The 56945-nt window shown below is 67.8% G+C and carries 48 protein-coding genes and 2 tRNA genes (2 of these 50 running past the window's edge); 17 read left to right on the top strand and 33 right to left on the bottom strand.

Features of this window, described 5'->3' with window-relative positions; all coding sequences use genetic code 11:
• From ACIQCN_RS01370 to ACIQCN_RS01355, 4 genes are all read right to left on the bottom strand, one after another.
• A protein-coding gene (locus ACIQCN_RS01370; RefSeq protein ID WP_400603206.1) for an ABC transporter permease crosses the window boundary here: on the bottom strand, positions 1 to 133 show its start. The gene continues 959 nt to the left of window position 1, outside the view; the window shows 133 of its 1092 coding nt (coding positions 1–133); it begins with the start codon at positions 131 to 133; the stop codon falls past the left edge of the window.
• Positions 134 to 249: 116 nt separating this feature from the next.
• Positions 250 to 1884 carry an ABC transporter substrate-binding protein gene (locus ACIQCN_RS01365; protein ID WP_400609004.1) on the bottom strand — a complete coding sequence of 545 codons (1635 nt, stop codon included), beginning with the start codon at positions 1882 to 1884 and terminating at the stop codon, positions 250 to 252.
• Between the two features lie 179 nt (positions 1885 to 2063).
• Positions 2064 to 3194 (bottom strand): tRNA 2-thiouridine(34) synthase MnmA, encoded by a 1131-nt coding sequence (gene mnmA, locus ACIQCN_RS01360; protein WP_400609002.1) that lies wholly within the window; start codon positions 3192 to 3194, stop codon positions 2064 to 2066.
• A gap of 154 nt (positions 3195 to 3348) precedes the next feature.
• On the bottom strand, positions 3349 to 4587 hold the full coding sequence (locus ACIQCN_RS01355; RefSeq protein WP_400609000.1) for a cysteine desulfurase family protein: 1239 nt from the start codon (positions 4585 to 4587) through the stop codon (positions 3349 to 3351).
• Between the two features lie 135 nt (positions 4588 to 4722).
• Between ACIQCN_RS01355 and ACIQCN_RS01350 the strand changes: the two genes are divergently transcribed.
• From ACIQCN_RS01350 to ACIQCN_RS01335, 4 genes are all read left to right on the top strand, one after another.
• Positions 4723 to 5664 carry a J domain-containing protein gene (locus ACIQCN_RS01350; RefSeq protein ID WP_400608998.1) on the top strand — a complete coding sequence of 314 codons (942 nt, stop codon included), beginning with the start codon at positions 4723 to 4725 and terminating at the stop codon, positions 5662 to 5664.
• Positions 5665 to 5707: 43 nt separating this feature from the next.
• A complete protein-coding gene (locus ACIQCN_RS01345) occupies positions 5708 to 6175 on the top strand; it encodes a tRNA (cytidine(34)-2'-O)-methyltransferase (protein ID WP_400604246.1) in 468 nt (155 codons plus the stop codon).
• Positions 6176 to 6395: 220 nt separating this feature from the next.
• The gene (gene sigK / locus ACIQCN_RS01340) at positions 6396 to 7004 is read left to right on the top strand and encodes an ECF RNA polymerase sigma factor SigK (RefSeq protein ID WP_400603201.1); all 609 of its coding nucleotides are present in this window, start codon (positions 6396 to 6398) and stop codon (positions 7002 to 7004) included.
• A 1-nt stretch (position 7005) separates the two neighbouring features.
• Positions 7006 to 7815, top strand: coding sequence for an anti-sigma factor domain-containing protein (locus ACIQCN_RS01335; RefSeq protein ID WP_400608996.1), 810 nt, complete (start codon positions 7006 to 7008; stop codon positions 7813 to 7815).
• 37 nt (positions 7816 to 7852) lie between these two features.
• Here the strand turns inward: ACIQCN_RS01335 and ACIQCN_RS01330 are convergent, their stop codons facing one another.
• The 4 genes from ACIQCN_RS01330 to ACIQCN_RS01315 form a co-directional block, all read right to left on the bottom strand.
• Positions 7853 to 8632, bottom strand: coding sequence for a PIG-L deacetylase family protein (locus tag ACIQCN_RS01330; RefSeq protein WP_400608995.1), 780 nt, complete (start codon positions 8630 to 8632; stop codon positions 7853 to 7855).
• A gap of 3 nt (positions 8633 to 8635) precedes the next feature.
• Positions 8636 to 9586 carry an electron transfer flavoprotein subunit alpha/FixB family protein gene (locus ACIQCN_RS01325; protein ID WP_400603198.1) on the bottom strand — a complete coding sequence of 317 codons (951 nt, stop codon included), beginning with the start codon at positions 9584 to 9586 and terminating at the stop codon, positions 8636 to 8638.
• A 14-nt stretch (positions 9587 to 9600) separates the two neighbouring features.
• Positions 9601 to 10392, bottom strand: a complete 792-nt coding sequence (locus tag ACIQCN_RS01320) for an electron transfer flavoprotein subunit beta/FixA family protein (RefSeq protein ID WP_400603197.1) — start codon at positions 10390 to 10392, stop codon at positions 9601 to 9603.
• Between the two features lie 277 nt (positions 10393 to 10669).
• Positions 10670 to 12121, bottom strand: a complete 1452-nt coding sequence (locus tag ACIQCN_RS01315; protein WP_400608993.1) for a S1C family serine protease — start codon at positions 12119 to 12121, stop codon at positions 10670 to 10672.
• Positions 12122 to 12396: 275 nt separating this feature from the next.
• Here ACIQCN_RS01315 and ACIQCN_RS01310 point away from each other — a divergent pair, with 275 nt between their 5' ends.
• The 3 genes from ACIQCN_RS01310 (at position 12397) to ACIQCN_RS01300 (ending at position 16797) form a co-directional block, all read left to right on the top strand.
• Positions 12397 to 14415, top strand: a complete 2019-nt coding sequence (locus tag ACIQCN_RS01310) for a TPM domain-containing protein (protein ID WP_400603195.1) — start codon at positions 12397 to 12399, stop codon at positions 14413 to 14415.
• A gap of 75 nt (positions 14416 to 14490) precedes the next feature.
• The gene (locus ACIQCN_RS01305; protein WP_400603194.1) at positions 14491 to 15279 is read left to right on the top strand and encodes a PspA/IM30 family protein; all 789 of its coding nucleotides are present in this window, start codon (positions 14491 to 14493) and stop codon (positions 15277 to 15279) included.
• 105 nt (positions 15280 to 15384) lie between these two features.
• Entirely contained in the window at positions 15385 to 16797 is a 1413-nt protein-coding gene (locus ACIQCN_RS01300; RefSeq protein WP_400608991.1) for a cryptochrome/photolyase family protein, read from the top strand.
• A gap of 42 nt (positions 16798 to 16839) precedes the next feature.
• Here the strand turns inward: ACIQCN_RS01300 and ACIQCN_RS01295 are convergent, their stop codons facing one another.
• The 5 genes from ACIQCN_RS01295 to ACIQCN_RS01275 form a co-directional block, all read right to left on the bottom strand.
• A complete protein-coding gene (locus ACIQCN_RS01295) occupies positions 16840 to 17772 on the bottom strand; it encodes a cytochrome b/b6 domain-containing protein (RefSeq protein ID WP_400603192.1) in 933 nt (310 codons plus the stop codon).
• A 140-nt stretch (positions 17773 to 17912) separates the two neighbouring features.
• A tRNA-Met gene (locus tag ACIQCN_RS01290) sits at positions 17913 to 17986 on the bottom strand.
• A 143-nt stretch (positions 17987 to 18129) separates the two neighbouring features.
• Positions 18130 to 18203: transfer RNA gene (locus tag ACIQCN_RS01285), tRNA-Met, on the bottom strand.
• 122 nt (positions 18204 to 18325) lie between these two features.
• Positions 18326 to 21277 (bottom strand): UPF0182 family protein, encoded by a 2952-nt coding sequence (locus ACIQCN_RS01280; protein ID WP_400603191.1) that lies wholly within the window; start codon positions 21275 to 21277, stop codon positions 18326 to 18328.
• 69 nt (positions 21278 to 21346) lie between these two features.
• Positions 21347 to 22372: a PDZ domain-containing protein gene (locus tag ACIQCN_RS01275; protein ID WP_400604244.1), complete on the bottom strand. Its 1026-nt coding sequence runs from the start codon at positions 22370 to 22372 to the stop codon at positions 21347 to 21349.
• Positions 22373 to 22578: 206 nt separating this feature from the next.
• Between ACIQCN_RS01275 and ACIQCN_RS01270 the strand changes: the two genes are divergently transcribed.
• Positions 22579 to 23949, top strand: a complete 1371-nt coding sequence (locus ACIQCN_RS01270) for a zinc-dependent metalloprotease (RefSeq protein WP_400603190.1) — start codon at positions 22579 to 22581, stop codon at positions 23947 to 23949.
• 9 nt (positions 23950 to 23958) lie between these two features.
• Here the strand turns inward: ACIQCN_RS01270 and ACIQCN_RS01265 are convergent, their stop codons facing one another.
• From ACIQCN_RS01265 to nudC, 3 genes are read right to left on the bottom strand one after another with little or no spacing between them, the layout of a single operon-like run.
• Positions 23959 to 24534, bottom strand: a complete 576-nt coding sequence (locus ACIQCN_RS01265) for a YgjP-like metallopeptidase domain-containing protein (RefSeq protein WP_400609331.1) — start codon at positions 24532 to 24534, stop codon at positions 23959 to 23961.
• 38 nt (positions 24535 to 24572) lie between these two features.
• Positions 24573 to 26708, bottom strand: a complete 2136-nt coding sequence (locus ACIQCN_RS01260) for an ATP-dependent helicase (RefSeq protein ID WP_400608989.1) — start codon at positions 26706 to 26708, stop codon at positions 24573 to 24575.
• A 54-nt stretch (positions 26709 to 26762) separates the two neighbouring features.
• The gene (nudC, locus tag ACIQCN_RS01255; RefSeq protein WP_400608987.1) at positions 26763 to 27785 is read right to left on the bottom strand and encodes an NAD(+) diphosphatase; all 1023 of its coding nucleotides are present in this window, start codon (positions 27783 to 27785) and stop codon (positions 26763 to 26765) included.
• Between the two features lie 137 nt (positions 27786 to 27922).
• On the opposite strand from nudC, the gene ACIQCN_RS01250 reads away from it, so the two are divergent.
• Positions 27923 to 29071 (top strand): macrolide 2'-phosphotransferase, encoded by a 1149-nt coding sequence (locus ACIQCN_RS01250; RefSeq protein ID WP_400608985.1) that lies wholly within the window; start codon positions 27923 to 27925, stop codon positions 29069 to 29071.
• On the opposite strand, the gene ACIQCN_RS01245 is transcribed toward ACIQCN_RS01250, so the two are convergent.
• From ACIQCN_RS01245 to ACIQCN_RS01235, 3 genes are all read right to left on the bottom strand, one after another.
• A complete protein-coding gene (locus tag ACIQCN_RS01245) occupies positions 29058 to 32591 on the bottom strand; it encodes an ATP-dependent helicase (protein ID WP_400608983.1) in 3534 nt (1177 codons plus the stop codon). The two genes, ACIQCN_RS01250 and ACIQCN_RS01245, sit on opposite strands and share 14 nt — an antisense overlap.
• Entirely contained in the window at positions 32588 to 35782 is a 3195-nt protein-coding gene (locus ACIQCN_RS01240) for an ATP-dependent helicase (RefSeq protein WP_400609329.1), read from the bottom strand. The genes ACIQCN_RS01245 and ACIQCN_RS01240 overlap by 4 nt, the downstream gene beginning before the upstream one ends.
• A gap of 86 nt (positions 35783 to 35868) precedes the next feature.
• On the bottom strand, positions 35869 to 36285 hold the full coding sequence (locus tag ACIQCN_RS01235) for an MGMT family protein (RefSeq protein ID WP_400603185.1): 417 nt from the start codon (positions 36283 to 36285) through the stop codon (positions 35869 to 35871).
• A gap of 63 nt (positions 36286 to 36348) precedes the next feature.
• Here ACIQCN_RS01235 and ACIQCN_RS01230 point away from each other — a divergent pair, with 63 nt between their 5' ends.
• The 4 genes from ACIQCN_RS01230 to ACIQCN_RS01215 all read left to right on the top strand — a co-directional run bounded on the left by ACIQCN_RS01230 (position 36349) and on the right by ACIQCN_RS01215 (position 39981).
• On the top strand, positions 36349 to 37059 hold the full coding sequence (locus tag ACIQCN_RS01230; protein ID WP_400608981.1) for a 3'-5' exonuclease: 711 nt from the start codon (positions 36349 to 36351) through the stop codon (positions 37057 to 37059).
• Positions 37060 to 37364: 305 nt separating this feature from the next.
• Positions 37365 to 38405 carry a methionine ABC transporter ATP-binding protein gene (locus ACIQCN_RS01225; RefSeq protein ID WP_400608979.1) on the top strand — a complete coding sequence of 347 codons (1041 nt, stop codon included), beginning with the start codon at positions 37365 to 37367 and terminating at the stop codon, positions 38403 to 38405.
• Positions 38402 to 39073: a methionine ABC transporter permease gene (locus ACIQCN_RS01220; RefSeq protein ID WP_400603182.1), complete on the top strand. Its 672-nt coding sequence runs from the start codon at positions 38402 to 38404 to the stop codon at positions 39071 to 39073. Before ACIQCN_RS01225 ends, ACIQCN_RS01220 begins: the two co-directional genes overlap by 4 nt.
• A 65-nt stretch (positions 39074 to 39138) precedes the next feature.
• Positions 39139 to 39981 (top strand): MetQ/NlpA family ABC transporter substrate-binding protein, encoded by an 843-nt coding sequence (locus ACIQCN_RS01215; protein WP_400603181.1) that lies wholly within the window; start codon positions 39139 to 39141, stop codon positions 39979 to 39981.
• A gap of 103 nt (positions 39982 to 40084) precedes the next feature.
• Here the strand turns inward: ACIQCN_RS01215 and hemL are convergent, their stop codons facing one another.
• From hemL to hemE, 10 genes are all read right to left on the bottom strand, one after another.
• Positions 40085 to 41416: a glutamate-1-semialdehyde 2,1-aminomutase gene (gene hemL / locus ACIQCN_RS01210; protein WP_400603180.1), complete on the bottom strand. Its 1332-nt coding sequence runs from the start codon at positions 41414 to 41416 to the stop codon at positions 40085 to 40087.
• A gap of 29 nt (positions 41417 to 41445) precedes the next feature.
• A complete protein-coding gene (locus ACIQCN_RS01205; protein ID WP_400604239.1) occupies positions 41446 to 42522 on the bottom strand; it encodes an LLM class flavin-dependent oxidoreductase in 1077 nt (358 codons plus the stop codon).
• Positions 42519 to 43502, bottom strand: coding sequence for a porphobilinogen synthase (gene hemB / locus ACIQCN_RS01200; RefSeq protein ID WP_400603179.1), 984 nt, complete (start codon positions 43500 to 43502; stop codon positions 42519 to 42521). The genes ACIQCN_RS01205 and hemB overlap by 4 nt, the downstream gene beginning before the upstream one ends.
• 47 nt (positions 43503 to 43549) lie before the next feature.
• Positions 43550 to 44362: a uroporphyrinogen-III synthase gene (locus ACIQCN_RS01195; protein WP_400608977.1), complete on the bottom strand. Its 813-nt coding sequence runs from the start codon at positions 44360 to 44362 to the stop codon at positions 43550 to 43552.
• A 61-nt stretch (positions 44363 to 44423) separates the two neighbouring features.
• A complete protein-coding gene (gene hemC, locus ACIQCN_RS01190; protein WP_400608975.1) occupies positions 44424 to 45422 on the bottom strand; it encodes a hydroxymethylbilane synthase in 999 nt (332 codons plus the stop codon).
• Positions 45419 to 46648 carry a ferrochelatase gene (locus ACIQCN_RS01185; protein WP_400608973.1) on the bottom strand — a complete coding sequence of 410 codons (1230 nt, stop codon included), beginning with the start codon at positions 46646 to 46648 and terminating at the stop codon, positions 45419 to 45421. Before ACIQCN_RS01185 ends, hemC begins: the two co-directional genes overlap by 4 nt.
• Positions 46645 to 47346, bottom strand: a complete 702-nt coding sequence (gene hemQ / locus ACIQCN_RS01180; protein WP_400603175.1) for a hydrogen peroxide-dependent heme synthase — start codon at positions 47344 to 47346, stop codon at positions 46645 to 46647. Before hemQ ends, ACIQCN_RS01185 begins: the two co-directional genes overlap by 4 nt.
• 133 nt (positions 47347 to 47479) lie before the next feature.
• Entirely contained in the window at positions 47480 to 48046 is a 567-nt protein-coding gene (locus tag ACIQCN_RS01175) for a hypothetical protein (RefSeq protein ID WP_400603174.1), read from the bottom strand.
• Between the two features lie 65 nt (positions 48047 to 48111).
• Positions 48112 to 49572: a protoporphyrinogen oxidase gene (hemG, locus tag ACIQCN_RS01170; protein WP_400608971.1), complete on the bottom strand. Its 1461-nt coding sequence runs from the start codon at positions 49570 to 49572 to the stop codon at positions 48112 to 48114.
• Between the two features lie 5 nt (positions 49573 to 49577).
• Positions 49578 to 50672: a uroporphyrinogen decarboxylase gene (gene hemE / locus ACIQCN_RS01165; RefSeq protein ID WP_400603172.1), complete on the bottom strand. Its 1095-nt coding sequence runs from the start codon at positions 50670 to 50672 to the stop codon at positions 49578 to 49580.
• A 159-nt stretch (positions 50673 to 50831) separates the two neighbouring features.
• Here hemE and ACIQCN_RS01160 point away from each other — a divergent pair, with 159 nt between their 5' ends.
• Positions 50832 to 52151, top strand: a complete 1320-nt coding sequence (locus ACIQCN_RS01160; protein WP_400608969.1) for a glutamyl-tRNA reductase — start codon at positions 50832 to 50834, stop codon at positions 52149 to 52151.
• Between the two features lie 171 nt (positions 52152 to 52322).
• Here ACIQCN_RS01160 and moeB read toward each other — a convergent pair whose 3' ends face one another.
• The gene (gene moeB / locus ACIQCN_RS01155) at positions 52323 to 53522 is read right to left on the bottom strand and encodes a molybdopterin-synthase adenylyltransferase MoeB (RefSeq protein ID WP_400608967.1); all 1200 of its coding nucleotides are present in this window, start codon (positions 53520 to 53522) and stop codon (positions 52323 to 52325) included.
• A gap of 84 nt (positions 53523 to 53606) precedes the next feature.
• Between moeB and ACIQCN_RS01150 the strand changes: the two genes are divergently transcribed.
• The 3 genes from ACIQCN_RS01150 to ACIQCN_RS01140 all read left to right on the top strand — a co-directional run bounded on the left by ACIQCN_RS01150 (position 53607) and on the right by ACIQCN_RS01140 (position 54914).
• Complete coding sequence (locus ACIQCN_RS01150; RefSeq protein WP_400603169.1) at positions 53607 to 54269, top strand: TetR/AcrR family transcriptional regulator; 663 nt, start codon at positions 53607 to 53609, stop codon at positions 54267 to 54269.
• A 61-nt stretch (positions 54270 to 54330) separates the two neighbouring features.
• The gene (locus tag ACIQCN_RS01145) at positions 54331 to 54555 is read left to right on the top strand and encodes a DUF3107 domain-containing protein (RefSeq protein WP_400603168.1); all 225 of its coding nucleotides are present in this window, start codon (positions 54331 to 54333) and stop codon (positions 54553 to 54555) included.
• 56 nt (positions 54556 to 54611) lie between these two features.
• The gene (locus ACIQCN_RS01140) at positions 54612 to 54914 is read left to right on the top strand and encodes a hypothetical protein (RefSeq protein WP_400603167.1); all 303 of its coding nucleotides are present in this window, start codon (positions 54612 to 54614) and stop codon (positions 54912 to 54914) included.
• A gap of 2 nt (positions 54915 to 54916) precedes the next feature.
• On the opposite strand, the gene ACIQCN_RS01135 is transcribed toward ACIQCN_RS01140, so the two are convergent.
• The 3 genes in view from ACIQCN_RS01135 to thiO are tightly spaced (at most 34 nt apart) and all read right to left on the bottom strand, a layout consistent with a single transcriptional unit that may run on beyond the window.
• Complete coding sequence (locus tag ACIQCN_RS01135; protein ID WP_400609327.1) at positions 54917 to 55702, bottom strand: thiazole synthase; 786 nt, start codon at positions 55700 to 55702, stop codon at positions 54917 to 54919.
• Positions 55703 to 55736: 34 nt separating this feature from the next.
• Positions 55737 to 55973 carry a sulfur carrier protein ThiS gene (gene thiS / locus ACIQCN_RS01130; RefSeq protein ID WP_400603165.1) on the bottom strand — a complete coding sequence of 79 codons (237 nt, stop codon included), beginning with the start codon at positions 55971 to 55973 and terminating at the stop codon, positions 55737 to 55739.
• Positions 55970 to 56945, bottom strand: partial view of a glycine oxidase ThiO gene (thiO, locus tag ACIQCN_RS01125; protein WP_400608965.1) — the 3' portion only. 332 nt of this gene lie beyond the right edge of the window; 976 of the gene's 1308 nt are visible here — the last part of the coding sequence; its start codon lies beyond the right edge, outside the window; it ends in the stop codon at positions 55970 to 55972. Before thiO ends, thiS begins: the two co-directional genes overlap by 4 nt.

Below are 56945 nucleotides of genomic sequence, written 5' to 3'. Positions count from 1 at the left end.
GGATGAGGACGGTGGGGAAGATAAGCAGGAAGCGGACCAGGATGTACTGGCCCAGGCCGCCGCCTGCGGATTTCTTCTTGGACGGGAGGATCCCGTCCGCATCGCTGGGCGGTGCGTCTATCAATGTAGTCATTGGTACCTAAGTTCGGGAGGACGGGCGGTGGCCCTGTGTGTCCGGTGTAACGGAAGGAGGCGGGACGCCGGTCCGGCGTCCCGCCTCAGACTCCTGGGAGCCGCTCGCGGTTGCTGCTACTTGGAAAGTACGCCAAGCCGCGTCTTGAAGGACGGATCAAGCGTCTTCTCGACGCCCTTGACTTCCGAGCCTGCCACGAGCAGTTGCGCGCCCTGGAGCAGCGGCAACGTGGAGAGGTCCTTGGCCACGGCTTCCTGTGCCTCGCCAATGAGCTTCTCGCGCTCTTCCTTCTCGGGAGTCAGGAGCTGTTTCTTGATCAGATCCGTGACTGCGGAGTTTTCGTAGTGGTTCTTCAGGAAGTTGCCCGGGATAAAGAAGGGGGTCAGGTAGTTGTCAGCGTCTGAGTAGTCCGGGAACCAGCCCAGCTGGTAGACGGGGTACGCGTCCGCCGTACGAGCCTTGGAGTAGGTCACCCACTCAGTGGACTGCAGGTCAACCTTGAACAGGCCGGACTTTTCGAGCTGCTCCTTAACCATGGCGTACTCGTCGCCCGAGGATTTGCCGTAGTGGTCCGGGTTGTACTGCAGTTTGATGTTCACCGTGCCGGATACGCCGGCGTCCGAAAGCGCCTTCTTTGCCTTGTCCAGGCTCGGCTTGCCGCTGCCTTCGCCGTACAGGTCCTTCATCGGCTGCGTGGCGCCGGGGAGCCCGTCCGCCACGACGGAATAGGCGGGCACGTAGGTGCCCTTGTAGACCTGGTCCGAGATGGCCTGGCGGTCCACCAGGTGCGCCATGGCCTGGCGCACTGCCAGGGCCTTCTTCGGGTCAGCCTGTGGGGTCTTGGCGCCGAACGGCATGGTGTCGAAGTTGAAGACGATGTAGCGCAGTTCACCGCCCGGTCCCTTGTAGACCTTGACCTTGGAATCCTTCTCCAGGTCGGCAGCGTCGGTTGCGGTCAGGCTGCGGCCGGCCACATCCACATTGCCGCCCTGGACGTCCAGCTTCAGGTTGTTCGAGTCGGCGTAGTACTTGATGACAGCGCTGTCATTGGCCGGCTTGCCGAGCAGCCCCTTGTATTCAGAGTTCGCTTTGAGGCTGACGAGCTCGTTCTTCTTGTAGCTGTCGATGGTGTAGGGCCCGGCGAACGGCTTCCCCGCCACGATTTCGTCGTCCCCCAGGATCTTGTCGGCCGGAAACACTTCCTCGTCGATGATGGGACCGGTGTTGGTTCCGAGGATGCTGGGGAATACCTGGTCGTTGGCGGCATTAAGCGTGAACACCACCGTGGTGTCGTCCTTGGCTTCGACGGATTTCAGGTTGGACAGCAGCGAGGCGGGACCGTTCGGGTCAGCGATCTTAACCACGCGGTCATAGGAGAACTTCACGTCCGAAGCCGTCAGGGCGTGGCCGTTGGCGAACTTCAGCCCCTCCTTCAGCTTCACGGTGTACTCCGTGGGTGAGGTGAACGACGCCGATTCAGCGATGTCCGGGCTGGCTTCGGCCGAGCCCGGGTTGGAGTTCATGAGGAATGGATAGACCTGGTTCATCACGAGGAAGGAGCCGGCGTCATAGGAACCGGCAGGGTCCAGCGTGACTACCTTGTCCGTGGTTCCGAAGGTAATGGAGCTGCCGCCGGCACCGCCGGTTGAGGTCCCTCCGCCGCCGGCCGGGCCCGTGCAGGCCGTCAGGGCGAGGGCGGAAATACCTGCCAGCGCGATGGCGCCGTGCAGGACTTTGTTGCTCTTGGTCATCTGTGAACTTTCTGTCCGATGAATCGTGCACCCGCCGACCGTCTGAGGGTTCATTTGCACAGGCGGGAAGCATTCGGTGTTGATGCTCCCGATTCAATCAGAGAGTCAACCCTCAGGACGGGACATCCTGTGAGTTGAGACACAAACTTTACCTGCCGGCTATCAGCTGGCAGGCAGTCCTAGAGCTCGGCGCGCTGAAGCGACCGCGCAGCATCGATGGTTGCCTGCCCCAGCACGCGCGTGCCCTGGTAGAGCACCACCGTTTGTCCGGGGGCCACACCACGCAGGGGCGTATCGAGCCGGACCACGAGGCCCTCGGCGGTCCCGTCGGTTCCGGCTTCCATCCACGCACGGGCAGGCACGGGATCGCCATGGGCACGGACCTGCGCGTGGCAGCCGAACTCCGCGCCGGTGGCAACCTCGGCGATGGGCAGCCCCGCCCAGGACACCTTGATGCCCTTGATCTCGTCAATGGCCAGCAGCGCCTCAGGGCCCACCACCACTTTGTTTTCCTTGGGCCTGATCTCCAGGACGAACCGGGGCTTGCCATCGGCTGCGGGGGTGCCGAGCTTCAGGCCGCGGCGTTGGCCCACGGTGAAGGCATTGGCGCCGGCGTGCTCACCCACTTTGGTGCCGGATTCATCCACGACGTCGCCGGTGGACATATCGATCTTCTCCGCCAGCCAGCCGGCCGTGTCGCCGTCCGGAATGAAGCAGATGTCGTGGCTGTCCGGCTTGTTGGCCACGGACAGGCCGCGGCGTTCGGCTTCCGCACGGACCTCGGCCTTGGACGGGGTGTCGGCCAGCGGAAACATCGAGTGCTTGAGTTGTTCATGGGTCAGTACGCCCAGAACGTAGCTCTGGTCCTTGGCCCAGTCGGCGGCGCGGTGCAGTTCCCGGTTGCCGTGGGCGTCCTCGATGACCTTGGCGTAGTGGCCGGTGCACACCGCATCGAACCCGAGGGCGATGGCCTTTTCAAGCAGGGCGGCGAACTTGATCCTCTCGTTGCACCGCATGCACGGGTTGGGGGTGCGGCCGGCGGCATACTCATCGATGAAGTCCTGGACGACGTCTTCCTTGAAGCGCTCCGAGAAGTCCCACACGTAATAGGGAATGCCCAGGACATCGCAGGCGCGCCAGGCGTCGCGGGAATCTTCGATGGTGCAGCAGCCCCGGCTGCCGGTGCGCAGGGTTCCGGGCATGCGGGACAGCGCCAGGTGGACGCCGACGACGTCGTGTCCCGCCTCGACGGCGCGGGCGGCTGCGACGGCGGAATCCACGCCGCCGCTCATTGCTGCTAGAACTCGCATACTGGCTTTCTGTTGGGGGCCGGCCCTGTGGCCGGAAGGGACGGACCGCCGGCTGTCTCCGGAAAGGTCCTCGCCTCTCTATTCTACGGACCGGCGCAAATCCCCGAACGGCAGAACTCTTCGCCCGACACCCGGCCGCGGTCAGCGCGGTGGTTCAGAGCTGCGGTTCAGAGCTGCCGGCCCGGCGGGCGACCGTAGCCGCTGTCTGGATGGAGGATTCGTGCCCGGCCATTCCGGCCTGCCTGGCCCGGGCGTAAGCGTCAGGCAGGGCTGCAAGGAGGGCATCGACGTCGGCCGCCACCGAAGCGTGCCCCAGCGAGAAGCGCTGCGCACCCCGGGCGGCCTCCTCGTCCAGCCCCATGGCGAGCAGCACGTGGGAGGGCCGCGGCACGCCAGCGGTACAGGCAGAGCCGGTGGAGGACTCGATGCCGGCAAGGTCCAGGAGGAAGAGGAGGGAATCGCCCTCGCAGCCCGGGAAGGTGAAATGCGCGTTGCCCGGCAGGCGCCGGCTGCCGGGGGCACCACGGAGGACCGCCTCCGGAATCAACTCCCGCACCCCGTCAGTCAGCCGGTCACGGAGCGCGCTGAGCCTGGCTGCTTCGGCCTCCAGGCCCGCCGTCGCGGCCTGGGCAGCCGCGGCAAAGGCCGCGATGGAGGCCGTATCCAGCGTGCCGGAACGGACATCCCGTTCCTGTCCTCCGCCATGCAGGAGCGGGGTCAGTTTGACGGCACGGCCCAGAAGCAGGGCGCCGACGCCCACTGGACCGCCGATCTTGTGCGCGGATATGGACATCGCGTCCAGCCCGGAGGCCTTGAAGTCCACCGGCAGCGACCCGAAGGCCTGCACGGCATCGGAATGGACGGGGACGGACACGGCGTGTGCCAGTTCCACGATCCGGCCGGCGGGCTGGATGGTGCCCACCTCATTGTTGGCCCACATGACCGTGACCAGGGCTATGGTTTCCGGTTCCCGTTCGAGTTCGGCCTCCAGGAACGCAAGGTCCACTGTGCCCTCGGCGTCGACGGGCAGCCAGGAGACCTCGGCACCCTCGTGCCGCTCCAGCCATTCCACGGTGTCCAGGACGGCATGGTGTTCGACGGCGGAGCACAGGATCCGGCGCCGTGCCGGGTTTCCGGCCACCCGGGACCAGTACAGGCCCTTGACGGCGAGGTTGTCCGCCTCTGTGCCGCCTGACGTGAAGACCACCTCGGAAGGGTGCGCGCCTGCTGCCGCGGCGATCGTTTCCCGCGCATCCTCCACGGCGCGCCGAGCCCTGCGGCCGGAACCGTGGAGCGAGGAGGGGTTGCCGGGGCGGGCGAGCTCCCTGGTCAGCGCGGCGAGCGCCTCCGCCGCAAGGGGCGTGGTGGCTGCATGGTCGAGGTAAACGGACACCCTGTAATTCTAGCCGCCCGCGTCCCGGCGGGCCGGGCCGGGAACCCGGAGCCGGGCGGGAATCGTTGTCTGGAGTGACCCATAAACTGGGGTCACGGCCGGCCCCCGCACGGCGCCCGAACAAAGGATGAGTGCTTGACCCAGAGCAGCAGCCACTACCAGGTCCTGAAGGTGGCGGTCACCGCCACCGACAAGGAAATCAAAGTGGCCTACCGGCGCGCTGCCCGTGCCGCCCATCCGGACCATGGCGGGGATCCGGCAGCGTTCCGCAGGGTCACTGCCGCCTATGAAACGCTGATCGATCCGCAACGGCGCAAGGCCTACGACCGTTCCTATGCTGCCGGTGCAGGCGCAGCCGTGTCCGAGGAGCCGCACTTCGACGCACCGGCGGCGGGAAGCCGGGCCTCGGCCACGGTCCACCGCCCCGGAAAGCAGCGCAACACCGCCGGCGATCCGCCGTCGTACCTTCCTCCGTACGAAAGGCTGGCACCGGGAACGGTGCCGCTCATCCCTCTGGCGGTGGCGGCGCGGCAGGTCCACGGGGAGCCCCGCAAGCGCGGAATCTTCGGCGCCGAAGCCCGGATCCAGCGCGAGCTGCGGACCGTGCAGCTGATCACCAGGCAGGTCCTGCCCGCAATACCCGCGGCGCGGCTGATCAACGGCCTGCAGTCCCCCGCCGACAACAGCCACATCGACCACGCCGTGCTTTCCGGGTACCGGCTGGCGCTCATCGGCTCCATGCTCCTGCCTAAGGGCGCGTACGCCTGGAACGGCCAGACCCTGAACCATGGCGGCCGGTCCATCCCGCCGCCGCGGCTGGCAGGAGTGGTGCGGGCCATGCAGGACGTCTTTCCCGAACTTAACGTGACCGGCTGGACCGTGGTGCTTAGCCCCGGGGGCAACCTGCACGAGCCCGTGATCGACCAGCACCGCAGGGCCGCCGGTGAGCTGGAAACCGTCAGGGTGGTCAACGCCGCCGGGATGGTGCGCGGGGTTAAGGACTTCCTTTCCTCCGGCCCGGCGCCCAACACAGTGAACGTTCCGGTCCTGGCGCGGCTCCTGCGCGGGATGCACTGATTCCCCCTGCGCAGCCCGTTTCCCGCGCGGCTAGGATGGGATGGTGTTCCGCATCCTCTTCCACTCCCCTGAAATCCCCGGCAACACGGGAAACGCCATCCGGCTCGCAGCCATCACCGGCGCCGAGCTGCACCTGGTGGAACCGCTGGGCTTCGACTTCTCGGACGCCAAGCTGAAGCGGGCCGGGCTCGATTACCACGACCTCGCCGTCGTGACCGTGCACCGGAACATCGAGGACGCGTGGCAGCACCTGCAGCCAGGGCGGGTCTATGCGTTTACGTCGGACGGTTCCGCCAGCTACACGGATATCAACTACCAGCCCGGGGACGTGCTGATGTTCGGCCAGGAATCCGTGGGGCTGCCCGCGGAACTGAAGTCCGATCCGCATGTGACGGCCACGGTACGGCTGCCCATGCGCCCCGCCCTGCGCTCGCTGAACCTGGCAAATGCGGCGTCCATCGCCGTCTACGAAGCCTGGCGCCAGCACGGCTTCGCCGGCGCGCGAGTCTGACGGCACCGGCAAAACCCCGTCCCGGGGCGTGGGTGGAATGCCCACCCATCCGCCGGGCGCTGCGCACCGAATGACATTCGAGGACATTCCACAATGGAATGTTCCACGGAGACGCAGGGAGGTGCACGTGACATTGCTGGGAACGGATCTGCGTGCACGAACCCGTCGCGCCGGACCAACTGCCCGGGAATCACCGCCGGGAGACTTATGCTTGGTAGTAATGGAAACTCCCAATGCTCCCAATTCCGAGGCCGCGGCCGCGGTGACCGAGCCTCCGGCTGATCTCAGCCAGCGCCTTACCGTCCTGCTCGAACGCACGGGCCGCGGTGACCAGGCAGCCTTTGCGGAGTTCTACCAGCTGACCTCACGCAGGGTCTTCGGCATGGCACGCCGCGTGCTCATCGACCCCGAGTTGAGCCAGGACACCACACAGGAGGTGTTCCTCCAGGTGTGGCAGAACGCGGCCAAGTTCGATCCCCGTGCCGGCAGCCCGCTCTCCTGGCTGATGACCATCTCGCACCGCCGCGCCGTTGACCGGGTGCGTTCGTCACAGTCCGCAACGGACCGCGAAGCCAAGTATGGGGCCACCACCCAGGAAATCGACCATGACTCGGTCTCGGACGAGGTTGGCAGCAGGCTCGAAGCCGAAGCCGTGGTCCGGTGCCTGGGTACCCTGACCGAAACCCAGCAGGAGTCCGTGCGCCTTGCCTACTACGGCGGGCTGACCTATCGGGAAGTCGCCGAAAAACTGAACGCTGCAGTACCGACCATCAAGTCCCGCATACGCGACGGGCTGATCCGATTGAAAACCTGTTTGGGGGTGAGTTGAGATGACAGACATGAACAAGGGACGCTCCACCGGATCCTTCGGGGACGCCATAGCCGCGGACCTCGCGTCCGGACGTGCCGTGGACCTGGCCGAGCTCTACGCCCTGGACGCGGTCACGGAGCAGGAGCGGCAGGCCATTGACGGTTATATCTCAGCCGCCCCCGAGGCCGAACGTACGGCATTCTTCGAGCGGGTCCGCGGGGCCAGGGAAACACTGGCACTGACGTTCCGGGCCGAAGAAGAGCCGCCGGCCGAACTCTTCGACCGTATCGTGGCCCAGCTTCCGGCCACCATGCCGGCCCCCGCGCCCGGGCACGCGCCGGCTACGGACGAGCTGTCCCTGGCCCGGGAGCGGAAGCTCCGCCGGCCCCCTGCCACGCGCCGCTGGCTGGCAGGCGTGGCGGCAGCAGCTGCCATCGCCCTGGGCGGCGTGGGCGTCGGCTCCTACCTCGCTGACCAGAACGACCCCATGAACCAGGTGGTCCGTGCCCAGGATGTCCGCGAGGCCTCGGTACAGGTTGCCGGCGGCGGCACGGCCACCGTCCTCATCTCCTCCGAGAAGGACGCCGCCGTGGTGAAGATGAACGGCGTTCCGGCTCCGCCCGAGGGCAAGGTCTACCAGATGTGGCTGATCCCCAAGGACGGTTCGGCGCCGGTGTCGCAGGGGCTGATGGATGCCGACGCCCTCTCCAAGCCGGCCATGGTCAAGGGAATTTCGTCCGCCGCGGCGCTTGGCATCACCGTTGAGCCTGCCGGTGGTTCCGCATCCCCGACGCTTCCCACGGTCGCTGCGGCGCCGCTGGGAGCGTAGGTAAGCTGCGCGCGCAGGCGCCTCCTCTCCGCGGCCGCTAGAACCCGGCGATGGTGCCGGGGCCGTTGACTTCCACCACGTGAAACGCTTCGGCGCTGGCGCCGGCCGGCATTCCGGCCCGCGCCGCGTTGCGGCGCATGCCCTGCCGTACGGTGGTTTCCATGGCGGCCACGTCCGGGTGCTGGCTCACGTGGACGTGGATGGCCTGCAGCTTGGCCTCAACGTTGCCGGTCACGTCCACGAAGTGGTTTTCCCGCTCCTCCGGCCCGGCGTATAGCCACAGCCAGGGCAGCTTGTACGCAGCCAGCCCGGCCTCCGCAAGCTCGGGGTAGGCGAACGGGTTCTCCAGCGCCGGATACACGGCACGGGTCACCGCTTCCCCCACAGCCAGGTGGTCCGGATGGCTTTTCTGGATCCGCTGCCAGTTCCGTTCAGGGTGCATGGCGAGCACGACGTCGGGACGGACTTCCCGGATGAGTTTCACCACGGCCTTCATCACCTCGTGCGAGGGCTCGAGGTAACCGTCCCGCTGGTGCAGGTAATGAATTTCGCTGACGCCCACCAGCGCCGCGGCGCGACGCTGCTCGGCATCCCGGAGCGCGATGATGTCCGCGCGGTGCGCGGGATCGAAGCCGCCCGCGTCGCCGTCGGTCATGATGCAGTAGCTGACCTTCACGCCGGCGGCGGTCCAGGAGGCGATGGTTCCCGCAGCGCCGAAGTCGATGTCGTCCGGATGGGCGGCGAAACAGAGCACCCGCCCAACCCGGTGGATCTCCGGGTTGAACGGGCTCTGTGCGCCGGCCGCAGAATCAGCCAACAATCAGCCTTTTCGCTTCTTGATCTCGGCAGTGGCCTGCGGCAGGACATCGAAGAGGTCGCCCACGATACCGAAGTCGGCAATTTCGAAGACGGGCGAGTCGGCGTCCTTGTTGATTGCAACGATCACCTTGGAGGTCTGCATGCCGGCCTTCTGCTGGATGGCTCCGGAGATTCCTGCGGAGATGTACAGCTGGGGCGAGACCGTCTTGCCCGTCTGTCCCACCTGCGCGTCGTGGCTGATCCAGCCGGCGTCGGTGGCTGCGCGGGAAGCACCGACGGCTGCGCCCAGGGCGTCGGCGAGTTCCTCCACGGGTCCGAAGTCCCCGTCAAGGCCACGGCCGCCGGCCACCACGATACGGGCGTCGGTCAGGTCCGGGCGTCCGCTGGCCACTTTTTGTTCCCGGCCGGTGATGCGGGCTGCCGCGGCTGCGGCGTCCGCCGGGACCTCCACGGTGGAGACGGCCGGGGCCGCCGCCGGGGCGGGCTCCGGGATGACGTTGTTGGCCTTGACCGTGAGGACGGTGACGGCGGTGGTGGCCTTGCAGGCTGTGTTGTAGGAACCTGCCAGGACCGACTTGTGGGCGGTGCCGTCCGGGTCTACGGCCACGACGTCCGTGATCACGCCCGCGTTAAGGCGGATGCCCAGCCGGGCCGCGATTTCCTTGCCTTCCGGGGAGTTGTCCAGGAGGACTGTGGTGGCGCCTGCGCTTTCGGAAGCGGCGGCGAGGAATGCCGCCTTGGGTGCCACGAGGAAGTCGTCGAGGTCTGCCGACGAGGGGCGCATGACCGCACTGGCGCCATATTCGGCCAGGGTGGCGGCGGCTGCGTCGGACAGTTCACCGTTGACGGCCACTGTGCTCTCACCCAGGGTACGGGCCAGGGTGAGCAGTTCCAGGTGGGCCTTCTTCAGCGAGGCGCCGGGGTTGTCAATGAATACGAGTACGTTTGCCATGTCAGTGATCCCTCTTAGAGCAGCTTCTGGGCGGCAAGGAAGTCGACCAGCTTGATGCCGGCGTCGCCTTCGTCCGTGATGATGGTGCCTGCGGTGCGCGGAGGGCGCTCCTCCGCGTTGGCCACCGTGGTCCAGGAGCCGGCACGGCCTACCTGGGCTGCGTCGAGCCCGATGTCCGCGAGGGACAGCGTGGTGATGCTCTTGCGCTTGGCGGCGATGATGCCCTTGAAGTTGGGGTAGCGGGGCTCGTTGATCTGGTCCGTCACGGACACGACTGCCGGCAGCGGCGCTTCCACGGTTTCCGAGAAGGTGTCCGCGTCCCGGCGTGCGGTCAGTCGGCCGCCGTTCACTTCCAGGGAGGACGCAAACGTCACCTGGGGCAGGCCGAGGCGTTCGGCGAGCTGCGCCGGAACCAGGGAGGTCTCGCCGTCGGTGGAAGCCATGCCGGTGATGATCAGGTCCGGCTGTCCCACGTGGCGCACTGCCGCTGCGAGCGCCAGCGACGTGGCGGCGGCATCCGAGCCCGCCAGCGCGTCGTCGCTGAGGTGGATGCCTTCGGTGGCTCCCATCTGCAGGGATTTCTTGACGGCATTCACGGCGCCGGCGGGACCCATGCTCAGGGCGATGACCTGGTTGCCCGCCTTGCTGCCGCCGCGCGCCTCGGCCAGCTGCAGTGCGGCCTCCAACGCGTACTCGTCGAGTTCAGACAGGATGCTTTCACTGCGGTCCGCGGTGAAACCCTCTCCGTTGAGGTGCCGGTCGAACTGGGCGTCCGGGACATGCTTGACCAGGACGATGATTTTCAATGTCTCTTCCACTGTATTTACAGCAGCCTTCCATGCTTGTGGTCAGCCAGCCGGGTAAGGTCATGGCCGCGGAAACGCCCGGCGTACGGGTAGCTCCTAGCTAACCATATAGGCCCCTGCGGGCGCCCTCTTCCGTTAACCCCCGTGTCAGCGCTCCGTGTACCCCGGCGGGCGGACGCAAGGCGGGAACGCGCGACGGCGGGGTCCCCGCCCGCGTGGGGGCCCCGCCGTCGTCCTCCCCTTCTGACTCGAAGAACGGGTGAAGGGTGCGAGCCGGTCAGCTTGCCGCTTTGCCCAGGGTGACCTCCAGCGTCCGCTCCTGGCCGTTGCGGAGGACAGTGACGTCCACCTTTGTGCCCGGGGCCTGCTCGCGCACGGCCGCCGTCAACTGGTTGGGTTCGCCGATGGGGCGGTCGTTGAACCGGGTGATTACGTCGCCGGTGCGGATTCCTGCCTTGTCCGCGGCGGACCCCGGCTCCACGCTGGCCACATCTGCTCCGACGGAGAAACCGGAGGACGATCCCGTGGCGGTCTTGCCCTTCACGCTGACGCCCAACTGGCCGTGCGAGGCCTTTCCGGTGTCGATGATCTCCTGCGCAACGCGCTTGGCGTGGTTGATGGGGATGCTGAAGCCCACGCCGATGTTTCCGCTGCTGGAGGAGGCCTCGGAACCGGCCGACGCGATTGCCACGTTGACGCCGATTACCTCGCCCTTGGTGTTGACCAGGGCACCGCCCGAGTTGCCGGGGTTGATGGCCGCGTCGGTCTGGATGACGTTGATGGAGATTGAGCCCTGCCCGGAGGACTGCCGGCTTTCTCCGCCCCCCGGAGGGGCGAACTGAAAGCCGCCCTCGTCGTCCTCCGCATTGTCCCCTTCCTCCGGGGCAGCGGAAGAAGCGACGCTGATGGTCCGGTTTAGCGTAGAGACGATACCGTCCGTCACAGTGCCCGTCAGGCCCAGGGGCGAGCCGATGGCAATGGCGGTGTCACCGACATTGAGCTTGCCGGAGTCCCCCAGCGTGGCAGGGGTCAGGCCTGAGGGATCCTCGACCTTGATCACCGCGAGGTCGGACAGCGGGTCCGTGCCCACCACCTTGGCAGCCAGGACGCGCCCTTCGCTGGTCCGGACTTCCAGGGAGGCGTTGGCCGTCTGGCCGTCCAGGGTGACCACGTGCGTGTTGGTGAGGATGTGGCCCTGGTCATCAAGCACGATGCCCGAGCCGGTGCCGCCTGCGCTGCCGCTTGAGGCGCTGATGGTGACCACGCTCGGCGTTGCCTTCACCGCCGCTGCCGTAATCGCGTTGACCTCGTCCTGGTTGTTGACGATGACCGTTCCGGGCTGGCTGCTGCCGCCTGCAGAGGACTGTCCGGCATTGCCGAACAGTTCCGCCGAGCCCACGGTGGCTACGCCGCCGCCCACCAGGCCTGCGGCGAGGATGCTGGCGATGAGGGTTCCGACGCCGAACGTTGCCTTCCGTCGCGGCGCATCCTTGGGGTTGGGTACGTAGCTGCTGCCCGCCTGCTGCGGCCCGTGCTGGCCGGAGAAATGGCCCTGCTGGCCGTAGAACGGCTGGTGCTGCGGATAGTCCGGGCGGCCGGCAGCAGGAATTTCCTGCGTTGGCTGCGGGCCGTAGGGCTGGTCCATGCGCCGGGTGGGATGCTGGTCCGCCGGCTGGTGCTCCGCACCGCTGCCCTCGGGTGAGCTCCCGGGCGTATGGTTCTCAGTCATGGGACTTCCTTTCATCCTCGTCTGCACTTAACTATGGACCCCGCGGCTGGAACAAGTTCGGATGTTTGCTGAGAGCTTGCTGAAGGGCCGGAGGCGTCGCTCCGGCGTTTCGCTGGTGGCATATTCGCCCCGATGGACGGTGCCTGCGGTGCACCATAGAATCAACATGAATTGCCACAGCGACCTGCGGCTTCACATTGACGCTTGGGGGCGCTGCTGCATTCCGGGAGCCTGATTCGGCCCGAATCAGCGTGAAGCGTGCTGAAGGGTTGCACATGCGGTCAAAGTTCAAGAGTTTCCTCGCCGTGATCGGCCTTGCCGGACTGCTGGCCCTGCCCGCCGGTGCGGCCCACGCCGAAGATCCCGTGGAGATCCCGTCAGGCACCAACGTCGTAGACCAGGCCAATGTCCTGGGCGCGCGGAAGGGCGAAGTCCAGGAAGCCGTCCAGAAGCTCCTGGAAGACCACAAGTACAACCTGTACGTGGTGACTGTTGATTCCTTTGAAAACCCGTCTGATCCCGCGCAGTGGGGTGCCGCCGTTGCCAGCCAGAAGGGCATGGGCACGGCCGACGTCATCCTGGCGATCGCCACCGAAGGCCGTTACTACTTTGCGCCCAACTCAGCCAGCCCCATCTACTCCAAGCGGACCAACATCACGCAGAACGCGGTGGTGGCAAACCTCGCCGGCGGAAAGAAGGACTACGCCCAGGCAGCCATCGATACCGCGGCCGCCATTGGCGACGCCGCCGGCGGAGGCAGCGGCTCCGTGCCGTCCGGTGACGGTGCCGGCGCCGCTGTGCTGGTGGGAACGGGCGTCGTGGCAGCAGGCGGAGCAGGCGCCTACCTCTACTTCCGCAACAAGCGCCGGAAGGCCCAGGCGGCCGGCGCTGCCAACCCCCAGGGTGCACCGGCTGACCCGTTGGCAGGACTCAGCATCCCCGACCTCCGCAAGAAGAGCGGCTCACTTCTGGTGGAGGCGGACGACGCCATTACGTCCAGTGAGCACGAACTCGGCTTTGCCCAGGCGCAGTACGGTGACGCCGCCACCGGAAACTTCACCAAGGCCCTTAGCGAGGCCAAGGCCCACATGTCGGAGTCGTTCAAGCTCCAGCAGCAGCTGGACGACCACATTCCTGATACCGAAGAACAGCAGCGCACCTGGCTTACCGAGATCATCCGCCGCTCCGAGGCAGCCCTCGCGTCCCTGCAGGAGCAGAAGGCGGACTTCGATGCGCTGCGCGAACTGGAGAAGAACGCGCCGCAGGCCCTGGCTGCAGTGCAGTCCGGCGCCCGGGAAGCGGACGCGAAGATCGCCCAGGCGGACCAGACCCTCGCCGCCCTGCGCGCCAAGTACGCCGACAGCGCCCTGGTGCAGGTTTCCGACAACATCATGCAGGCCAAGGAGCGCCTGGCTTTCGTGCAGAACGCCACGGAGACGGCCAGCCAAAAGCTCGCCGACGGTGAACCGAGCCTGGCTGCGGTGGCGGTCCGTGCCGCGGAGGAAAGCCTGCACCAGACCAACGTCCTGTTGGATGCCATCGCGAGGGTTGCAACACACCTGGACAAAGCACGGACCGGCCTGGACACCGCCGTAGTGGACACCTCGCAGGACCTGGCCCAGGCACGTGCAATCCTCCAAGCAGGTTCACATCCGGAACTTGCCGGTCCCGTGGCCGGTGTGGAAGCCGCCTTGGCACAGGTCAAGTCCGAAATCCAGGGCGGCAAAATCGACCCTATCCGGACCCTCGAACGCGTTGAGGCAGCCCACCAGTCCCTGGACCAGGCACTCAGCGGGATCCGGGACCAGCAGGAACAGGCCCGGCGGGCCCAGGCTGCCCTCCAGCAAACCATCATGTCGGCCCAGGCACAGATCAGCGCCACGTCGGACTACATCGGCGCCCGGCGCGGAGGCGTTGGAACCGAAGCCCGCACAAGGCTGGCAGAAGCCCAGCGGAACCTCGACTATGCCCTGTCGATCTCGCGGCAGGACCCGGTGACCGCACTCACCTACGCCCAGCAGGCCCACGGGCTCGCAGCCCAGGCGGCCCAGCTGGCGCAGGCGGACGTGGACCATTTCGGCGGATATGCCCAGCAGGGCTATGGGCGTGGCGGAATGTTCGGCGGCGGTGGCGGCGGCGGGTTGGGCGGTGCCATCCTGGGCGGCATCCTCATCAATTCCATCCTCAACGGTGGCGGCAGCGGCTGGGGCGGCGGCCACAGCGACGGCGGTGGCTGGGGCGGCGGGGACTTCGGCGGCGGCGACTTTGGCGGCGGCGACTCGGGCAGTTTCTAGCTGCCGGACCGGCCGGCGGCCGACCGGGCACAACATTTTGGAAGTTCGACACGGAGCAGGATGAAAGGTATCACCATGGTTAAGCAGTCCATTTTCGGCCGCATTGCACAGTTGGCGAAAGCAAACATCAACACGTTGCTGGACAATGCCGAGGATCCGCAGAAGATGCTGGACCAGATGGTCCGCGACTACACCAACAATATCGCGGAGGCCGAATCCGCCGTCGCACAGACCATCGGCAATCTGCGCATGCTCGAGGACGACTACAACGAGGACGTCCGCAACGCCCGTGACTGGGGCAACAAGGCGCTGGCCGCGTCCCGCAAGGCGGATGAGTTCCGGTCCAACGGCAACACCGCCGACGCCGAAAAGTTCGACAACCTCGCCAAGGTGGCACTGCAGCGCCAGATGGCAGCCGAGAACGAGGCCAAGGGCGCAGAGCCCTCCATTGCATCCCAGCGTGAAGTGGTGGAGAAGCTGAAGACCGGCCTGGAACAGATGAAGGGCAAGCTGAACCAACTGACCAGCAAGCGCAACGAACTGGTGGCGCGGTCCAAGACAGCAGCTGCCCAGTCCCAGGTGCACGATGCCATCAAGAGCATCGACATCATGGATCCCACCAGCGAAGTGGGCCGGTTCGAAGAGAAGATCCGCCGCGAGGAAGCACGGGTCCGCGGCCAGCAGGAACTCGCAGCGTCCAGCCTGGACGCCCAGTTCAACCAGCTCGAGGACCTTGGGGAGCAGGTGGAAATCGAGGCGCGCCTGGCCGCCCTCAAGTCCGGAAACGCCGCGCCGGCCCTCGGCGCGTCCGGCACGTCCGCAGCCGGCACCACGGTGGACGAAGTGGATTACGACAAACTCTGAGACAAGCACACTGCCCGCTGCAGGGCATTCGGGGCCGGGGCCCGGAAGGCATGTCCTTCGGGGCCCCGGCTCCTGCTGTTCAGCGCTGGTGTGTAGCGTGGAGCCATGCCCTCTTCAGCTTCCCTCGTCTGGTTGCGCGACGATCTCCGCCTCGACGACAATCCGGCGCTGGCGCAGGCCGCCAGGCTGGACCAGCCGCTAACGGTGCTCTTTGTCCTGGACGAAAACTCGGACGGGATACGACCCCTGGGCGGCGCGGCGCGCTGGTGGCTGCACCACTCGCTGGCCGCCCTGGGCGCCTCCCTGGAAGCGGCCGGATCCCGGCTGCTCCTCCGCCGCGGACCCGCCGCCGCCGTCATACCCGAAGTCGCGGCCGCCACGGGAACCAGCCACCTCTTCTGGAACCGCCGTTACGGGCTGCCCGAACGCACTGTGGACGCCGCCATCAAGGCCTGGGCCGTAGAACAGGGCCTGGCTGCAACGAGCCTGCAGGGGAACCTCCTCTTCGAGCCCTGGACCATCCGCACCGGCGCGGGCGGGCCATACAAAGTTTTCACCCCGTTCTGGCGCGCCTGCCTGGCAACGGATGGCATCCGGGAGCCGATGGCGGCCCCGCCCACGCTGCCTCCTCCCCCGGCGGGTGCCGGCGCCGGCGACGACTTGGACACCTGGGGCCTGCTGCCCGCCGCACCGGACTGGAGCGGCGGGCTGGCAGCGGAGTGGACGCCGGGAGAAGAAGGCGCCCGGCACCGGCTGGAGGATTTCCTGGCCGGGCCGGCACAGGAGTACGGAACCGGACGCAACCTTCCGGGCATCGAAGGAACCAGCCGGCTCTCGCCGCACCTTCGCTTCGGCGAGGTGAGCCCATTCCGGGTATGGCGGGAAATCAGCCGCCGCTTCCCACGGCAGGTACCGGCCGACGTCGGGATCTTCCGTTCCGAACTTGGCTGGCGGGAATTCTGCTGGCACCTGCTGTACACGAACCCGGACCTCGCCACCCGGAACTATCGCGCCGAATTCGACCGCTTCGAATGGAACAGGCCGGGCCCGGAGGAACTCGGTGCCTGGCAACAGGGGCTCACGGGTTATCCGCTGGTCGATGCGGGCATGCGCCAGCTGTGGACTACCGGCTGGATGCATAACCGGGTCAGGATGGCGGCCGCCTCGTTTTTGGTCAAGAACCTCCTCGCCGACTGGCGCACGGGCGAGGCCTGGTTCTGGGACACCCTCGTGGATGCCGACCCTGCCAGCAACCCGGCGAACTGGCAGTGGGTGGCTGGATCAGGTGCCGATGCCTCGCCGTACTTCCGGATTTTCAATCCCGTAACGCAAAGCAGGAAGTTCGATGCCGCCGGAACCTACCTGCGCACCTACCTCCCGGAGCTGAAGCAACTGGACGCCAAAGCCATTCACGAACCGTGGAAGTCCGGCTCGCACGGGTACCCGGTTCCCCTGGTGGACCTTTCCGAGTCCCGGCAGCGCGCCCTGGATGCCTACCAGCGGCTCAAGGACGGCTGAGGCCGCCGGCAGGGGCCGGTGGGACGGCTGGATGATGCCGGGTCAGCGGCTGACCTTGCCCATGAGGGACGCAATGGGCCGGAGGAACAACGGGCGTGCCAGGAACCAGGCAGCGGCCATGACCGCCACCGAGGCCAGGAACACCCAGAAACCGAACCAGTCGTCGGCGTCCCGGACCCCATACATGTGGTTCAGGTTCCGCAGGGCCCCTGTTGCCAGCACCAGGAACACGTGCACGGCGATGAAGGCCACGAAGTAGATCATGACCGGGAAGTGCACGGCGCGGGCCCATTCGATCGGGAAGGCCTTGTTCAGGGCGGCCGCCTTCTTAGGCCACGCGCCGGACATCCGCAGGCCCGTTATGAAGGCCAGCGGGGCGGCGATGAACACGGTGGCGAAGTAGGCCAGCAGCTGGAGGGCGTTGTAGTTGACCCAGCCGTTTTCGGTGGGCCAGTTGAGTGAGGCGTACTGCAGGGCCGCCGAAAGGGCGTTGGGGAAGATATCCCAGCTGGTGGGCACGATCCGCATCCATTGGCCGGTGGCGAAGAGCAGCACCGCGAACACCAGGCCGTTGACGATCCACAGGACATCCAGTGCCAGGTGGAACCAGAGTTCCAGGGTGATCTTGGTGGGCGCGTTGCGGGTCCGGATGAGGCCCTTGTTGTTGCGGGTCCAGTGTCCGCTGGGCTTGGTGGTGGTCCGCACCTGCCAGCCGCTGCGGATGATCAGCAACAGGAAGAAGGCGTTCAGGAAGTGCTGCCAGGCAAGCCATGCCGGGAATCCAACGGGCGCGCCTTCCGGCAATTCCGAATGGCCGGGAAATTCCGCCACGAATGAGGCCACCGGGCCCAGGCCCATGAGGAGCTTTGCCAGGAGAACCAGGACCACCAGCGCCGCCAGGACCGCCGGCACGGCCCAAAACAGTTTGGACCTCTGGCCCGCCGCGCCGCCGGGCTTCTTCGTGGGTGTGGACATCGATCAACATTCCTCTCGAGAATGACTGGCCAAGTGCTCACGGACGCGTGAGGCTCCGCGAAAGAGAATACTAGGAACCGCAAGTATATCCGGACAAGGAAAAGCCCCGCCCGGCTGTGCCGGTCGGGGCCTTTGCATAGTTGCGGGGACAGGATTTGAACCTGTGACCTCTGGGTTATGAGCCCAGCGAGCTACCGAACTGCTCCACCCCGCGTCGCTTGACCAACACTACCCTACTTTGGCCTCGAAATTTTCCACCTGGCAGCAGGACCCCGCCAGACCCGGGCAGAAAGCAGGGTGATTCCGGAAACAGGAAAGTCCGGACACCGTTTCCAGTATCCGGACTTTCCGTTTCAGTTGCGGGGACAGGATTTGAACCTGTGACCTCTGGGTTATGAGCCCAGCGAGCTACCGAACTGCTCCACCCCGCGTCGCATGAACTACTTTACCGGGCGGTGAACATCAGGCCAAATCGGGAGGCCGTGATGTCCGTCTCCCCCCGCGCCCGGCACCCGCTCCGCAGAGGAGCAGGCGCCGGGTGCCGCCGTCGTCCCTAATTTCCCGCGCTCGTGGACGGCGTGGGTTCGGCAGTGGCGGTCGGGGCTGCCGGGGCGGCCGCCGGGATCTTCGCTTCGGCGCTGACCGCCTTCTGCAGGGCCGCTGCCAGCTTCTTCTGCGCCTCGCCGTAGGCCGCGAAGTCGGCGGCCGCCAGCGCGGCCTGTCCATCCTTGATGGCCTTATTGGCCTCGTCGAGCGCAGCCTTCAGCTCCGCCTTGGCGTCCGTGGCTGCCGGCGCCCCGGGGGTCGGATCCGCAGGCGCCTGGCCGTTGTTGTCCGAGTCGCCCGCAGCCGCGCCCGAGTCGCCGCCGAACAGTTGCTTGAGTGCGGCGTCGAGGGTGGGAGCGAAACCGACCTTGTCGCCAAACGCCACCAGGACGCGCTGGAGCGTGGGGTAGGACGTTTCGCCCGTGGACTTCAGGTACACCGGCTGCACGTAGAGGATGCCGCCGCCCACGGGAAGCGTGAGCAGGTTGCCGCTGAGCACGTCGGAGGCGCCCTGGCGCAGCAGGTTCAGCGCCTGGGACACAGTGGGGTCGGAGTTGAACTTGTTCTGCGCCTGCCCGGGACCCGGGACCTGGATTTCCGGCGGGATCTGCAGGAGCCTGAGCTTGCCATAGCTCTCGGCTTTCACGCCGGCCTCGTTTCCGGCGTCCGAATCGGCGGCCAGGAAGCCGTAGAGGACGTTGCGGGCCGTGCCGTTGACAATCTGCGGAATGAACGACGACGTCAGCTGGAACGCCGGCTTGTCCTGGTCCGGCATCTGCAGCGACATGTAGAACGGCGGCTGCTTCACGTCGGTGTCCACAGTGGGATCCGCCGGGACGCTCCATGCGTCATTCGTCTTGTAGAAGCTGGAGGGATCGGTGACGTGGTAGCGGCCCAGGAGTTCCCGCTGGACCTTGAACAGGTCCTCGGGGTAGCGGACGTGGCTCATGACCGCCCCCGACATCTCCGAGTACGGCTTCAGGGATGCCGGGAACACCTTCTGCCAGGACTTCAGCAGCGGGTCCTGGTCATCCCAGGCGTACAGCGTGACGCTGCCATCGTAGGCATCCACCGTTGCCTTCACGGAGTTGCGGATGTAGTTGACAGTGCTGTTCGGCAGTGCGACGGCGCGTCCCGAGGTGGTCTGGGAGTCCGCAGTGGCGTCCGACAGCTGCTGCTGCTGGGAGTACGGGTAGAACTGGGTGGTGGTGTAGCCGTCCACGATCCATTTCACGCGGCCGTCCACCACAGCCGGGTAGGCGTTCCCGTCGACGGTGAGGTACGGGGCCACCTTCTCCACGCGTTCACGCGGGTTGCGGTCGTACAGGATCTGCGACTCCGGATTCACGCCGTCCGAGAGCAGCAGGTCCGAGGACTGGAACTTGATGGCGTAGAGCACCTTGTTGAAGAACGTGCCGACATTCGGTCCGCCGTTGCCCTCGAAGGTGTACTGGGTTTCGCCTTCCCCGGACGGCCGGTCCTGTTCACGTTTGGGGGCCCCATCCGGGGCGCCAACGATCGAGTAGTCCGGCGAGAACTCACCGAAGTAGATGCGCGGTTCGTAGCTGGAGTCATCCCCGAGCACGCCCGTGGAGGGGATGCCGGACTGGAGGAATTCAGGCTTGCCGTCCACGGTGAACTTGTTGCCCTTGGCCGCCACCACGCCGTAGCCATGGGTGTACACCACGTGCTCGTTCAGCCAGCCCTGCTGGTTCGTGGCCACGTTGTCCGGGTTCAGTTCACGGACCGCGATAACGGTGTCCTGGATTTTGCCGTCCACCTCGTAGCGGTCCACGTTGAGGGCCTCGGGGAACTGGTAATACGGACGGTACTGTTCCAGCTGCGAAAACGCGTCGGAGATCAGGTTCGGGTCCAGGAGGCGGATGTTCGCGGTGGTCTGGGCGTCCGGGGCCAGCGCGCCGGTGGTGGCCGTGTTGGTGGCGTCGTAACGGTCCACCTGGATGGTATCGAGGCCGTACGCTTTGCGGGTGTAGTCGATGTTGCGCTGGATGAACTGCTTTTCCAGGGTCTCCTCGGACGGCCGCACCTGGAACTGCTGGATGACCCAGGGGTAGACACCGCCGGCCAGGATGGAGGTGATCACCAGCATCGCGGTGCCGATCATGGGCAGCCGCCAGCGGCCGATCACGGCCGCCACCACAAACAGGATTGCCACCAGCAGCGCCGCTACGGCCAGGATGGCCTTGGTGGGGATCACGGCGTTGACGTCGGTGTACAGCGCGCCGGCCCAGCGGCCGTTGCTGCCCTGCAGCGCCGCGTAGCGGTCCAGCCAGAAGTTAATGCCGAGCAGCAGCAGGAAAGCCGCACCCGTGACCGCAATGTGGATCTGGGCTGCCCTGCTCGTGAAAACGCCCCGCTCCATGAGCCGGATGCTTCCGTAGAGGTAGTGGGTCAGGATCCCCGCGATGCCGGCAATGACCACAACGCTCAGCAGGAAGCCGGTGACAAAGCCGAGGAACGGGAGGGTCATGACGTAGAAGCTGATGTCCAGCCCGAACTCAGGGTCCGTTTGGCCGAAGGGTTCCTGGTTGAAGAACAGCAGCACCTTCTGCCACTGGCTGGCAGCGGCACTGCCGGCGAAGAGCCCGAAGAGGACCGGCAGCCCCACCATGACCACGCGGCGGACAGGCTCAAGCTGGGCCTGGTACCGGTTCAGGTTGTCGCGGATGTCTGAGTCCGGTGCGTAGACCGGACGGGCGTTGTAGGCGATCCGGATCGCGAAGTACACCGCCAGGAACATCGTTGCGAACCCGCCTGCGAAGATGCCGGCCCGTGAGAGGTTTTCCGTGATGAAGACTTCGACGAAACCGAGCTGGCGGTACCAGAGCACGTCCGTCCAGACATTGGCAAAGAAGATGAAGCCCACCACAACCAGCGCAACAACCACCAGGGTGGGTGTCAGGGTACCGCGTGATGACGGGGGTCTTCCGGTGGGCATGGGGCTGGCAGGACGGGACAAACTCGATACCTCATAGCTGCTGGTCAGAAATGCTTAGTTCCTGCCAGTCTAGTTGCTCGAACAGGCAGGAAGAGCGGCCGTGTCCAGGCCGTTACCTGCGCGTTCCACGGCGGCGCGTGCCTCCGCCAGCGTCTCTACACGGACCACCTGCATACCGTCCGGGACGTGCTCCGCCACCTCCCCGCAGTTTTCGGCGGGAGCCAGGAACAACGTGGCACCGGCCTCCCGCGCGCCCTGCATTTTCTGGCGGATGCCTCCGATGGGGCCCACCTGCCCGTCCGGCGAGATGGTTCCGGTGCCGGCGATGTGCCTGCCGCCGGTCAGGTTGCCCGGCGTGATGGTGTCGATGATGCCCAGCGAAAACATCAGGCCGGCGCTTGGCCCGCCCACTTTCTCAAGCGAAATCTTCACGTCAATGGGAAAGGTGAACAGGTATTTGAGCATGACGCCAAGAATGTGGCGGCCCTCCACTTCCTGCGGAGTGACGCTCACGGTGACCGGCTTTCCGTCCCGCTCCAGCACCACGGTGGCAGGCGCCCCGCCGCCGGCAGCGAGCTCCTTCTGGATGACTGAGAGGGCGGTGACCGCCTTGCCGTTGATGGAAGCGAAAATATCCCCCGGCAGAATCTTGCCCGCCGAAGCGGAGCCCTCCGGGATCTCCGCGGCCTGGAGCTTCTCACCGAACGGGATGTCCAGCTCATTCAGTGCGGATGCCAGGGCGTTTTCCTGGGAAGAGGCCATTGCCATGGAACTTTGCTCATCGGCTTCCTCTTTGGTGGTGCCGGTGGGATATAGCAGTTCCACCGGGTGGATGCTCCTGGCAGGATCCAGCCAGGCCGAGAACGCGCCGAGGATGCTCACCGGGCTGTTGGGTCCGCCGTCGACGTAGACCGTGGTGAGGTCCAGGTTTCCCTCGGCAGGGTAAGCCTGCCGGCCGCTGACGCTGATGACCGGGGCGTCGTTGATCCTGCCAAGGGTGTTGTAGGTGGGCCCCGGAGATTCGATGACGTACGGCACCGGAACGGTCCCGACCGCAATCCCCAATCCGAGGGCTGTCATGCCCGCCAGCATCATGACGGACACTTTCCCGTCCCCGGGCTCCTTGTCCCTGGATTCACGGTCCCTGGGTTCGGCTATCAACGTCACCCACCAAGAGTACGCGCTGACCCGGGGCGGCGGTCTTTGCCGACAGCGAACGGTGCCGCCGGCCGGCAGACAGCCGCTTCCCGCGGGGGTACCGTGAAGGTTGATCAACAGTCACACCGACGATCGGCAGGACCATGACCTCCAATCCACTTAATTCGTCCAACGGCGATGACACGCCCAAGGATCCACTGGCAGAAATGCTGCAGAACCTGATGGGCGGCAAGGGGATGGAGAACTTCGACCCGGCCGAGCTGGCCAAGGCTGCGGGCCTGCCGAACGATCCCAACCTCCTGGCGCAGATGTTCGCCCAAGTCCAGGCCATGATGAGCGCCCCGTCAGAGGGGCCGGTGAACTGGACCCTGGCGCATGAGAACGCCCGCCGGGTGGCCGCCGGCAGCGCTGACCCGTCCGTGACGGCCCAGCAGTCGCGGGAAGTGGACGAGGCCCTGCGGCTCGCGGAGCTGTGGCTGGACCCGGTGACTGACCTGCCCGGTACGGGGCTGATCGGCCATGCGTGGTCCCGCGCCGAATGGGTCGAGGCCACACTGGGCACCTGGAAGCGGCTCACCGAGCCCGTGGCCAACAGCATCGCAAACGCGCTGTCCTCAGCCATGACTGAACAGATGCCGGAGGAAATGAAGTCCATGATGGGCGGCGCTTCCTCAATGCTGCAGAACATGGGTGGCGCCATCTTCGGCATGCAGCTGGGACAGGCCATCGGCGCACTGTCCACGGATGTGGTCAGCTCCACCGACATTGGCGTGCCGCTGGTGGATCTGGAGATGGCACTCCTGCCGGCCAACGTGGCAGCCTTCGGTGAAGGCCTTTCGCTGCCGGCAAACGACATCCGGCTCTTCCTCGCGGTCCGGGAAGCCGCCCACGCACGGCTCTTCGTTCAGGTCCCCTGGCTCCGCGGCCACCTGCTCGGCGCCATCGAGGCGTACGCCCGCGGTATCCACATCGATACCTCCCGTATCGAGGAGCTGGCCAGGGAACTTGACCCCGGCAATCCGGAAGGAATCCAGGAAGCCCTCTCGCAGGGCGTCTTCATGCCGCAGCGCACCCCGGCGCAGGACCAGGCCCTGGAGAAGCTGGAGACAGCCCTCGCCCTGGTGGAGGGATGGGTGGACGAACTGACGGCCGCCGCCACGGAAAATGTCCTCCCCTCCGCTGCCGCCCTGCGCGAAACGGTCCGGCGCCGGCGTGCAACCGGCGGTCCGGCGGAACAGGCCTTTGCCTCGCTGGTGGGGCTGGAACTGCGGCCGCGCCGGCTTCGGGACGCCGCCACGCTGTGGGCGACCCTCAAGGAGGAACGCGGCATTGAGGGCCGCGACGCCATCTGGCACCACCCGGACCTCCTGCCGACAGCCGAAGACCTGGACGATCCCCGCGGCTTCAGCGGCCGCCGCAAGCTCGCTGAAGCCAGCGGCAGCGAAGTGGATGACGCCCTGCAGAAGCTGCTGGACGGCGGATTCGACGACGCGCCGGACTCCGACGGCAAGTGACCGGCCGGCTTATTGGCAGGAGCCGGGAGGTTCGGGCAGGGACCTCGATGTGGCAAACGCCACGCCTTCCAGGAACGCCTTGGCCCGCTGTGTCTCCGGGTAAGGCTCCAGGAGGCGCCAAAAGGCGGCGTTGTGGGAGGGCACCAGCAGGTGTGCAAGCTCGTGGAGCAGCACATAGTCGATGACCCACTGCGGCATGGGCCGCAGCTTGTCCGACAGCCTGATGCTTCCGTCCGACGGCGTGGCCGAACCCCAGCGCGAGTTCTGGTTGCCCACCCACCTGACGGAGGAAGGAACGGCGCGCCCTCCGAGGTAGCGGGCCGAAAGCGCGGTGGCGTGTTCCGCCAATGCGGCGTCGCTGGCGGGACGCCGGCGGCCGCCGACAGCGCGCTTCTCCCCCTGCCGCTGCAGTTTGGCCAGCATCCGGTGCACCCACTCGGCCTCCTGCGCTGCGGAGAAGCGTGCCGGAATGGCCACCACGGCGGTGCCGTTTTCCCAGAAGGCGGCCACGGTGCGGGTGCGCCGGGCTGAACGCCGCACCTCCACGGGGGAACCGTCCGGGGTGCTGAGGGCAGCCGCAGGTATAGTGCCCTGTGCAGGCGCACGCCCTGTCCGCCTGCTGTTCACAGTGCCTGGCTTTCGGCAAGCACCCGCAGGACCTCTTCGCCGTAGCGTTCCAGCTTGGATGGACCGACGCCGGGCAGTGCGGCGAGGTCTTCCAGCGCGACAGGCCGGGCTTCGGCAATCGCCGTGAGCGTGGCATCCGTGAAAACCACGAAGGCCGGCACGTCCGCGGCCTGGGCCACTTCCAGGCGCCAACTCCGCAGCGCATCGAAGGTCTGTTCCTCATAGCTGGGCGGGCAGTTGTTGCATCGGCCCACCTTGCGCTCCGCGCCCGTGGCCAGCATGCTTCCGCAGACGCGGCAGACGGCGGGTGCCGCAGCTTTTCGGCGGACGACGGCGGTCCTCCCCCGGGTCCCGGAGCCTGCCACGGAGTCCGGCCGGAGGCCATCGAGGAAGCGCGAGGGCTTTCGGTTGGCCCGGCCGCCCGGAGTGCGGGCCGTGGACCACGAGAGCGACAGGTGTTCGCGGGCACGTGTGATGCCGACGTAGAGGAGGCGGCGTTCCTCGTCGACCGCTTCGGGGGTATCGGCGAAGGAAATGGGCATGAGACCTTCGCTGAGGCCCACCAGGAACACGGCATCCCATTCCAGGCCCTTGGCGGCGTGCAGCGAAGCAAGCGTGACGCCCTGGACCGTGGGTGCGTGCTGGGCCAGCGAGCGTTCCTGGAGCTCGCTCACGAAGTCCGCGAGGCCGAAGCCGGCACCGCGGGCCTGGACCAGGTCATCGGCCAGTGCCACAAGGGCTGCCAGCGACTCCCACCGCTCGCGCAACGCCCCACCGCTGTGCGGGGCCGCCTCCGTATAGCCCAGGGACGAGACAATGTCCCGCACCAGCTGCCCCAAGGGCTCCGGGGCATCCTCCGGGGCCACGGCGCGGGTGGCGGCGCGCAGTTGGAGGATCGCGTCGCGTACCTCCTTGCGGGCAAAGAACCGTTCACCGCCGCGCAGCTGGTAGCCAATGCCCGCGGCTGCGAGCGCCTGCTCGTAGGCTTCGGACTGTCCGTTGGTGCGGAAGAGGATGGCCACCTCGCTGGCGGGCGTGCCGGCTTCGAGGAGCTGCCTGATTTTTTCCGCCACCGTGGCGGCTTCCGCCTCGTCATCCGTGCACTCGATGAAGCCCGGTACGGGACCTGGGGGCCGCTGCGCCACCAGCTGGAGCGGCGAAGCCCAGGCGGCGTCCGCTACGGAGCCGCCGCTGCGGCGGGCGGCAAGGAGATCATTGGCGAGCTTGACCACCTGCGGAGTGGACCGGTAATCGCGGATGAGCTTGACCACGTTGGCCTGCGGATACCGGGCCTTAAAGCCCAGCAGGTGCTTCGGGGAGGCCCCGGTGAAGGAATAGATGGTCTGGCTGGCATCGCCCACCACACACAGTTCATCCCGGCCGCCCAGCCAGAGCTCCAGCAGCCGCTGCTGCAGCGGGGATACGTCCTGGTATTCGTCCACCACGAAATGCCGGTACTGCTCGCGCACCGTGGCGGCAACCTTCTCGTCCTCCTGCAGGATGCCCACGGTGATGAGCAGGACATCCTCGAAGTCGATGACGTTGCGGTCTGTCTTGACGTCCTCGTAGGACTGGAACACCCGGGCCACCGCAGTGGGGTCGAATCCGCCGGGTGTTCCGCGTCCCTGGGCATTCTCCAGGTAGTTGGCAGGAGTGAGCATGGAGACCTTGGCCCACTCGATCTCGGATGCGAGGTCGCGGATGGATGCCCGGTCCGTGCTGAGGCGGAGCCGGCGGGCGGCCTCGGCCAGCAGCTGGGCTTTGTGGTCCAGGAGGTGCGGCAGGGTGCCGCCGACGGCCTGTGGCCAGAAGAACTGAAGCTGGCGCAGTGCCGCTGCGTGGAACGTCCTGGCCTGCACGTTCCCGGCACCCAGGTCGCGCAGGCGGCTGCGCATTTCCGCTGCCGCCCTGGCCGTGAAGGTCACCGCAAGCAAACGCTGGGGAGTGTAGACACCCGAATGGACCCCGTATGCGATTCGGTGCGTGATTGCCCGCGTCTTGCCTGTTCCGGCTCCGGCCAGCACGCACAAGGGCCCGTTGAGGGTACTGGCGACTTCTCGCTGTTCGGCGTCCAGGCCCCCAAGGATCCGGTCCTCCAAGGATGCTGCACCGTCAAAATGTTCTGGAGTCACTTCTGCTGTTCTTTGTCTCGAGTGCCGCGTGCCGGAAACCGGCGGGAGGGACCGCTAGGCCCCGGTGCGGTCCTGGATGGGTCCGCCGAACCAGTGTTCGATCAGTGCCCGGGCAATGGAAAGCCTTCCCGGAATGGTGATTTCACCGTCCAGGATGGCTTCCTGGAGTCCGGCGCGGCTGAACCAGCGCGCCCTGGTGACCTCCACGCCGTCGGGCGTTGCTTCCGAATCTTCCGTCACGGCGGTAAATCCAAGCATAAGGGAGGCAGGGAACGGCCACGACTGGGAGCCGAGGTACTGGCACGCGGTGACCCTCACCCCAACTTCCTCGAAGATCTCGCGCACCACTGCCTGCTCAAGTGATTCTCCGGGCTCCACGAAACCGGCCAGCGTGGAGTAGTTGCGGGCGTCCAGCGGGCCGCCGCCGCCCAGGAGCAACCGGCCGTCCGGGCCCACCACCGTGACGATGATGGCCGGATCCGTCCGCGGGTAGTGCTCCGTGGAGTCCGCGGGGCAGCGGCGGATCCAGCCGCCGGCTTCCACCTGCGTGGGCACTCCGCAGCGCGGACAATGGGTATGGCCGGCATGCCAGTTGGCAATGGCGCTGGCCTCGACGAAGAGCGCGGTGTGGGTGGCGCTGAGCCCGGCGGCAACGTCACGGAAGCCCCGCCAGGCAGCATCGGCCGGAATTCCTGCCGTGCCGGGTTCTGCCGGCGCGGACAGAACGAACAACAGGAGCCGGGTGCCGGGGGGCAAGTCCGAGCCTGCCAGCGCCGCGCCGAGGTAGACCACCAGGTTTGGTTCGATGCCGGCGGCGGCCATGCTCTCCCGCAGGTCCCTGGCCCCCGTGAGGAACAGGGCGCCGTCGCGGACCAGCCCCTCCCGGCCCGACAGGACCACGGCAAGGGTGCCGTGGCTCTCCAGCAGTTCGTTCACCATCCCGGGGCGGATGCGGACTGCGGACCCGCGGTCCACCATTGCGGGCGGGACCGGCAGCACCGTGTCCATCAGGTGGTTGGCGGGCATCCGCGCCGGGTGGTCCCGGCGGGCCGGTGCAACAGACTCCGCGTGGCTCATGGATCCACCGTACTGACTGGAGCCGACAATTGACATTCTCGGCCGCGGGAGGACCAGGCCCGGGTGATTTATACCTATCTGGAGACTCGCCGCCGCCACATCGGGCTCTTGGCGGGCGGGCAATCTACCGTGGAACGGTGAGAAGAGAACCGATGGAACTGGCAGCCGTCGCTACCGCGGCTGTCCCCGGACTGACCCCTACGGCTGTCAGTGCTGCCCCGGACGATCCGGCGGACTTCGATTCTGCCCTGCTGCTGGATTCGGAGGGCAAGCGCTGGCGGGTCAGGTCCCCGCGCCATGCCGAGGCGAGCGCCCGGCTGGAGACCGAATTCCTGGTACTGAGGGCCTTTGCCCCAGCCGTCCGCGCCGAGCTGCCGTTCCTGATGCCTACGGTGGCCGGAAGTGTCCGCCTTGGAACGCTGAGTACGTTTGTCTACTCGCACCTGGGGGGCTCCACCCGCAGCGTGGAGGAACTGACCGGCGGTTCCCCGGCCCTCGCCAGGGAAATCGGTACCGCCCTGGCTGCGATCCACGACCTTCCGCTGGACCTGGTCAACAACGCCGACCTGCCCAGCTATACCCCCAACGAGTTCCGGCAGCGCCGGCTGAACGAACTGGACCAGGCCGCCACCACCGGGAAAATTCCGGCCGGCCTGCTCCTGCGCTGGGAGCACGCCCTCGAAGACGTCTCACTGTGGCGTTTCAACCCGTGCGTGGTGCACGGGGACCTGCACGAGGACAACCTGCTGGTGGATGGTGACCGTGTGAGCGCCGTGACCGGCTGGACCGACCTGCGGATCGGCGACCCCGCAGACGATTTTGCGTGGCTCGTTGCGTCTAACGAACAGGACTTCGTGGATGCAGTGCTGGCCGCCTACACGTCCGCACGCCGCGACAGCACCGACACCCATCTCCTGCGGCGGGCGGCGCTGTCAGCAGAGTTTGCACTGGCGCAGTACCTGGTCAAGGGCATCGCGGCCGATGATGCCGAAATGGTCGCCGAGGCGGAGGACATGCTTACGTCGCTCGACGAGGATATCCGGCGCCATGGCGGCCAGCCAATCTCGGTGGAGCCGGTGGTCACTCTGGAGCCGTCCGCGCCGCTCCCGCCAGTGCAGCCGGCTCCGCCCGTCCAGCCGGTTCCGCTGAAGGCCGTGCCTGCAGTGCACGTCACCCCGATTCCGCCGGAGCCGGGCCACGGTGCCGGCGACGGCGTCGGGCCCTCCGCGAACGCGGAGGACACGTCCACGGCTGCCCTCTCCGTGGTGGAGATCAGGAAGAACTGAACGCGGCAGCCACCATCTCCTCCAGCTGCGCAGCGGTCCCGAGGTCGTGGGGGCGCACCACCTGGTTGTCCGCAACATAGAAGAACGCCGCCCGGACGTCGTCCAATGGGACGCCCTTGAGCCGTGCCCAGGCGAGCCGGTAGACGGCCAGCTGCACCGCGCGGGTCTTGAGCTGGCCGGCGGACGGCCGCCGCCCGGTCTTCCAGTCCACCAGGTCCCAGCGGCCGTCCGGGTCCTGGAACACGGCGTCGATGCGGCCCCGCACCACAACGTCGCCCACCCGGGTTTCCACGGGTACCTCAACGAAAACCGGGGAACGTTCCGCCCAAGGTGAGGCCTTGAAGGTGGCCACCATTGCGTCGAGGTCGTAGGCGGCATCGATATGGTCGTCCGGGCCCGGGGCCTCGCCCAGGTCCAGCATCCCGCTGGTTCCGTAGTACTCTTCCACCCAGGCGTGGAAGGCGGTCCCCTTGCGGGCGGACATGCCCGGTTCACGCGGGACGGGCCGGCGCAGGCGCGCCAGGACCGCTGCCGGATCATCACTGAGTTCCACGAAAGTGGACGCCGAGATGTGGCCGGGAAGATGGACGTCCTGGCCGTGTGACCGCCGGGCCCGGCGTTCCAGCAGCAGCGCGGCTTCCTTCGCCCAGACCGGCGGAGTGGTTCCGGGATGGCCTGTCCCGCCTGTCTCAGGCAGCAGGGACTCCTGCGGGACAGATTCCAGCGCTGCCCGGACGCGCGCCGCGGCAGCTTCCATGGCGGCCCGCCGCCCTTCAACGGACCGCAGGCGAGCTCCCGTACGGGGATCTACCGGCCCCTCAAGCGGATCGTAGGGCCAGGAGGCGACCTCTGCGTCCAGCGTCAGCGGACTGGAGTCGGGCAGGGCGGCCTCCTCAAGGGACGCCGGGTGGACCGCTGCAGCGGCCTGCGCACCGTCCCTGCCCTGCTGGGCGAGCGCTTCGAGTTCGGCGAGGAACGGAGACATCTCGGCCCGGCCGGCGCGGGAGCCCACCCACGCGGCGCTGGATACCCACAGGACGTGTTTGGCGCGGGTATAGGCCACATACGCCAAGCGCCGTTCCTCGGACACTCCGTGTGCCTGGACAGCCGACTTGAAATCCTTCTCCGCGTCGATCCAGCCTTTCTGGTCCGGCTGGTCCAGATCCCATTGCGGCAGGTCCGCCCGGTCCCCGCGCAGGGGCCAGGGAAGTGCTGCCGCGCCGCTGCTCCACCGCGAGTCGCGGTCGCTGGGAAAGGCGCCGGCGTTCAGGCCCGGTACGAACACGACGTCCCATTCCAGGCCCTTGGATGCGTGGACCGTGAGCAGTTGTACCGCCTCCCGGTTGACTTCGCTGGGCGGGGATTCCAGCCCGTTCTCTTCTGCGGCAGCGGCCTCAAGCCAGGCCAGGAAGGCAATGACATCCACGCGCTGGGAGGTGCGCAGGAATCCGGCGGCCGCGTCCTGGAACGCGTCGAGGTTGCGCCGGGCCTGGTGGATGCTGGTGCCGGGACGGGCCGCCACCTCGATATCCAGGAGCATGGCCCGTTCCACCTCGCCTAGGAGGGTGGTGAGATCGTCGCCCAGGTAGGTGCGCAGCTGGCGGAGTTCGGCGGAGAGCCGTGCCATCCTGCTGCGCGCCTCCGGGGTGAGGGACCGCCCGTGCGTGGACGTCCAGCCGTCGCGCGGCAGCCAGTCCAGGGCCTCCACCAGGCTGGCACCGTCGGTCAGGTCCCCCTCAAGGACCGGGCCGCCGTCGTCGGTTGCGTCCACTGACTGGCCAGGGCCCTGCTGCTGTTGCGGCAGGAACTCCCCCTTGGTGCCGTCCGCGGGCTGGGAGGCCCTGCTGCGCCGCCCCGCCAACTGGCCGGACCAGTCCCGCAGCGCCATGAGGTCTGCCGGGCCGATCCGCCAGCGTGCCCCTGCCAGCAGGCGCATCAGGGCGTCCGACCGGGTGGGATCGGCGAGGACGCGCAGGGTGGCCACGAGGTCCACGATTTCCGGCGTGTCCAGCAGCCCGCCCAGGCCGACGATCTCATAAGCGATTCCGCGGGCGTCGAATTCCCGCCGCACGGCCTCCATCTGGGAACGGCGGCGGCACAGGACCGCGAGCGCGGGCGGCACCGGTGAACCGTCCGGCTTCGTTTCGAAGACCGTCAAGCGATACTTCAGCACGTCCTGCGCAAGTGCCTTTGCCTCGGACGCGTCGCTGGCGAACCGGCCAAGGACCACAGTCCCGTCGGCCGCGAACGGGCTGGGCTGCAACGGAGGAACCTCGGGAACCCCGGTGGCGGCACCTGCCGGCGCGCCTGCGTCGTCCGGTTCTCCCCTACCGGGCCCCCGCTGGGCTGCTTCCCTTGCCAGCGCCTGGGACATGACGTTGGCCGCGGCCAGGATGTTCCGGCCGTTCCGCCACGCCGTGGTGAGGTACGACGTGGGCGCGGGAGACCAACTGCCGGGCGCCCCGTCCGGGTGGTTGCGGACGGGAAACTCCCGCACAAAGTGGAAGAGCTGGCCGGCGGACGCGCCCCGGAAGCCATAGATCGACTGGTTGGGGTCACCGACCGCCGTCACGGCGTGCCCGCCGCCGAACAGGCGGGAGAAAAGGACCAGCTGCGCGTGTGAAGTGTCCTGGAACTCGTCAAGGAGCACCACTTTATAGCGCTGCCGTTCAAGGGTGGCCGCCAGCGGAACGTCCCGGGCCACCTGCGCGGCCAATGCCACCAGGTCGCCAAAGTCCAGGGCGCCCCGTGCCCGTTTCGCGGCTGCGTACCTGGCCACCATGTCCGCCACGCTGGCTCGGGTACGCAGCATGGTTGCCAGATCGCCCGCAGCCTGCGGCGGGTTCTTCGGTTTGCCGTCCAGGTACGGCAGGGCCTGGAACTCCGCCAGCCGGGCCATCAGCCACGCCTCGACGTCCCGCGGGTCCTGGAGGTGCTCGGCGCACTCACCGGCAAGCTGGATGACAGCCTTAACCAGCGTGGACTTGGCAGTACGGAAGTGGGCGTACTCGCCGTCGTAGGCTTCCACCACCTCGCTGGCCAGCTGCCATGCCTGCGCGCCGCCCAGCAGGACCACGTCCCGTTCCACACCGAGCCGGAGCCCGTAGTCGGAGACGATTCCGCTGGCGAAGGAGTGGTAGGTGGATACCTTCGGCTCGGGCGCCTCGCTGCCTGACAGGCCTTCCGGGAAGCCGTGGCTGCCGTCCTGCCGGGCCAGCTGCTGCAGCGTGGCCAGCTTGGCCCTGATCCGGGATGCCAGTTCCCCGGCCGCCTTCCGGGTGAAGGTGACACCGAGGACTTCTTCGGGCCGCACCCAGCCGTTGGCCACCAGCCACACCACCCGGTCGGCCATGGTTGCCGTCTTGCCGGAACCTGCCCCGGCGATGACCAGGCGCGGAGCCAGGGGCGAAGAGATAATGGCGGATTGTTCCGGAGTGGGCACGTTCTTCTCGCCCAGCAGCCCCGACAGCTCTTCCGGTGTGAACCTCGGTTCCGGCACGCCGGGATGCTGGCCGCTCATTCGGTGACCTGCCGTCCGCGGACGCAGAGCGGGCAGACTTCCGGAAGCCGGCAGCCATGACCGCCGTGCCCTCCCTTGGCAGGATCGTGCCGTGCTTCAAACGTGCTGCCTGCCATCACGGCCGCTGCCTCCTTCACCATGTCCATGGCCCAGTTCTCCTGGGGGTCCAGCGCGTCCTGGTGCTGGATGGCGGGCCCCTTCGCCCCGGTTCCCAGTTGTGCGAGGACTGCACCGCCAGGTACGCTGCCGCTGCCGTCCTCAGCAGCGAACCCGCCGGCCACCACCGCCGCCTGGTAGGCGCCGAGCTGGGGATGGCGCGGAACATCGCCCTTGCCCGGCTGCCGTTTGCCGGTCTTGAGGTCCACAATCACCAGCCTGCCGTCGCCATCGATTTCCAGTCTGTCCACCTGGCCGCGCAAAACGCCGAGGCGCCTGCCGCCGTCGTCCGCTGTGACCGAACCAAGCGGAACCTCGAAGTCCTGTTCCACGCCCACCAGGCTGCGCCCTTCGGAGCGCATGGCCAGCACGTACAGCGCCAGCTTGCGGACCATGGCCTCCGCCCGCTGGAAATCCAACTGTCCTTCCCAGTTGTCCTTCATTCCCAAGGCCGGCCAACGCTTAACCAATTCGGCAACGTACTCGGAGCCGGAGGCCTCCGGAAGCTCCTGTGCAATGGCATGCACCAGCGTGCCCAGGCTGCGGGCAAAATCGGTGGCCGCCTCGCCCCCGGCCGCCTGGACGAACCAGTCCAGGGGCGATTTCTGCACCGTTTCGACCTTGGAAGGCGAGACAAAGACAGTACCGTCCGGCGGCACTACGGCCTGGTCGGAACTGAGCGGCGCAAGCCCCCACCAGGAATCGGGGTGGGCGCCGGGTATCGGCGGTTCCGCCGCGGCGAGGTGCGCCAGCACCCGCGTTGCTTCGTGACCGGCGTTCCCGCCGAGCTGGGCATGCTGCCGCAGTTCGGCCACCAAGGCGCGAAGGGTGGTGGGACGGTCAACGGGGGTATAGCCACGGCCAGTGCTGCCGGCGGGCAGCGGCGCAATGTAGTCCAGGAACGAGGAAGGCTGGTCATCCTCGGAGGAAACTGCTGTGCAAATGAGCAGGTCACGTGCCCGGGACACCGCGGTGGAGAAGCTCCGCAGCTCGTCGTAGCGGATGTCCCGCAGCCTGCTCAGCGGGTCGCGCTGAAGGGCATAGGGAACCCCATGCTCCACAGCGTCGGCGTAAAGCGTGCTGCCCAGGAGTTCACCGCGGAGCCTGGTATTGGGCCACACGCCTTCCTGGAGGCCCGCGACGATCACCACCGGCCACTCCCTGCCGGCGGCACTGGCGGGCGTCATCAGCTCCACGGCGTCGTCCACCTGCGCCCGTGCCGCCAGGGTGTCCATGGGGAGTTCCTGGTTCAGGAGGTACTCCAGGAACTGCTCCGGGCCGGCTCCCGGCATCTGGTCAACATAGCGTTCAGCGGTGTGGAACAGGGCCATCATTGCGTCCAGGTCCCGGTCCGCCCGGGCGCCGTGGGGGCCGCCGGACAGGGCCGCCCGGGTCCACTCCGCTGCAAGGCCGGTTGCGCTCCAGATAGCCCAGAGCACTGATTCGGCATTGGCGCCAGGCTCCAGCGCAGCCACCTGGCCTGCCTGGATCATCCGGGCCGTCCTGCGGGCCGAGCGGCCCTCGATGCCGAGGGTGGACAACGCCCCGGGCTGCAGCAGGGCTTCGACGAGGAGCGAGTCGCTGGTCCGGCCGCCCCCGCCCTGAAGTTCCTCCCGCCGAAGCGACTGCCGGAGCCGGCGCAGTTCGATGGACGTGGCTCCGCCAATCCGCGAAGTAAGCAGCGATACCGCAGCCTCGGGCGTGAGAAGGGAGCTGTCCAGGGCTATGGCAAAGGCGTCCAGCAGCGGCCGCACCGCGACCTCGTCCCGGACGGCGGACTCCGCCACGGGAACGCGCACGGGTACGCCCTGCCCGGCCAGGTAGCGCTGGAGTTCCGCAACCTGCCCGCCGTTGCGGACGATGACGGCCATGTGGCTGAGGTCCCGTCCGTGGTTGATGTGCTGGTCCAGGATCCGCTGCGTGACGTACCGGAGCTCATGCACGGCCGAGGGGACGAGGTGGGCCTCCACGGCTCCGGCCTCGTTCCCGTCGCGGTGGGGTTCGAGGCGGCGGGCCAGCTGCCCGCCGGCGCGCCGGGAGATCCTGCCGGCCACACCCTGCCACGCCCTGGCCACGGCGGGCGCATGGCGGTGCGCGAACCGCAGGGGACGTTCCAGGATGACAGCCTCCGGGGACAGCAGCCGCGGAAGGTCCGCCACCAGGTCCGGGCGGGCACCCCGGAAGCCCTGGACCACGGTGTCCGGCGAGGAAGTGATGAAGGCATCACGTCCGGCGGCGATATCTGCCAGCAGCTCGAACACGGCGGGGCTGCCTTCCTGAATGTCGTCGGCCAGGACCAGCTGCAGGCGGTCCCGTTCGGCGGCCAGGAAATCCGGCGCGTCCTGGAAGACGTGCCGCGCTGCTGTCAGGATCCCGGCCGGGTCGAAAGCCTCCGGCATCCTGAGGTCCAGGACGTCGCGGTACTCGGCGTAAAGCCGCGCGGCGGCAACCCAGTCCGGCCGGCCGACCTGCCCGCCGAGCAGCGCGAGGTCCTCGGCGGTCCGGCCGGACTCGATGATCCGGTCAAAGAGCTGCCGGACCTCCTGACGGAAGCCCCGGGTTTCCAGGGCCAGGTCCAGGTCCCGCGGCCAGGGCAGTTCCAACCCGGGCAGGCGGTGCCCCTCGAGGAGTTCCTTGATGATGAGGTCCTGCTCAGGCCCGGATAGCAGCCGCGGCGGCCGGGACAAGGGAAGGATTCCTTCAGCCTTGGCACGGCGCAGCACATCGAAGGCATAGGAGGCCCAGGTCCTGGCCGGCGTGGTGCTCAGGCTCCGGTCCAGCCGGGCCGTGAAGCTGTCCCGCAGGAAGTCTGCGGCCAGCCGCGTGGGCGCCAGGATGAGCATGCGTTCGGGATCCACTCCGTCACGGACCGCGCGCGTAACGGCTGCCTCGATGAGGACGGTGGTCTTTCCGGTCCCCGGAGCGCCGGGTACCAGTACAGGACCGGAACCTGCCGGCACGTCCACCACGGCCTGCTGGTCCGGAGTGAGGACGGGTGCGGCGGCGTGGATCCTTGCCGGGGGAAGCAGGCGCAGCCCGGGGCCGGCGTCGCGTGTCTGCGCGTGGCCCGGGTCATGGCCCTGCGCCTGGTCCGGGAACCCTGGAAGCGAAGCAGTTAATGTCACCCGGACATTCCATCATCAGCTACTGACAATTCCGGCAGCGGCACCGGCCGATCCCGGATCACTGCGTCAATCCTCCGGAAATCCGCCTCGCTGGGCGCCCAGCGCGCGGCCGCCAGGTCCACGCGCCAGTTCCCCTCACCGGTCCGCAGGTATCCGGCGTAGTCCCCGCGCAACGCCGTTCCCTCCTCGAGGTAGTGCTGCAGCGCCCGGGCCCCGTGCGCTGCGGGCGCGTGGCCGCTGGCCGTCACAACGCGCCACCATGGCACCGTGCTGCCGAAGTGGCTCATCACGGCGCCCACTTGGCGGGGGCCGCCGCAACCCAGAAGTTCTGCAACGTCGCCGTACGATACGGCGGAGCCTGCCGGGACCAGGTCGACGACGGCCAGGACCGCCTCCACGTAGTCACTCCGCATTGATCCAATGTAGCCGCAGTGGCGTTCAGCCGGATTGTCGGACGCTCCCGATAGCGTTGGAGCATGAGCACCTGGAACACCCTCCCCCGCGCGGCATTCGATCTCGAGACCACCGGGCGCAATTCCCGCGCGGCACGGATCGTGACGGCGTCCGTCACGGTGGTGGACCAGTACGGCGAGCTCGTGGCGGAGCATGAGTGGCTGGCGGATCCCGGAGTGGAGATCCCTGCGGAAGCCAGCGACGTCCACGGCGTCACCACAGAGCAGGCCCGCAGCCAGGGCCGCCCCGCCCACGAAGTCACCCGCGAGTTGGCAACAATCCTGCAGGACCTTTTCGACGCCGGCGTCCCCGTCATCGCGTTCAACGCCAGCTACGACTTCACGGTCCTGGCGGCGGAATCCGCCCGCTACGGCGTTCCGCAGCTCACCCGCTTTCCGGTCCTGGACCCGTACATCATGAACAAGCAGGTAGACCGGTACCGCAAGGGCAAGCGGACTCTGACAGCGCTGTGCGAGGAGTATGGCGTGGTGCTGGACAACGCCCACACCTCCGCGGCGGATGCGCTGGCAACCTTGAAGGTCCTGGATGCCATGGCCGGCAAGTTTCCCAAGCTCGTCATGCCCGCCGGCCAGCTTCACCAGCTTCAAGTGGACTGGGCCGTGAGCCAGGCCGAAGACTTCCAGGGGTACCTGCGAAAGACCAAACCCACGGCCGTCATCGAAGGCGACTGGCCCGTCCTTCCCCCGCAGGACGCCACAACCGGAGGCTTCTAGCCGGCATGCCGGGGGCCTGCGCCGGGCACCGCGGGATCGTGTTGGCCGGACAGCCGGGCTGGGACCAGGATCACACCCTGACGCGCGAACCACACGGCCGGGTGCACCAACCGCGCCTTCCCCGAAATGTCTGCCCGACCGCAGCGCGGACTGCAGGCACACTGAAGAACGAAACGATATTCGGGATAATGCGATATTGGCAAAATATTCAGCAGAGGTGACGGCGCGAAACCCCCACTGACATAATTAAGTTCAAACGGGCGCCTGTGCTATGCCGCCGCCCCATGCCAATCTCCTGAGGATAAATGATCACTGTTACTGACCTGCGCAAGGTCTACCGCCAAGGGAAAAAGGAAGTGGTGGCCCTCGACGGCGTCTCGCTTTCGGTTCCCAAAGGCTCGATCCACGGAATCATCGGCCACTCCGGCGCCGGCAAGTCGACCCTTGTTCGCTGCCTCACGCTGCTTGACCGCCCCACGTCAGGATCGGTCAGCATCGACGGCACCGAGCTCAGCTCGGTCAAAGACTCGGAAATCCGTGCGGCCCGCCGCCGCATCGGCATGGTATTCCAGCACGCCAACCTGATGGACTCACGCACGGCCGCCGGTAACGTGGCCCATCCGCTGGAATTGGTCAAGACCCCCAAGGACAGGATCCGCGCCCGCGTGACCGAACTGCTGTCGCTTGTAGGGCTCGCCGGCTTCGAGAACGCCTACCCGTCCCAGCTCTCCGGAGGCCAGCGCCAGCGCGTAGGTATTGCCCGCGCCCTCGCCGCGGACCCGGACGTCCTGCTCTGTGACGAACCCACTTCGGCCCTTGATCCCGCCACCACGGACGAGATCCTGGACCTCATCCAGGACCTCACCACCCGGCTGCAGCTCACCGTGCTCATCATCACCCACGAGATGAACGTGGTGAAGCGCGTCTGCAACTCCGTCTCCCTCCTGGCCAAGGGCCGCATCGTGGAACACGGCGCCCTGGAGGAGGTGGCCGGAAACCTGGAAAGCCGCCTGGCCAAGGCGCTGCTGCCGCTCCCTGCGGCCGAACCCCTGAAGGGCGCACTCCAGGGCGGCCCGGTCCTGGAAATCCTCTTCTCCGGCGAGAGCGCGCGGGAACCCGTGCTCACCGGCGTCGCACGGCATTTTGATATCGACCTCAATGTCCTGGCCGGCAGCGTGGAAACCCTGGGCGGGCAACAGTTTGGCCACCTCCGCGTCCAGCTTGCCCGGGAGGCGGACCGCGACGCGGTCATGGCCTACCTCACCGAACGCGGCATCGGCGTCAGGGCAGCAGCCCCGGGTGAGGATAACACCGGCGTCGCCAGCCAGTCGGGAGAACTCCTGTGAACGAACTTTTCAGCAACCCGGTCCTGGCCAAAGCCCTGCCTGAGGCGATCGTGGAAACCCTGCAGATGGTGGGCATTTCCGCCTTCTTCACGGTCCTGGTGGGCCTGCCCCTGGGCGTCTTCCTGCATGCCACCGCTCCCGGCGGCCTGCGGCCCATGCCGGTGGCCAACCGGATCATGAGCGACGTGGTGGTCAACATCACCCGGTCCATCCCGTTCGCCATCCTCATGGTGGCGCTGATCCCGCTGGCGCGGCTACTGACCGGAACCAGCCTGGGGCCCGTGGCGGCATCGGTTTCCCTGTCCATCGGGACCATCCCCTTCTTCGCCCGCCTGGTGGAAACCGCATTGCGTGACGTCCACCATGGCAAGATCGACGCCGCCCAGGTCATGGGCTCCACCCGGATGCAGGTCATCAACAAGGTGATGCTGCCCGAGTCGCTTCCCGCACTGGTAGCAGCCACCACCACCACCGTGGTCACCCTGGTGGGCTACTCGGCCATGGCCGGGCTGGTGGGAGGCGGCGGCCTGGGCAAGCTGGCCTACAACTACGGTTTCCAGCGCTTCGACGTCACCGTCATGATGGTCACGATCGTCCTCATCATCGTCCTGGTCCAGGTCATCCAGGTCCTGGGCGAATGGATCTCCAGGCGCCTGGACCACCGCTAAGCCGGACCGCCAAGAGGCTTCTCCGGCCCCACATTCCCATTCAGCAGTTGAAAGGAACGCATCCCATGCGTAAGAAACTCTCCCTCCTGGCCACGGGCGTCGTCACTGCGCTGACGCTGGCTGCGTGCGGTGGTTCTTCCACCCCCAGCGCCGATGTTGCTACCCTTGACCCGGCCAACCCGGCAACCCTTACCGTCGGCGCCAGCCCCGTGCCCCACGCCAAGATCCTTGAGTTCGTCAACGAGGATCTTGCCCCCAAGGCCGGCCTGAAGCTCGAGATCAAGGAAATCGAGGACTATCAGACCCCCAACACGGCCCTGAGCGACGGTTCCCTCGATGCCAACTTCTACCAGCACCTTCCCTGGTTCGAAGACCAGGTGGAGACCAAGGGCTACAAGTTCGGCCACGGCGAAGGCGTCCACATCGAGCCCTACGCCGCGTTCTCGGAGAAGGCCACGGACATCAAGGACATCAAGGACGGCGCCAAGGTGGCCATCACCAACGACCCTTCCAACCAGGTCCGCGCGCTGAAGGTCCTGGAAGTTGCCGGCCTGGTCAAGGACATCGAGGATGACTCCGCCGTCCTGACCCTGACGGACGAGCAGAACTTCAAGAACCTGGAGTTCTCCGAGAACCAGCCTGAACTGCTGATCAACGACCTCAAGGATCCCTCCGTGGACCTGGCCCTGATCAACGGCAACTTCATCCTCAAGGCCGGCCTCAGCACCGAGGACGCCCTCGCCGTGGAGTCCGTGGAGGGCAACCCCTACGCCAACTTCCTGGCCTGGCGCGAGGATTCCGCCGAGGATGCGCGCATCCAGAAGCTGGAAGAGCTCCTGCACTCCCCCGAGGTCAAGGCCTTCATCGAGAAGGAATGGCCGAACGGTGACGTGACCCCCGCCTTCTAAGGCAGCCGGGACCAAAATCCCCGCCACCTGGACGTTTCCCCCGCGAATGCGGCGGGGAATGGTCCGGGAGGCGGGGATTTTTCGTTAACGTACGACGCCGGGCCTAACCTTGCGCTGCAGCCGCCGCCTTCGCAGCGGCCGGCAGGGCGTCGAGGATCCGGTTCATCGCGGCGTCGTCGTGCGCTGCGGACAGGAACCAGGCTTCGAAGACCGACGGCGGCAGGTAGACGCCAGCGTCCAGCATGGAGTGGAAGAACGGGGCGTACCGGAAGGCCTCCTGGGCCTGGGCGTCGGCGTAGTTGTGGACGCCGCGTGCCGAAGTGCCGAATGCCACGGAGAACAGGTTGCCGGCGAACTGGATGGAGTGGTCCACGCCGGCCGCGTCCAGCGCGGAGGACAGCGCTGAGGACAGTTCCAGGGAACGGGCGTCGATGGCCTCGTACACGTCCCGCGTGGCGTGGGTCAGGGTGGCCACGCCCGCGGCCATGGCCACCGGGTTTCCGGACAGCGTGCCCGCCTGGTAGACCGGCCCGGTGGGGGCGAGGTAATCCATGACGTCGGCCCGCCCGCCGAGTGCCGCCGTCGGCATACCGCCGCCGATGACCTTTCCGAAGGTGAGCAGGTCCGGCGTCCAGGGATCCGCGGCGTCCGGGGCGCCGCCGGTGAGCCCCCAGTAGCCGGAGTAGCCGGTCCGGAAGCCGGTGAGGACCTCGTCCATGATGAGCAGGGCGCCGTGTTCGCGCGTGATCCGTGACAGCCCCAGGTTGAACCCTTCGGCCGGGGTAACCACGCCCATGTTGGCGGGCGCAGCCTCGGTGATGACGGCCGCAATGTCCTGCCCGTGGGCGGCAAAGGCTGCCTCCACGGCGGCGAGGTCGTTGTAGGGCAGCACCAGCGTCTCTGCGGCGGTCGCCGCGGTGACGCCTGCGGAACCGGGCAGGGCGAGGGTTGCCACGCCGGACCCGGCGGAGGCCAGCAGGCCGTCCAGGTGGCCGTGGTAGCAGCCGGCGAACTTGATGATCAGGTTCCGGCCCGTAAACCCGCGGGCCAGGCGAACTGCGGTCATGGTGGCTTCGGTGCCGGTGGACACCATCCGCAGCCGTTCTACAGCCGGCACCCGCTCCTGGACGATGGCGGCCAGATTGGCCTCGTCCGGCGTGGAAGCGCCGAAGGACAGGCCCCGATCCACCGCGGCGTGCACGGCCTCGAGGACGGCCGGGTGCGCATGGCCCAACAAGGCGGGACCCCAGGAGCAGACCAGGTCAACGTATTCATTGCCGTCGGCATCGGTCAGGTAGGCGCCCTTGGCCGAGACCATGAACCGCGGAGTTCCGCCCACGGAGCCGAAGGCCCGCACGGGAGAGTTGACGCCGCCGGGCATGAGTTGCCGCGCGCGGTCGAAGAGTGCCTCGTTACGAGTGGTGCTGGAAGTCATGGTCCCTATTCTCTCAGTTGGCCGGCCGGTCACTGGCCGAGCAGTTCAGCCACGCGGGGTGCCACGGCGGTCCCCATCAGCTCGATGGAGCGCATCATCGCGGAATGCGGAAGCGGGCCGCTGCTGTACTTGAGGTCGAACCGATCCACGCCAAGGTTCTTTTTCAGCGAGGCGATCTTGCGGGCCACCGTCTCCGGCGAGCCGACGTACAGCGCCCCCTCGGGTGAGCAGAGGGCGTCGAATTCCGGCCGGCCCGCGGGACCCCACCCGCGCTCGGCACCAAGCCGGTTCCGCACCTTGAGCCAGTGCGGGAAGAACTCCTCGCGGGCCTGCTGGTCCGAGTCCGCCACGTGGCCGGGAGAATGCGTGGCCACCTGCTGCGGGGCGTGCCCGTACTTGGCCATCGCCTCGCGGTAGAGGCCGGCCAACGGAGCGAACGCGGCAGGCTGCCCTCCGATGATGGCGAAAATGATCGGATAGCCATACTGGGCGCAACGCAGCACGGACTCGGGCGTTCCGCCCACGCCTATCCATGCCGGCAGCAGGTGGTGTTCCAGGGGCGGGTACACGCTCAATCCATTTAGGGAGGGCCTGGTGCGGCCCTCCCAGTGCACGGGTTTCTGCGCGCGGACCTTGTCAAACAGCTCCAGCTTCTCCTCGAACAGGACCTCGTAATCCGCCAGGTCCAGCCCGAACAGCGGGAAGGACTCCACGAACGATCCGCGCCCCAGCATCACTTCGGCACGGCCGTTGGAGATGGCGTCCACGGTGGCGAACCGCTGGAAGACCCGGATGGGATCATCGGAGCTCAGCACGGTGACGGCCGATCCCAGCCGGATTTGCTGCGTCCGGGCCGCAGCGGCCGCCAGGAACACTTCGGGGGCCGAGATGGCGTAGTCCTTGCGGTGGTGCTCCCCAACGCCAAAGGCGTGAAGCCCGACGGCGTCCGCCAGTTCCGCCTGTTCCAGCACCTGCCGCAGCACCTGGGCGTGGTGCTGCGGGGTGCCGCCGGGGTTCTCCCCCACGTCGCCGAAGGTGTTCAGGCCCAGGAGGATCCGGTCCCCGCCCACGGGTGCCGTGGGGCCCGGGGCCGGCGCGGCGCTCAGCGGGACTCCTTCAGCCAGCCGGCCAGCTCGGCGGCCCAATAGGTGAGGACCATGCCGGCGCCGGCACGGCGGATTCCCAGCACGGATTCGGTGATTGCCGCCCGGCGGTCGATCCAGCCGTTGGCCGCAGCCGCCTCGATCATCGCGTACTCGCCGGAGATCTGGTAGGCGGCCACCGGCACCGGGCTCATGGCCGCGACGTCGGCAACGATGTCCAGGTAGCTCATGGCCGGTTTCACCATCACGATGTCCGCACCTTCGGCAAGGTCGAGTTCCACCTCGCGCAGCGCTTCGGTGCGGTTGCCGGCATCCATCTGGTAGGTGCGCCGGTCGCCGGTGAGCTGGGAATCCACGGCTTCCCGGAAGGGCCCGTAGAATGCGGACGCGTATTTGGCTGCGTAGGCAATGACGGAAGTGTTGACGTGCCCCGCAGCGTCCAGCGCCCTGCGGATCGCGGCGATCTGGCCGTCCATCATGCCGGACGGGCCCAGCATGTGCGCCCCCGCGTCTGCCTGTGCCACGGCCATCTGCGCGTAGATTTCCACGGTGCGGTCGTTGTCCACGTACCCGTTCGAGTCGAGCACCCCGCAGTGCCCGTGGTCAGTGAATTCGTCGAGGCAGACGTCGCTCATGATCACCAGGTCATCGCCGACCTCGGCCCGGACGTCTCGGATTGCCATGTTCAGCACGCCGTCCGGGTCCAGGGATGCCGACCCTTCGGCATCCCTGGTTTCCGGAATTCCGAACAGCATGATGCCTCCCAGGCCGAGTTCCACGGCTTCGGCGGCGGCCCGCTTGAGTGTGCCGGTCGTGTGCTGCACAACGCCGGGCATGGAACTGATGGGGTGGGGTTCCGTGAGTCCTTCGCGGATGAACGCCGGCAGGATCAGCTCGGCAGGCGCCAACCGGGTTTCAGCGGTGAGGCGCCGCATGGCCGGTGTGGTGCGCAGGCGGCGGGGGCGTTGGTTGGGGAAGCTCATGGTCCTGTCCTTCACATGGTGGGATCGGTGGCTGGGGCGCGGTGGCGTCAGGGCGGGTTGAGGGCGCGTGCTACCGCGGCGACCAGCCCGGCGGGGGTGGGCTCAGCCGCCACCCCTGCAACCCGGAGGTCAAGTGCGGCCGCCTGTTCCGCCGTCGACCGCCCGATCACCACCAGCCGGCACGCGCCGTCGGGCAGCAGTTCCGCGAGGCGCCGGACGGCGCTGGGTGACGCTGCGAGAGCTGCGTCGATACGGCCGGCGGCAAGTTCGGCGCGCGCCCCTTCCGGAGTCAGCAGGACGTACGACGGCGGCGCATCCCCGCCTGCCCCGGCCTCCGTCCCGACGGCGAGCCTGCGTTCGGCGGCCGCCGGGTACTCCACCGTACTGTAGGCGGTCACGGCCGTGACGGTGCTGCCGGCGGCCGAGAGCCCTTCGGCCAGGAACGGCGCGGCGATGTCCGCCTGCGGCAGGAGTACGGTGCCGCCGCCAGGCCATACTTCCAGGAGGCCTGCGGCGGACTGCCCGCCGGCCGGGACCAGGTCCGCCCGCAGGCCCTCGGACTCGAGTTGGCGGCGGGTGGCCGGGCCGATTGCGGCGATCCTGGTGCCGGCCGGTACCAGCCGGTGCAGGGTCAGCCCGCGTTCACGCGCCTTGCCCGCGAGGGCATGGACGGTGGTGGCGCTGGACACGACCAGCCAGCCATAGGCACCGGCGCTGAGGGCGTCGCAGGCGACATCGAGGGCGTGCTGGTCCGGTGCACGTTCGAAGTCGATGAGGGGCAGCAGCAACGGTGTCGCACCGGCCTCCTGCAGCGCTGCGGCGAGCGGCTGCGCACGCTCCGGACTCCGGGTGATCAGCACCCGGGCACCGTTCAGCGGTGTGCCGGGCGCGGATCCACCGAAAGGCTCCTCCATCGCCGCGTCAGGAAGCCTGGAGGTCGGCGATGTCCGCGGCGCCGGCAGCCAGCAGCGCCTCGGCCAGTTCGATGCCCAGGAGGGTTGCACCGACCTCGGTGAGTCCGTCAGTGGCCCGCTTGTCCCGGACCGTTGCCGTGCCGTCCACCGCGCAGACCACGGCTTCAAGATGGAGCATGCTGCCCTTGCGGTAGGCATAGGCGCCCACCGGTGCGGCGCAGCCTGCTTCCAGGCGGGCCAGCAGGGCGCGCTCGGCTGTCACGGCGAGCCGGGTGTCGGCGTCGTCCAGTGCCGCCAGTGCCTGGGCCAGGACAGCCTGGGAACCTTCCGTGGAACCGGCCTTCCGCGGCGCGTCGGCGGTCCGGCATTCGATGGCCAGGGAACCTTGGCCCGCGGCGGGCAGCATGACGTCGGTTTCCAGGAATTCGCTGACCGCGTCCAGCCTGTTGATCCGCTCCAGGCCCGCGGCGGCGAGCACCACGGCGTCAAGGTCGCAGGATTTACCGGGAACAACCTGGTCCGTGCTGTTGCCCGGAAGTCCGGGAACCCGGCCCAGGCGGGTGTCCACGTTGCCGCGGATGTCCAGGATCTGCAGGTCCGGCCGGGCAACCCTGAGCTGGGCGGCACGGCGGGGCGAACCGGTGCCCACCGTCGCGCCGGCGGGGAGGTCTGCCAGTTTCAGCCCGTCCCGCGCGCAGAGCACGTCCCGGACGTCAACGCGGCGGGGCGTTGCCGCCAGGCTGAGCCCCACGGCTGCCCCGGTGGGAAGGTCCTTCAGGGAATGCACGGCAACGTCACATTCATGACGCAGCAGGGCGTCGCGGAGCGCGGCCACGAAGACGCCGGTGCCGCCCATCTGGGACAGCGGGCCGGTGAGGACGTCGCCGTCGGTCCTGATGTGGACCAGTTCCACGGGGAACCCGCCCACTGCGGCCAGTTGGTCGGCAGTGTGCTGCGTCTGGGTGAGGGCGAGCTTGCTCGCGCGGGTGCCGATCCTGACCGTCACTGCTGCGTGGCTCCCGCCGCTGTCTCGGACCCCGCGGGGTAGGGGTCGTGTCCTGTCCCCACAGTGGTGTCCGCACCCGCAATGGTGGGCTTTTCGCCGCGGAAGTTGGCGCAGCAGCCGGGGCGGCAAACGTCGTACCAGGGGCCCAGGCCCGTCACTGCCGGACGGTCGCTGATGTTGTGGTCCACGGTCCGCTCGGAAATCAGGTCCACGATGCCCTGGACGAACCTGCGGTGCGTTCCGGGGGTGGGAACGCGGGTGGCGGCGAGGCCCAGGTTGGCACAGGTTTCGAGCGCTTCGGTGTCCAGGTCCCAGACAACCTCCATGTGGTCGCTGACGAAACCGAGCGGCACGATGACGATGCCCTTGATGCCCTTGCCGGCCAGTTCCTCGATGGCGTCATTGATGTCCGGCTCGAGCCAGGGCACGTGCGGGGCGCCGGAGCGGGACTGGTACACCAGCGACCACGGTGCGGTGAGGCCGGACTCCTCCTCCACCCGGGCCATAACAGCGGCGCCGGTGGCCAGATGCTGCGCCACGTAAGCGGAGCCCTCCTCGAATTCGCGGGGCTCTGCGTCGGACTTGCCTGCAGCTTCGGCATCCCGGGTGGGGATGGAGTGCGTGGCGAAGAGGATCTGGACGGGAGCATCCGGGGTGCCGGCCTCAGCCAGCTTGGCACGGACCTCGGCCAGCCCGGCGGCGGTGCCTTCCACGAAGGGCTCCACGAATCCGGGGTGGTCGAAGTACTGGCGGACCTTATCCACTTCCAGGCGTCCGTCCAGGCCCGTCTCGGTCAGGGCCATGCCGATGTCCTCGCGGTACTGGCGGCAGCTGGAGTAACAGGAGTAGGCGCTCGTGGTGACCATCAGCAGTCGGCGGTGCCCGGCGTCGTATGCGTCCTGGAGGGTCTGCGGAATGTAAGGGTCCCAGTTGCGGTTGCCCCACAGCACCGGAAGGTCGATGCCGCGGGCGGCGAGCTCCGCCTCCATGGCTGCCTTGAGTTCGCGGTTCTGCTGGTTGATGGGGCTGATGCCGCCATTGGCGCGGTAGTGGTGCGACACTTCCTCGAGCCGCTCGTCCGGGATGCCGCGGCCGCGGGTGACGTTGCGGAGGAAGGGAATGACGTCCTCCTGGCCCTCCGGCCCGCCGAAGGAGGCAAGCAGCACGGCGTCATACCGCTTGGGAGCCATCCGGCCGGCCTCGGTGACGGGGTTGACGGGGGTCATGCCAGAACCTCGGCGATCTCCGCGGCGGAGATGCGGCGTCCGGTGTAGAACGGAATCTCTTCGCGGACATGGTTGCGGGCCTCGGTGGCGCGCAGGTGGCGCATCAGGTCAACCAGGTCCACCAGTTCGGGAGCCTCGAGGCCCAGGATCCATTCCCAGTCGCCCAGGGCGAAGGAGGACACGGTGTTGGAGATGACCTGCGGGAAATCGCGGCCCAGCAGGCCGTGGTCGCGGAGCATCTTGCCACGCTCGGCTTCGGGAAGGATGTACCACTCGTAGGAACGGACGAACGGGTAGACGCACAGCCACTCGGCGGGCGCGACTCCGCGGGAGAAGGCCGGGGTGTGGTTTTTGGCGAATTCCGCCTCACGGTGCACGCCCATGGCGGACCACACGATGTCAGTGCCCGCGAAGAGGGTGCTGCGGCGGATGTCGCGGATGGCCTGTTGCAGGGCCTCCGGCCTGGGGCCATGGAGCCACACCATGACGTCCGCGTCGGCGCGCATGGCGGAGACGTCGTAGCTGCCGCGGTGCGTCACGCCACCCTCGGCGAGCCGTTCCAGGAGGGCTTCAAAGTCGGCGGCCGCCTGGGCGCTGCGGGCAACCGTTTCGGAGCGCTTGAAGACCGTCCAAAGGGTGAAGAACTGCTCGGCTGATTCTTCGGTTTTAGTGACAGATTCGGCAGAAGTGTGGCTCATGGTTACCAGTTTGCCCCTTAAATGCGCCAAGCCGAAACCCAGAACTTCTACAAGACGTAGAAGTGATGAAGATCACTTCCATGCGGGGTCTGCCCGACGTTTTGCCTCGGCCCCCGCCTCCGGCAGGCGCGGCTCACGGCTGCGCACCGCGAAGCCTCGCGTACGCCACGCCGGCTGCTGCGGCGACGGCCAAGAGGGCCAGGCCGGACCCTGCGAGCACCAGGTTGGGCGCCTGCCCCGCCGCGCCGTCCCGGCCGCGCTCCGGGGCGGCCTTGTTGGCCCCCGCTGCGGCTTCCGCAGTGCCGCTTTCCCGGGTGGCTGCCGCGCTGGCGGGACGCACGGCGGCAGCGGACGTGTCGGCCGAAGCTGCCGGGGCCACCGCAGGAGCGGCGGAAGGAGCGGCGGTTCCGGAACCAGGGACAGTCGCAGGCGTTGTGGGAGCCGGGACCGGGGCCGGGGCTGCCGGGCTATCCGCCGTGGGGGCAGGCCTGGGCGGCATGACGATGCCGAGGGGCGGCTGGATGAGTCCGCCCGGCGGTGTGGCCGGAACGGTGGGGACGGGGATCAGGGTGCCCTTCGCTGCCGGTGCGCCGGCGGCGAAGACCAGCACCGCGCCGATGGCCGCGGCTGCGGCGCCGCGCCCAACTCCCCCATGGATACCGGTCCGCAGCTGTGCGGGTGCGGACCTGTGTTGAGTCATAGTCATCGACCCTAGCCATACGCGCTCATTGCTGGCTATTCGGAAGTCCCGGGAAAGAAGGAAATTCAGGCGGCGAGCCGGCGGATCTGCTCCCTGGTGTCCGCCACCACCGCGGCCAGGCCGTTTCCGGCAACCCAGCCGCCCACCAGCGCAAGGCCCCCGGCAGCGGCGCACGCCCCGCGGATAACGGACACCCGGGCGCGGTGACCCACTGCGGCGAAGGGAAGGGAGCCCTGCCACCGGACCACGTCCCAGTCCACTACGTCGGCGCGGGAGAGCGGCACGCCCAGCAGGTTGGCCGCGTCCCGGAGGGCGGCTTCAAGTAGATCCTCCTCCGTGGCCGGACCGTCACCCTGCCGGCCAAGGCCGTCCACCCTGCCGTAGGAGAGCCGGACCACGTGCCGGCCGGGCCCCGCGGCCGCAGCGAGCCAGTCCCATTTGCCGGTGGCGTGCGTCAGCGCCTTCGCTTCGATGCCGGGGGTCTGCGGGGCCACCAGGACGCCGGTGCCGCGCGGGCGGGCGTCGAGCCGGGGCTTGTCCAGCACCAGCGTGACCAGCCTCACGTCCGGCCCGGACAGCGGGGCGGTGCCGGAAATCCCCGGTACCGCGCCCTCAAGCAGCCCGACGGCGGCGGGACCTTCCACCGCTACCGCCAGCAGGCCGGCGTCGTACGTTTTTCCTCCTGCGGTGACGCGCCATCCCTCCGGGGTGCGCGCAACAGCTGTGGCGGCCGTCCCGGCCAGGAGCCGGACACCCCGGGAACGGAGGTCGGACACGAGCGCGGAGACCAGGGTATGCATGCCGCCTTCCAGGCCGGCCACGGCGGAACCCGCCTTTGCCGGAGACGTCCGCGCAGCGTCCGGCCCGGCAACTCCGGCCGCGCCCCGGCGCTGGGCGGAAACCGCGGCAGCGAGGGAACCGTGCTTCCGCAGGCCCGCACGAAGCCCGGGCGCCACCATGTCGACGTCGAGCATCCCGGGATCGGCCGAGTGGACGCCACCCACCACGGGCGCCACCAAGCGCTCCAGCACACGGGAACCCATGCGGGTCCTTACCAGGTCCGAGACGCTGGTGACCTCCGCCGCCCCGCCGATTGAAGCGGGCAGGAACCGGTCCAGGGTGGCGCGCAGCGAGCCCGCGAGGCCCAGCGAACGGCGGACCTCCGGCTCCCACGGATTGGCGGGAATGCCCAGGACGCCGGTCCGCGGCAGTTCACGCGGCCCTTCCGGCAACTGCACCCAGGCGCCTCCAGGGCGCGGGGCCACGATGCTGCCGGCCAGCCCGAGTTCGGCAATCAGGCCGGACACCGCATCCGTTCGGGTGGCGAACGACTCGGCGCCGCTGTCCAGGGTGAGGCCGGCAAGCGTGTGGCTGCCCACGCAGCCGCCCCAGCGCTCGGAGGCTTCCAGGACCGTGACGGCATGCCCGGCGGCGGATAGTTCCCGCGCGGACAGCAGGCCGGAGATCCCGCCGCCCACCACAAGTGCCGGGGCGGATGCAGCCTGGGGGGCCGGGGTGCCGTCCATCGCTGTTACTCGGGTGAGATGGAGTGGATGAGGCTGACCACCCGTGTGAGGACGTCGGGGTCGGTTTCCGGCGGGACGCCGTGGCCCAGGTTCAGGACGTGGCCGGGCGCCGAGGAGCCGGCCGCGATGACCTCGCGGACGTGGGCTTCAAGGACGTCCCACGGAGCGGAGAGGAGTGCCGGGTCGATGTTTCCCTGCAGGGGGCTGGATCCGCCCAGGCGGCGGTTGGCCTCATCCAGCGGGAGCCGGTAGTCCACGCCCACCACGTCAACGCCCACGTCCCGCATGGCCACCAGAAGCTCCGAGGTGCCGGTACCAAAGTGGATCAGCGGGGCGCCAAGGTGGCGGACATGGTCCAGGGCGCGGCGCGAGGCGGGGGCAACGAACCGCGTGTAGTCTGCCAGGCCCAGGGAGCCTGCCCAGGAGTCGAAGAGCTGGCCTGCCGAGGCGCCGGCCTCGAGCTGGGCCTGCAGGAACATTCCGGAGGCATCGGCCGCCCAGTTGGCCAGGGCCGTCCAGGTCTCCGGGTCAGCGTGCATCATGGTGCGCGGGCCCAGGTGGTCGCGGGAAGGCTTGCCCTCGACCATGTAGGCGGCCAGGGTGAAGGGGGCGCCGGCAAAGCCGATCAGCGGCGTCTTGCCCAGCTGGGCGACCGTGAGGCGGACGGCTTCGCGGATGGGTTCCAGGGCTTCCCAGGTGAGCTGTGGCAGGGCCGCGACGTCCGCGGCCGTGCGCACCGGCTTGTCCAGCACCGGGCCAACGCCCGGGACGATGTCCACGCCGACGCCGGCGAGCTTCAACGGGATGACGATGTCCGAGAAGAAGATCCCGGCGTCCACGTCATGGCGGCGGACCGGCTGGAGGGTGATCTCCGAAGCGAGTTCCGGCCGCAGGCACGAGTCCAGCATGGCGATGCCTTCCCGGACCTTGAGGTATTCCGGCAGCGACCGGCCGGCCTGGCGCATGAACCAGACTGGGCGCCGGGACGGCTTCCCGCCGCGGTAAGCCGTGATGAGCGGAGAGTCCGCGGTGCGGCCATCCATCAGCGGATGGTCTGCGGCGAGCATGCCGGCAGCGGAGGTGGCGGGGCTGGAAGTCATGCCTCTGATTGTGCCGAAAATCCGCCCCAAAAGATAACGACGGACTGTCATTGGCACAGGCCCGAAGCGGTGGGTGGCAGGAATCACAGCCGCGGCCGGCGCCCGGCCGCTCCAGGGAGTTGTTCTACGGTGCTGCGAAAAAGCTATGATTGGTCTGCTGTGGTTCTTTTTTCTCTGGTGGCTACACACGCCGACATCGACCTTGAGACTGTTGCTCACCTGAGCAACGGTTCCTCCGGGATTGCCACATCCGCACTGTCCGGATCGCCGGCAGTGACGGGTGCCGTTGTCCTTGCCACCTGCAACCGGTACGAAATCTATGGCGAAGCCCCCAACCCTGATGACGTGGAGGCCGCCCGCGCTGCGCTCGTGGCGCAGATCAGCGAGGCCAGCGGACTGAGCGAAACCATGGTGTCGCGCTCCTTCAGCACCCGCGTCGGCCCCGAGGTGAGCCAGCACCTGTTTGCCGTAAGCGCAGGACTGGACTCCGCCGTCGTCGGTGAACGCGAAATCGCCGGGCAGGTCCGCCGCGCCCTGATCACGGCCCAGCACGAGGGAACCGCCAGTTCCGGCCTGGTCCGGTTGTTCCAGGCGGCTTCGAAGACAGCCAAGGATGTCGGCGCCCAGACCGCCCTCGGTTCCCGTGGCCTCTCCATCGTTTCCGTCGCGCTGGACCTGGCCACGGACCTGTCCGAGAACCCGGACTGGTCCACCAAGAAGGTAGTCGTGTTTGGCACCGGCGCCTACGCCGGCGCCACCATGGCGCTGCTGCGGGAACGTGGCTGTACCGACATCTCCGTTTTTTCCTCCTCCGGCCGCGCTGAAGGTTTCGTGGCCACCCGCGGAGGCACTGCCCTGGACGCCGGCTCCCTGCACCCCGCCGTTGCCGCCGCGGACGTCATGATCGGCTGCAGCGGATCTGATACGCGCGTCGAGGCCAGCGAACTTGCACAGGTCCGCGCCAACTCGCCGCAGCCGCTCATCGCCATCGACCTGGCACTCACCCACGACTTCGACCCCGCCGTCGGCGAGCTGGACGGCGTGGAGCTGCTCACCCTTGAGTCCGTACGGCTCGCCGCGCCGCAGGAACAGGCCGAATCCCTTGCCCAGGCCAGCGGCATTGTCACCGGAGCGGCCAACGCGTTCGAACAGGAGCGCGAAGCGCGGTCCATGGACTCCGCCATCGTTGCCCTCCGGCGCCACACCATGAACGTGCTGGACGCCGAAATGGAAAAGGTGCGTGCCCGGCACGGCTGCACCGCCGCTGCCGAGGAAGTGGAGTTCGCGCTCCGCCGCATGGTCAAGCAGCTGCTGCACGTGCCCACGGTCCGGGCCCGCGAACTCGCCGCCAACGGGCAGCAGGACGACTACATCGCAGCCCTCGAAGCGCTCTACGGGATCACCGTGGAACAGCCTGCGGCACCCGCGGCCCCGCTGGCCGAATGCCCGGTGGACCACCAGGGCCTCGAAAGCGCCTGACCTGCCTCCCCGGCAACGCTCTCTCACATCCTGCGCAATTTCCGGCGACGCTCTCTCACATCCTGCGCAATTTCCGGCAACGCTCTCTCACTAACTCCGGAGAAGTGAGAGAGCGTCCTTCAATATGCCGCGTTAAGTGAGAGAGCGTCCGGGGCGGGCGTTCTGGGGCGTTCAGTAGACCGGCTTGGTCGGTTCCACTTCGCGCACCCAGGCCAGGATGCCGCCGTCGAGATGGCTCACCCGCTGGTACCCCGCCTTCCGCGCTGCCGCGAGTACGTTGCCGGACCTGGTGCCTCCCTTGCACAGGAACACCACGTCCCTGTCCTGCGGGATCTCCTGCCAGGCCTCCCCCGCGAGGATCCTGCCCTGCGGAACCAGGACAGAACCGTCGATCCGCACGATGTCGTATTCCCCGGGCTCCCGGACGTCCACCAGCTCAAAATCCTTCAGTCCGGCCTTCCGTGAGGCCAGCATGGTGGCCAGCTGCGCCGCGGTGACGGTGTGCTCGGTGTCGGTTTCCGGCTCCGGCGCAAGGCCGCAGAATGCCTCATAGTCAGTGAGTTCGGTGATGCGCGGCGCCGCGGGATCCTTCGCGACGCGGATTTCGCGCCAGCTGCCGCCCAGGGCGTCGAAGAGCGCGACGCGCCCGAGCAGGGAACGCCCGACGCCGGTAATCAGTTTGACGGCCTCCGTCACCATCAGCGACCCCACCGCCGCGCACAGCATTCCGAAGACGCCGCCCTCGCCGCAGGAGGGTACCGAACCCGCCGGGGGCGCCTCGGGATAGAGGTCGCGGTAGGTGGGCCCGTGTTTTTCCCAGAAGACGCTCACCTGTCCGTCGAAGCGGAAGATCGAACCCCAGACGTAAGGCTTGCCCAGGATGGCGGCAGCGTCGTTGACGAGGTAGCGGGTGGCAAAGTTGTCCGCACCGTCCAGGATCAGGTCGTACCCGGCGAACAGTTCGAGCGCATTTGCCGCGTCGAGGCGGTCCTTGTGCAGCCGGACCTCCACCAGCGGGTTAAGGGCATGGACCGCGTCCCGCGCTGATTCGATCTTGGGGCGTCCCACATCCGCCACGCCGTGGATGACCTGGCGCTGGAGGTTGCTGAGTTCCACCGTGTCGTCGTCGATGATTCCCAGTGTTCCCACCCCGGCCGCGGCGAGGTACAGCAATGCGGGGGACCCCAGCCCGCCTGCACCGATCACCAGTACTTTGGCGTTCTTGAGCCTCCGCTGCCCCACCGCGCCTATCTCGGGAATGATGAGGTGCCGCGAATAGCGCTCCACTTCCGCCGGTGTGAGTTCGCCTGCCGGTTCCACCAAGGGTTCCAGGGAAACATTTGCAACATTTGCGGTCAGAGACGAGGCCATACTTCAATGTATGCCCCGGGATACCGCCCGGTCATATTACCCCGCAGTAAAGTGGGTGTAACCGCAACGGAAAGAAGGACAACCGTGGTCCCAGAAGCACGCGCAGACCGCCCGTCCGCAGCACCGGAATCAGTCACCCGCCCCGCAGGCCAGCGCTCGGCACGGCTGCCGCGGGATGAACGCCGTGCCCAGCTCCTGGCGGCAGCCCAGGAAGTGTTCGTTGCCAACGGTTACCACGGGGCCGCCATGGACGAAATCGCGGAGACGGCGCGGGTCAGCAAGCCGGTCCTGTACCAGCATTTTCCGTCCAAACGTGAGCTCTATCTTGCCCTTCTGGACAGCCACCTGGCGGCCCTGACTGAGCTGCTGCTGGGAGCATTGAACTCCACCACGGATAACAAAGAGCGCGTCCAGGCCGTGATGCGCGCCTACTTCCGGTTTATCGCCAGCGATGACCAGGCGCACCGGCTTGTTTTCGAATCCGACCTTATTAATGACGCCGATGTCAGCTCCCGGCTGGAGACTTTGAACCGCACCTTCGCGGATGCCATAGCCCGGGTCATCGCAGAGGACACCAAGCTTCCTCAGCTGGAAGCCCAGCTGCTGGGCCGCGGCCTGGCCGGAATGGCCCAGGTGAGTGCACGCTACTGGCTGGAAACGGACGGGAATCTGGACCTGGATGTGGCCAGTGACCTCATTTACCGTTTAGCTTGGCGCGGAATCTCTCGTTTCCCCAAAGAGTCCTAGACTACAAATAAGAGAACACCTCGTTGAGGTCCCTGAACATTTGACCGGCTGGGAGGCCCCTGTGGAAATTAAGATCGGCGTGCAGAATGTTGGCCGCGAAATCGTACTGGAGTCCGCTGAGGACGCAGACTCCGTGGCCAAGGTCGTCGGCGAAGCCATCAACACGGGCAGCGAACTGCGCCTGAAGGACGACAAGGGCCGCCTGATCATCGTTCCCGGAAACGCCCTGGGCTACGTCGAAATCGGGGCCGAAGAAGTCCGCCGCGTAGGTTTCGGCCAGTTCTAGAACCCTTTGCCCGCGGCGGCCGCCTGGCCGCCGCGGCTTTAAGTTAAAGGAGATCCATGCTCTCGCTCACCATTGTCGTGCTCGCAGCGGTTGCCGCAGGATTCCTTGTGTGGGCCAATGACAAGCGCCATGCCAAGTACGGCGCCGGCCTCCCCGCGGGGGTTGCCGTTGCTGTGGCATCGGTGACCTGGACCATCCTCATGGCCGCAGGATTTGGCTACCTGCCCGGTTTGACCTGGCTGCCTTGGGTTCTTCCTGTGCTTCTCGGAACCGGCGCAGCCATCGCCGCGGTGGCCTACCTGGGCCGCACGCGCGCCCGGCAGGACACCGAGCGCCTGACCGCGGCCCTCCGCCTTTAGCGTTACAGGAACTCGGCCCGGCCCTCCATGGCGGATGACGCCAATGCATGTTCGCGCCGCGGTATACGCCCCGCAACCCTGGCCATCCTGCCGGCAGCCACCGCGTGTTTGAAGGCCGCACCCATCAGCGCCGGGTTCTGTGCCCGCGTCACCGCTGTCGCCAGCAGCACCGCGTCGCAACCCAGTTCCATGGCCAGCGCAGCGTCGGAGGCCGTACCGATCCCGGCATCCAGCACCACGGGAACGGAGGCGCGGGAAACAATCAGCCCGATATTGTGCGGGTTCAGGATGCCCAGACCCGTTCCGATAGGGGCACCCAGCGGCATCACGGCGGTGGCCCCGAGGTTCTCCAGCCGCAGCGCCAGGACGGGGTCGTCGTTGGTGTAGGCGAAGACCTTGAAGCCCCGGGCCACCAACTGTTCCGTGGCATCGACGAGCTCCACCGCATCCGGCAGGAGGGTCTGCTCGTCGGCAATGACTTCCAGCTTGATCCAGTCCGTCTCCAGGGCCTCGCGGGCCAGTTCGGCGGTGAGGACGGCATCCCGGGCCGTGAAGCAGCCCGCCGTGTTGGGAAGCACCCGGATCCCGTGGTCCACGAGCAGCTGGAACAGCGAGCCGGTCTCGGCCGGTGAATAGCGCCGCATGGCCACGGTTGTCAGTGCGGTGCCGGAGGCCAGGAGTGCGGCACCGAGACCCTCCAGGCTGGGCGCTCCCCCTGTCCCCATGATGAGCCGTGAGTGCAGCGGTATGCCGTCGATAACCAGGCCGTCAGCCGATGCTGTTTCCATGGCTGATGACGGGCGGCTTGTTTCGGTCACGGTGTCAGCCTCCCTGCACTGCGGTTACGAGCTCAACGTCGTCGCCCTCGGCGAGCGCCGTAGCGGACCACTGGCTGCGCGGAACCACGTGCGCGTTCTGCGCCACTGCCACGCCAAGCTTGCGCCCGTCGGCGGCCTGGCCGTCTGCTGCCAGCGGCCGGCCGGTGATGTCGCTGACCAGCGCAGCAACGGAGGCGCCGTCCGCCACGGCGCGCGGGCTTCCGTTCAGGATGATGTTCATGCTCTCTCCTTGGTGTCGTGGCGTGATGCGGCTGCGGAAAACCGGGCAGGGTCGAACGGCGCCCAGCGGGGGTCACGGGTGCCGTCCAGCAGGGCGCGGCAGACGGCCGCGGCCGCCGGCGCCAGCAGGACGCCGTGGCGGAAGAAGCCAGTGGCGACGACGAGCCCGGGGACGTATCCTCCGGCGGCGTCGGGCAGCGGTACGCGGCCCAGCAGGGGCGCGTTGTCCGGGGTTCCGGGGCGGGCCCGGGCGGTGCACTCGAGCAGTTCCAGTTCGGCGACGGCGGGGACCAGAGTCTGCGCGTCCCGAAGGAGCTGGTGAACCCCGCCGGCGGAGACGGCACCGTGCGCCGCTCCGGCCTCCGGACGGGCCGCCCCGCCCAGGGCGTCTTCGCGCTGGGTGGCGCCGATGACCACGGTTCCATCCTGCCGCGGCACCAGGTAGACCGGCACGCCATGAACCAGGCCCCGTACCGTCGCCGTCACCAACGGCCGGAGTTGCGTTGGCACGGCGAGCCGCAGGATGTCGCCGTACACCGGGCGCAGCGGCAGCGCCAGGCCCTCGGGCAACCCGCCCAGCGCTCCGGCGTGCAGACCGTTGGCGACCACGGTCTCCCGCGCAAGAACCTTTCCGCCGCCTTCCAGCAGGACTCCGGCCACGACGTCGTCCGCCCACGCCAGTCCCGCTGCCCTGGCCATTACCGCGTAACCGTCGACGGCGCCGGCAACCCTGGTGCCTGCCCCTCCCTCTCCGTCCGCGTGCCGGGAGAGCGCCAGCCGGAGGCAGGCCACCAGCTGCCGCGGATCCACCTGGTGGTCGGCGGGGGTGTCCAGGGCGCAGGCGATCGATGGGCTCAGGAGCGGTTCGCGGCGGCGTGCCTCCCGGACCGTGAGTGGCTCCACGTCGAGGCCGTTGGCCTTCTGCACGGCCCGAAGGTCAAGCAGCGCCTGCCTGTCCGCAGCGTCCGCGCCG

It is taken from the genome of Pseudarthrobacter sp. NPDC092424 (assembly GCF_044754925.1).
In the GTDB taxonomy this organism is placed as follows: Bacteria; Actinomycetota; Actinomycetes; order Actinomycetales; family Micrococcaceae; genus Arthrobacter.
Note: the sequence above shows the minus strand (reverse complement) of the source record. Positions and strands in the feature narration are given on the sequence as shown.

What these genes read in the sequence shown, in the direction of transcription:
- ACIQCN_RS01365 (WP_400609004.1), bottom strand. Translation starts at nt 1,884, where the DNA reads ATGACCAAGAGCAACAAAGTCCTGCACGGCGCCATCGCGCTGGCAGGT.
- mnmA (WP_400609002.1), bottom strand. Translation starts at nt 3,194, where the DNA reads ATGCGAGTTCTAGCAGCAATGAGCGGCGGCGTGGATTCCGCCGTCGCA.
- sigK (WP_400603201.1), top strand. Translation starts at nt 6,396, where the DNA reads ATGGAAACTCCCAATGCTCCCAATTCCGAGGCCGCGGCCGCGGTGACC.
- ACIQCN_RS01335 (WP_400608996.1), top strand. Translation starts at nt 7,006, where the DNA reads ATGACAGACATGAACAAGGGACGCTCCACCGGATCCTTCGGGGACGCC.
- ACIQCN_RS01325 (WP_400603198.1), bottom strand. Translation starts at nt 9,586, where the DNA reads ATGGCAAACGTACTCGTATTCATTGACAACCCCGGCGCCTCGCTGAAG.
- ACIQCN_RS01315 (WP_400608993.1), bottom strand. Translation starts at nt 12,121, where the DNA reads ATGACTGAGAACCATACGCCCGGGAGCTCACCCGAGGGCAGCGGTGCG.
- ACIQCN_RS01310 (WP_400603195.1), top strand. Translation starts at nt 12,397, where the DNA reads ATGCGGTCAAAGTTCAAGAGTTTCCTCGCCGTGATCGGCCTTGCCGGA.
- ACIQCN_RS01305 (WP_400603194.1), top strand. Translation starts at nt 14,491, where the DNA reads ATGGTTAAGCAGTCCATTTTCGGCCGCATTGCACAGTTGGCGAAAGCA.
- ACIQCN_RS01300 (WP_400608991.1), top strand. Translation starts at nt 15,385, where the DNA reads ATGCCCTCTTCAGCTTCCCTCGTCTGGTTGCGCGACGATCTCCGCCTC.
- ACIQCN_RS01295 (WP_400603192.1), bottom strand. Translation starts at nt 17,772, where the DNA reads ATGTCCACACCCACGAAGAAGCCCGGCGGCGCGGCGGGCCAGAGGTCC.
- ACIQCN_RS01280 (WP_400603191.1), bottom strand. Translation starts at nt 21,277, where the DNA reads ATGCCCACCGGAAGACCCCCGTCATCACGCGGTACCCTGACACCCACC.
- ACIQCN_RS01275 (WP_400604244.1), bottom strand. Translation starts at nt 22,372, where the DNA reads ATGATGCTGGCGGGCATGACAGCCCTCGGATTGGGGATTGCGGTCGGG.
- ACIQCN_RS01270 (WP_400603190.1), top strand. Translation starts at nt 22,579, where the DNA reads ATGACCTCCAATCCACTTAATTCGTCCAACGGCGATGACACGCCCAAG.
- nudC (WP_400608987.1), bottom strand. Translation starts at nt 27,785, where the DNA reads ATGAGCCACGCGGAGTCTGTTGCACCGGCCCGCCGGGACCACCCGGCG.
- ACIQCN_RS01245 (WP_400608983.1), bottom strand. Translation starts at nt 32,591, where the DNA reads ATGAGCGGCCAGCATCCCGGCGTGCCGGAACCGAGGTTCACACCGGAA.
- ACIQCN_RS01235 (WP_400603185.1), bottom strand. Translation starts at nt 36,285, where the DNA reads ATGCGGAGTGACTACGTGGAGGCGGTCCTGGCCGTCGTCGACCTGGTC.
- ACIQCN_RS01230 (WP_400608981.1), top strand. Translation starts at nt 36,349, where the DNA reads ATGAGCACCTGGAACACCCTCCCCCGCGCGGCATTCGATCTCGAGACC.
- ACIQCN_RS01225 (WP_400608979.1), top strand. Translation starts at nt 37,365, where the DNA reads ATGATCACTGTTACTGACCTGCGCAAGGTCTACCGCCAAGGGAAAAAG.
- ACIQCN_RS01215 (WP_400603181.1), top strand. Translation starts at nt 39,139, where the DNA reads ATGCGTAAGAAACTCTCCCTCCTGGCCACGGGCGTCGTCACTGCGCTG.
- hemL (WP_400603180.1), bottom strand. Translation starts at nt 41,416, where the DNA reads ATGACTTCCAGCACCACTCGTAACGAGGCACTCTTCGACCGCGCGCGG.
- hemB (WP_400603179.1), bottom strand. Translation starts at nt 43,502, where the DNA reads ATGAGCTTCCCCAACCAACGCCCCCGCCGCCTGCGCACCACACCGGCC.
- ACIQCN_RS01185 (WP_400608973.1), bottom strand. Translation starts at nt 46,648, where the DNA reads ATGACCCCCGTCAACCCCGTCACCGAGGCCGGCCGGATGGCTCCCAAG.
- hemQ (WP_400603175.1), bottom strand. Translation starts at nt 47,346, where the DNA reads ATGAGCCACACTTCTGCCGAATCTGTCACTAAAACCGAAGAATCAGCC.
- ACIQCN_RS01175 (WP_400603174.1), bottom strand. Translation starts at nt 48,046, where the DNA reads ATGACTCAACACAGGTCCGCACCCGCACAGCTGCGGACCGGTATCCAT.
- hemG (WP_400608971.1), bottom strand. Translation starts at nt 49,572, where the DNA reads ATGGACGGCACCCCGGCCCCCCAGGCTGCATCCGCCCCGGCACTTGTG.
- hemE (WP_400603172.1), bottom strand. Translation starts at nt 50,672, where the DNA reads ATGACTTCCAGCCCCGCCACCTCCGCTGCCGGCATGCTCGCCGCAGAC.
- moeB (WP_400608967.1), bottom strand. Translation starts at nt 53,522, where the DNA reads ATGGCCTCGTCTCTGACCGCAAATGTTGCAAATGTTTCCCTGGAACCC.
- ACIQCN_RS01140 (WP_400603167.1), top strand. Translation starts at nt 54,612, where the DNA reads ATGCTCTCGCTCACCATTGTCGTGCTCGCAGCGGTTGCCGCAGGATTC.
- ACIQCN_RS01135 (WP_400609327.1), bottom strand. Translation starts at nt 55,702, where the DNA reads ATGGAAACAGCATCGGCTGACGGCCTGGTTATCGACGGCATACCGCTG.
- thiS (WP_400603165.1), bottom strand. Translation starts at nt 55,973, where the DNA reads ATGAACATCATCCTGAACGGAAGCCCGCGCGCCGTGGCGGACGGCGCC.